Raw genomic sequence first — 55801 nt, 5'->3', positions numbered from 1 at the left:
ATTTTCATAATTAACACCCGTGTTGTGTGATAGTCGATACTATTCTGACTCTTTGCCGTTTATGGATATGAGCGGCATTCTTCACACACTATGAATACTTTAAATAATATCCAAGATCTCGCGCGTGCGATTCGCAACCTCATCCGTTCAGGTGTGGTGACTGAGGTCGATACCGTGCAGGGGCTGTGCCGCGTACAAAGCGGCGGGATCCAAACGACCTGGCTGAACTGGCTGACCACCCGCGCCGGTCGTTCGCGCACATGGTGGGCTCCCTCGGTCGGTGAGCAGGTGCTGCTGCTGGCTATCGGTGGCGAGCTTGATACCGCTTTCGTGCTGCCGGGTATTTTCTCGGACGATAACCCCGCCCCGTCTGCCTCGGCGGATGCGTGGCATGTGGTTTTCCCTGATGGCGCGGTCATTGAGTATGAGCCCAGGGATGGCGCGCTGACGGTAAGCGGCATTAAAACCGCCGATGTGACCGCATCGGAATCCATCACCGCAACCGTGCCGCTGATACTGGTGAAAGCCTCGACCAGTATCACCCTCGACGCGCCGGAAGTGATTTGCACCAACAAGCTGACGACGGCGACGCTTGAGGTGCAGAAGGGCGGGACCATGCGCGGCAACATTGAACATACCGGCGGGAAACTCACCTCTAACGGCGTGCAGGTTGATGACCATGACCACGGTAATGTCCAGAGCGGCGGGAACTGGACTAAGGGGATCCAATGACGGCACGTTATCAGGGCATGAACCGAAATACCGGCATCGGCATCAGCGACACTGAGCACATCAGCCAGAGCATGCGCGACATACTGCTGACGCCGGTCGGCTCGCGGGTGATGCGGCGTGAATATGGCTCGCTCCTGTCTGCGCTGATTGATATGCCGCAAAACCCTGCGCTCAGGCTGCAAATCATGGTGGCGTGCTATTCCGCGATCCAGAAGTGGGAGCCACGCATCAGACTTACATCCATCAGCTTTGAGACCGGCGGCGCTGGCGAGATGTATGTCGATATTACCGGGATGCGTACCGATACCGGTGCGTCAGTTTCAACCACCGTTTCACTGAGTTAAATCACTATGGCAACTGTTGACCTGAGTCAGTTACCTGTTCCCGATGTGGTAGAGGAACTGGATTATGAAACCATCCTTGCGGAACGTATCACGACGCTGATTTCGCTTTATCCGGAAGACCAGCAGGAAGCCATCGCCCGAACACTGACCCTTGAGTCAGAGCCGATTGTTAAGCTGTTGCAGGAGAACGCCTACCGGGAGGTTATCTGGCGGCAACGGGTGAACGAAGCGGCGAAGGCTGTGACGCTCGCCTATTCCACCGGCACCGACCTTGACGTCGTGGCCGGAAACAACAATACCGAACGCCTGACCATCACCCCGGCGGATGACTCCACCATCCCGCCGACACCTGCCGTCATGGAATCAGATACCGACCTGCGTCTGCGCGCGCAACAGGCGTTTGAGGGGCTGAGCGTGGCGGGTCCGGTCGGGGCATATGAATATCACGGGCGCAGCGCTGACGGGCGTGTCGCTGACGTCTCGGTCACAAGCCCGTCGCCAGCCTGCGTGACGATTACCGTGTTATCCCGCGAGGGCGACGGCACCGCCAGCGAAGAGTTACTGACAATAGTTGATAAGGCGCTGAATGCCGAAGATGTTCGCCCGGTAGCTGACCGCGTGACCGTCCAGTCAGCGGAGATTGTGCCCTACCAGATTGATGCGACGCTCTACGTTTACCCAGGCCCCGAATCTGAACCCATCAGACAGGCATCCGAGCAGAAACTGCAGAGTTATATCAGCGCGCAGCACCGCCTCGGGCGTGATATCCGCCTGTCAGCTATTTACGCAGCGCTGCATGTTGAAGGTGTGCAACGGGTCGAACTGGCATCACCGCAGGCCGACATCGTGCTGAGTAAATCGCAGGCGTCAAACTGCACCGAGTACCAGATTGCTATCGGGGGATCGGATGAGTGACCGGCTGTTACCCGCAGGCTCATCACCCCTTGAGGTTGCCGCTGCCGCCGCGCTCGCAGAGATTAAGCGTGTGCCGGTACCGCTTCGCACCCTGTGGAACTGGCGCACCTGCCCGGTAAACCTGCTGCCGTATCTGGCGTGGGCGCTGTCGGTCGACAGGTGGGATGAAAAGTGGCCGGAAGCGACAAAGCGCAGCGTCTGTGCGTCCTCGTTTTATGTCCATCAGCACAAAGGAACCATCAGTGCACTGCGTCGGGTGGTTGAGCCGCTCGGCTTTCTGATTGAGGTGCGCGAGTGGTGGCAGCTCAACGAGGCGCCAGGCACATTCCGTCTTGTTGTCGGCGTGCTCGACAGCGGCATCACTGACGAAATGTATCAGGAGCTTGAGCGCCTGATTGATGACGCGAAACCGGCAAGTCGCCATCTGACCGGGCTGGCTATCAGCCTGAGCTCGACCGGCGAGCTGTATGTCGGCGCGGGATGCTACGACGGCGACGCGCTGACCGTTTACCCCTACACCCCCGAGGAAATTGTCGTCGGTGGTGAATATTACCCGGCCTCGGCCATTCATTTGATTGATAACCTGAGAGTGAACGCATGACCGCAAAATATTTTGCCATTCTGACCAATCAGGGCGCGGCGCGGCTGGCGAACGCGGCGGCACTCGGTACTAAGCTCAACCTGACGCAGATGGCCGTCGGTGATGCGAATGGTACGCTGCCGACCCCTGACCCGGCGCAGACGAAGCTCATTAACCAGAGGCGCATCAGGCCGCTGAACCTGCTGACCGTTGACCCGGACAATAACAGCCAGATTATCGCGGAACAGATTATTCCGGAGAATGAGGGCGGTTTCTGGATCCGCGAGATTGGCCTTTACGATGATGAGGGGATTCTGATTGCCGTGGCAAACTGCCCGGAAACCTATAAGCCGCAGCTCCAGGAGGGAAGCGGCCGCACGCAGACCATTCGCATGATTTTGATTGTGTCGGGCACGTCGGCCATTACTTTAAAAATCGACCCGTCGGTCGTGCTGGCGACGCGAAAATATGTTGACGATAAAGCTATTGAGGTTTCGAGTTACGCCAACGAAATCATGCGACTGCATAAGCAGGACAGCAATCCTCATTCACAGTATGCACCGATTCAAAGCCCGGAATTTACGGGTAAACCTACAGCCCCGACACCGGCAAAAAATTCGAATGACAGGCAACTGGCAACAACTCAATTTGTCAGCACCGCCATCAGTGAACTGGTAAGCAACGCACCGGCGGCACTTGATACGCTCGCAAAGCTCGCGGCTGCGATTGGCAATGATGCGAATTTTTCGAACTCACTGTCGGAAATCATCAAGAACAAACAGAATTACGATAAGACATTAAGTGATTTAGCCGGGAAAACACCTGCTCAAATTCTGTTATATCTTGGCCTGCCTTCGCTTATTACCGGTAATGTCACCGAGTCGCTGAATACGCTGGAAAAAGTGGCAAATGCCATTGATAACGATGCTAATTTTGCAAATTCAATAAAAACCATACTCGGGAATAAACAAAATAAGGACGATACCTTAACAAATCTGTCCGGAAAAACGGCGGCGCAGGTTGCCGTATATATAGGCGCGCTTCGCCAGTCACAAAATCTGGCTGATCTGCCTAACCCTGAAACCGCCAGGACAAATCTTGAGGTGCCTCGCGGTGTGGATGCTCAGATGCCCTTTGCCTGGTGTAAGTTCAACGGCGCATCAGGGCTGATTTATCGTGCGCATAATATTTCAAGCGTCCGGAAAGACGCTACCGGACGCTTTGCTTTCAATTTCACGCGCGCATCCGTGACATCAGATTATGCGGTTATTGGTAGCGCCGTACTGCCCGGCGCACCGGTTGACCAGATTGTCCGTGTATTTGGTGCAACAGACAGGCTGACAACAGGGTTTAACGTTGTCGCGATGGATAACAATACCGACACGTATGCTGATGCAGTAATCGACGTGTGTGTTTTAGGGGGCTGATGATGCAGGCAATTATTTTCGAAAATCAGGGGGCTGCCGGGGTGCTTTTTCCGGCGGCGTGCGGATTGTCCGTCCTTGATATTGGTCGTAAGGATGTGCCTCAGGGGGTCAGCTTCTGGATTGTCAACGCTGAGGATTTACCGGGTGCCGCGCTTGAGGCGTGGGAGCTCAACATCAAAAAAATGGGTGCACCGGCCGGAACAGGCGGGACATATATTGCCGCAGAAGGAGAAATTGATGATAACGGTAAATAAAACCAGCCTGGCTGCAATTGATGCTGAAAAAATCCGGGCGCGTCGTGATGCGCTGCTCCGCGAAAGTGACTGGTCGATGATGCCGGATGCGCCAACGGATAAAAAAGCATGGGCTGCTTACCGGCAGGCATTGCGCGACATACCACTACAAGAAAAATACCCGTCAGTGGTGGCATGGCCGGAACTGCCCGGCGAAGAATAATCAGGCTATACAGGCGGGCTGATGCCCGTCTTTTTTGATTTGTTTATGTGCCATTCGCTATCCATCGCCGACAAATAGCCCCTCACCAGACCAGCCAGGACAATAACACTCGCCCACTAACCACGGAGTTAACCGGATGAGTGATTTTCACCACGGCGTACAGGTGCTTGAGATTAACGACGGCACCCGCGTCATTTCCACTGTTGCGACCGCAGTCGTCGGCATGGTCTGTACGGCCAGCGATGCGGATGCAGCAACATTCCCCCTCAATGAGCCGGTGCTGATTGCCAATGTGCAGAGCGCCATTGCGAAAGCCGGTAAAAAAGGCACGCTGGCCGCATCCCTCCAGGCCATCGCCGACCAGTCAAAACCTGTCACCGTTGTCGTGCGCGTTGCCGAAGGTACCGGAGAAGATGCGGAAGCGCAGACAATTTCCAACATCATCGGCGGCACGGATGAGAACGGTAAATATACCGGTATCAAGGCGCTGTTGACTGCCGAAGCGGTCACCGGCGTTAAGCCGCGCATTCTCGGCGTGCCGGGTCTCGATACGCAGGACGTCGCGACCGCACTTGCATCGGTCTGTATCAGCCTGCGAGCCTTTGGCTACGTCAGCGCATGGGGCTGCAAGACCATTTCTGACGCCATCAAATACCGCGACAATTTCAGCCAGCGCGAGCTGATGGTTATCTGGCCTGACTTCCTTTCGTGGGACACCACCGCGAACGCCACCGCAACGGCCTACGCCACTGCGCGCGCACTCGGTCTGCGTGCTTACATCGACCAGACTGTCGGCTGGCATAAAACCCTGTCGAACGTCGGCGTGCAGGGTGTCACCGGTATCAGTGCCTCAGTGTTCTGGGATTTGCAGGCATCCGGCACCGATGCTGACCTGCTCAACGAGGCCGGGGTGACGACGCTGGTGCGTAAGGATGGTTTCCGCTTCTGGGGTAACCGCACCTGTTCTGATGATCCGCTTTTCCTGTTTGAAAACTACACCCGCACCGCGCAGGTACTGGCCGACGCAATGGCTGAGGCGCACATGTGGGCGGTCGATAAGCCCATCACCGCATCGCTCATCCGCGACATTGTCGACGGCATTAACGCCAAATTCCGCGAGCTGAAATCAAATGGCTACATCGTGGACGGTGAATGCTGGTTTGACGAGGAATCAAACGACAAGGACACCCTCAAGGCCGGGAAACTGTATATCGACTACGACTATACGCCGGTGCCACCACTGGAAAGCCTGACCCTGCGCCAGCGCATCACCGATAAATATCTGGTGAATCTGGCCGAATCGGTCAACAGCTAAGGAGCCTGAAACAACATGGCACTACCCCGCAAACTCAAATATCTGAACATGTTCAATGACGGCCTGAGCTACATGGGTGTTGTTGAATCCGTGACGCTGCCAAAACTGACCCGCAAGCTCGAAAACTATCGCGGCGGTGGCATGAATGGCGCGGCCGCGATTGACCTCGGCCTCGACGACGATGCGTTAACCGTCGAATGGTCTGTTGGCGGTCTGCCTGATGTGGCGCTGTGGGCGCAGTATGCCGCGCCGGGTGCTGATGCCGTGCCGCTGCGTTTTTCTGGCTCTTACCAGCGCGACGACACCGGCGAAATCGTGGCGGTCGAGGTGGTCATGCGTGGCCGTCATAAGGAAATCGATGGCGGAGAGAATAAGCAGGGTGAAAACACCTCGACCAAACTGTCGACCGTGTGCACCTACTACCGCCTCACGATTGATGGCAGCGACATCATCGAAATCGACACCGTCAACATGGTTGAGAAGGTGAACGGCGTCGACCGCCTGGAGCAGCACCGCCGCGCAATCGGGCTGTAATTCCCTGACCGGTCAGCACTGCTGGCCGGTTATTAATCCCATTCAGAGCAGAGAAAAACATCATGGCAAAAGCACCACGTAAAACCGCTGAATTTGTTGATACGACTGGCAATGAAGTTGTTACCGAAAACCAGAACGTCGTGACCCTCGACAAGCCGATCCAGCGTGCCGGTCAGACGATTGATAAAGTCACCCTGATTGAGCCGAACGCCGGTACCCTGCGCGGCGTCAGTCTGGCGGCTGTGGCGCAGTCCGAAGTCGACGCGCTGATTAAAGTGCTGCCCCGCATGACCTATCCCGCGCTCACCACGCAGGAGCTGACCGCGATGAACCTGCCCGATATGCTGTCGCTGGCCGCTAAGGTGATTGGTTTTTTGTCACCGGCTTCGGTGGAATAGATTTTCCGCCCAACCTGTCGACCGATGACCTGATGGCGGATATTGCAGTGATATTCCACTGGCCGCCATCAGAGCTATATTCCCTGAGCCTGACCGAGCTCATCACATGGCGCGAAAAGGCGCTGCAGCGTAGCGGAAACCACAATGAGTAATAACCTGAGGCTTGAGGTATTGCTGAAAGCGGTCGACCAGGCGACACGACCGCTTAAATCCATCCAGACCGCGAGTAAAACCCTGTCGGGCGATATTCGAAACACACAAAAAGGGCTGCGTGACCTGAACGGCCAGGCGTCGAAAATCGACGGCTTTCGTAAGGCAAGTGCGCAACTGGCCGTAACCGGTCAGGCGCTTGATAAAGCTAAACGCGAGGCCGGTGAGCTGGCCGTGCAGCTTAAAAACACCACCAGTCCGACCCGCGCGCAGGCGCAGGCACTCGACGCGGCAAAGCGTGCCGCCTCTGAGCTGCAGACGAAATACAACAGCCTGAGAACGTCGGTACAGCGTCAGCGCTCGGAGCTGATGCAGGCCGGTATTAATACCCGCACCCTGTCTGCCGATGAGCGTCGGCTCAAAACCTCCATCAGCGAAACGACAGCGCAGCTTAACCGCCAGCGTGAAGCACTGGCGCGCGTCAGTGCGCAGCAAGCTAAGTTAGGCCGGGTGAAAGAGCGATATAAATCAGGCAAGGAGCTTGCCGGTAACATGGCCGCTGCAGGTGCTGCCGGGGTCGGTATCGCGACAGCGGGAACGATGGCGGGTGTGAAGTTACTTACGCCGGGTTATGACTTTGCGCAGAAAAATTCCGAGCTGCAGGCCGTGCTCGGGGTCGATAAGCAATCACCAGAAATGCAGGCGCTACGCAAACAGGCGCGCCAGCTCGGCGACAATACTGCCGCGTCTGCTGATGACGCAGCGAGCGCGCAAATCATCATTGCGAAAAGCGGCGGTGACGCTGCTGCCATTCAGGCAGCGACGCCGGTCACGCTGAATATGGCGCTGTCAAACCGGCGCACGATGGAGGAAAACGCTGCGCTGCTGACCGGGATGAAATCAGCATTTCAGCTTTCAAACGACAATATTGCGCACATTGGCGACGTTCTCTCGATGACCATGAACAAAACCGCCGCAGATTTTGACGGCCTGAGCGACGCGCTGACCTATGCCGCGCCGGTAGCAAAAAATGCCGGGGTGAGCATCGAGCAAACCGCCGCAATGGTCGGTGCGCTGCACGACGCCAAAATCACCGGTTCAATGGCGGGCACGGGTAGCCGCGCCATTCTCAGCCGCCTGCAGGCTCCCACCGGACAAGCGTTTGAGGCCATCAAGGAGCTCGGCGTCAAAACGTCCGACAGCAAGGGGAACACGCGCCCGATATTCTCCATCCTGAAAGAAATGCAGCGCAGCTTTGAGAAAAACAACCTCGGGACAAGCCAGCGCGGCGAGTATATGAAAACCATTTTCGGCGAGGAGGCCAGCTCGGCGGCGGCGGTACTGATGGAAGCAGCCTCAAGCGGCAAACTTGACCGGCTCACCGCAGCGTTTAAAGCCTCGGACGGTAAAACCGAGGAACTGGTTAAGGTTATGCAGGATAACCTCGGCGGCGACTTTAAAGAGTTCCAGTCTGCTTATGAGGCAGTCGGTACCGACCTTTTTGACCAGCAAGAAGGGTCACTGCGTAAGCTCACTCAAACCGCCACACAATACGTTTTAAAGCTCGACGGCTGGATCCAGAAAAATAAGGGGCTCGCGACAACTATCGGCATCATTGCCGGTGGTGCACTGGCTCTGATTGGCATCATCGGCGGCATTGGCCTCGTTGCCTGGCCTGTTGTCATGGGAATCAACGCCATTATCGCCGCCGCTGGCGTGATGGGTACGGTCTTTACTGTCGCCGGGAGTGCCATTGTGACCGCACTCGGCGCGATTACCTGGCCGATTGTGGCCGTCGGGGCGGCGATTGTGGCCGGGGCACTACTCATTCGCAAATATTGGGAGCCCATCAGCGCATTTTTCTCAGGGGTGATTGAGGGCATCATGAGTGCCTTTGCACCGGTCGGGCAAATGTTCGCTCCACTGACACCAATCTTTGACGGGCTCGGTGAGAAGCTGCGCGGTGTCTGGCAGTGGTTTAAGGACCTGATTGCACCGGTCAAGGCCACGCAGGAGACGCTCGATAGCTGTAAAAATGTCGGCGTCATTTTTGGTCAGGCACTGGACTCAGCGTTGATGGCACCGCTTAACGTCTTTAACAAGCTGCGAAGCGGTGTCGACTGGCTTCTCGAAAAGCTCGGCATCATCAACAAAGAGTCGGACAATCTCGACCAGACCGCCGCAAAAACCAACGCCGCCACGCAGGGTAATTCCTACATCCCGGCAACCAGCACATATGGCGGCTATCAGGCTTACCAGCCAGTTACCGCACCGGCGGGGCGCTCTTACATCGACCAGAGCAAAAGCGAATACAACATCACTCTGCCGGGTGGCGTTGCACCGGGGCATCAGCTTGACCGACAGCTACGTGACACGCTTGAACAGATTGAGCGTGATAAACGTGCGCGCCAGCGTGCCAGTATGAGTCACGACTACTGAGAGGGATTTAAACGATGATGCTTGCTCTTGGAATGTTTGTGTTTGAGCGCCGCACCCTGCCTTATCAGTCGATGCAGCGCTCAAAAGATTATCGCTGGGCGTCTAATGACCGGGTCGGCAAGCCGCCTGCATATCAGTATCTCGGCGAAGGGGAAACTTCACTCCAGCTTGCCGGTACGCTTTACCCTGCCATTACTGGCGGCCGCATTTCCCTGCAGGCCGTTGAGCTGATGGCCGACGAGGGCAGAGCGTGGCCTCTCATTGAGGGAACCGGCACAATCCTCGGAATGTTTATCGTCGACAAGGTATCGACCACGCACACTGAGTTTTTCAGTGATGGCGCGGCCAGGAAGATTGATTTTACGCTTTCGCTAAAACGGGTTGATGAGTCACTGACAGCGATGTTTGGCGATCTGAATAAACAGGCCGGGGAGCTTCTCGGCTCTGTCGGTAATCTGACCGATAAAATGCAGGGTATGCTCGGAGGGCTGACACTATGATAACGGGCATGACCATCGACGCCGGTGCCAGCCTTGCGCCGGCCTTTATGCTGACAATGAACAGTAAGGACATAACCAGCAATTTTAGTGACCGGCTGATTTCTCTCACCATGACCGACAACCGGGGCTTTGAAGCTGACCAGCTCGACATTGAGCTCGACGACACCGACGGAAAAGTCGAGCTGCCCCTGCGCGGGGCGGTGCTGACGCTGTGGCTTGGCTGGCAGGGCTCGGCGCTTCTGAATAAGGGCGATTTCACGGTCGATGAGATTGAACACCGGGGCGCGCCCGACACCCTGACCATTCGCGCACGTAGCGCAGACTTTCGCGGAACGCTCAATTCACGGCGTGAAGAATCATGGCACGATACCACCCTCGGCGAGCTGGTCAGCACCATCGCAAAGCGCAATAAACTGACGGCCAGCGTAGCGGATTCACTGAAAAAAATACCGGTACCGCATATCGACCAGTCGCAGGAGTCCGACGCCGTATTTCTGACCCGGCTGGCTGACCGCAATGGGGCGACGGTGTCAGTGAAAGCGGGGAAGTTGCTGTTTCTGAAAGCCGGTAGTGCGATGACGGCCAGCGGCAAACCCATCCCACAAATGACGCTTACTCGCAGCGATGGCGACCGTCATCAGTTTGCTATTGCCGACCGTGGAGCTTATACCGGCGTAACCGCAAAATGGTTGCATACCAAAGACCCTAAGCCGCAAAAACAAAAAGTGGCGCTGAAACGTAAGCCAAAAGAAAAACACCTGCGCGCACTGGAGCATCCAAAAGCAAAGCTGGTCAGCAAAAAGCCAAAGGCCAAAAAAGAGCCGGAAGCGCGCGAGGGTGAGTACATGGCCGGTGAGGCCGATAACGTGCTGGCGCTGACGACGGTCTACGCTTCCAAGGCGCAGGCGATGCGAGCCGCTCAGGCTAAGTGGGATAAGCTGCAGCGAGGCGTTGCAGAGTTTTCAATTACGCTCGCGCTTGGCAGGGCTGATTTATTCCCTGAGACACCGGTGCGCGTATCGGGCTTTAAGCGCGTCATAGACGAGCAATCTTGGTTAATCAGTAAAGTGACCCATAATCTGAGTAATAGCGGCTTCACGACGGGCTTAGAGCTTGAGGTTAAACTCTCTGATGTGGAGTACAGCGCGGAATCGGATAACGAATAAAATTAATTCACAAAAAGTGAATCGATGGTTATCATTGCTTCACGAATTGAGAATAAGAGGTGGATTATGTTTCATTGTCCGAAGTGCCATCATGCCGCACATGCGCGAACAAGCCGCTATCTAACCGAAAACACGAAAGAGCGCTACCACCAGTGCCAGAACATCAACTGTAGTTGCACATTTATGACAATGGAAACGATAGAGCGCTTTATTGTTACTCCGGGAGCCATTGACCCGGCACCGCCGCACCCGACTGTCGGTGGTCAACGACCATTATGGCTCTGATAAATTTCCGCTAAATGCCCGCCGCGTGCGGGTTTTTTTATGCCCTCAGCAAAGTGGCGGTAAAAAATCCACCGCCATTCTATCGCCACTCGAAAACGAGGAAACAAAAAGGCCACTCGCGAAAGTGGCCTAAATATATGTATTTACTTATAAAATCTGGTGGCCCCTGCTGGACTTGAACCAGCGACCAAGCGATTATGAGTCGCCTGCTCTAACCACTGAGCTAAGGGGCCGTGGCGGGGGATTATAATGTAACTTCCCGCTTCAATCCAGCCATAAGCGTGTGCCTGCCGTTTTTATAAACAACCTATAATCAATCCTTTATACTTTATGGATGATCCCATAACTGGAGCTTTAGATGATCAACGATATTCTCGCGCCTGGCCTGCGGGTGGTGTTCTGCGGCATTAACCCTGGTAAATCGTCGGCGCATACGGGCTTTCATTTTGCGCATCCGGGCAACCGCTTCTGGAAGGTGATCCATCAGGCGGGCTTTACCGACGAGCTGCTGAAGCCGGAGAAGGAGATGCGGCTGCTGGATACCCGCTGCGGCATCACCATGCTGGTGGAGCGGCCTACGGTGCAGGCCAGCGAAGTAGACCTGCATGAGTTGCGTACCGGCGGCCGTGAGCTGATCAAGAAGATAGAAGACTATCAGCCTCATGCGCTGGCGGTGCTGGGCAAAAAAGCCTATGAGCAGGCGTTCAGCCAGCGCGGTGTGAACTGGGGTAAGCAGAAGATCACTATTGGCGCGACCGAGGTATGGGTGTTGCCGAATCCAAGCGGCCTCAACCGGGCGACGCTGGATAAGCTGGTGGAAGCGTACCGGGAATTAGATGAAGCGCTGATCGTGCGCGGTTTATAGCGCCCATAAAAAACCCTCCGGAGAGGGCTTTTCACAAACGGCTTGCGGGCGATTAATCGTCCAGGAAGCTGCGCAGCACTTCAGAACGGCTCGGATGGCGCAGTTTACGCAGCGCCTTCGCTTCGATCTGACGGATACGCTCACGGGTAACGTCGAACTGTTTACCCACTTCTTCCAGCGTGTGGTCGGTGTTCATATCGATACCGAAACGCATACGCAGAACTTTCGCTTCACGGGCGGTCAGGCCAGCCAGTACGTCATGGGTGGCGGCACGCAGGCTCTCGGTGGTGGCAGAATCCAGCGGCAGCTCGAGGGTGGTATCCTCGATGAAATCACCCAGATGCGAATCTTCATCGTCGCCGATTGGCGTTTCCATGGAGATCGGCTCTTTGGCGATTTTCAGCACTTTACGGATTTTGTCTTCCGGCATCAGCATGCGCTCGGCCAGCTCTTCCGGCGTCGGCTCGCGGCCCATTTCCTGCAGCATCTGGCGGGAGATACGGTTGAGCTTGTTGATAGTCTCAATCATATGCACCGGAATACGGATGGTGCGCGCCTGATCCGCGATGGAACGGGTGATCGCCTGACGGATCCACCAGGTTGCGTAGGTGGAGAACTTGTAACCGCGACGGTATTCGAACTTATCAACCGCTTTCATCAGGCCGATGTTGCCTTCCTGAATCAGATCGAGGAACTGCAGACCGCGGTTGGTGTATTTCTTGGCGATAGAAATAACCAGACGTAAGTTCGCTTCCACCATCTCTTTCTTCGCACGACGCGCTTTCGCTTCGCCGATGGACATACGACGGTTGATGTCTTTTACCTGCTCGATGGTCAGGCCGGTCTCTTCTTCAATCTGCTGCAGTTTTTGCAGGCCGCGCTGCACGTCTTCTGCAACTTCATGCAGTTTTTCAGACCACGGCTTGTTCATCGCGATAGCCGCGTTGAGCCAGGTTTCGCTGGTTTCATTGCCGGTGAAAAGGGTGATGAAGTTTTTCTTCGGCATTTTGCACTGTTCAACGCACAGCTTCATGATCAGGCGTTCCTGGGTACGCACGCGATCCATCATGACGCGCATGCTGTTAACCAGGTAGTCGAACTGTTTCGGCACCAGGCGGAACTGCTTGAATACTTCAGACAGCTTCAGGATCTCTTCCTGAGCGCTGGCGTGCGTGCGGCCTTTGGCTTTGATGGTGTCGCGGGTGACCATATACTGCGTACGCAGCTCGGCGAACTTCTCACGCGCCAGTTCTGGATCGATGCTGTTATCGTCGTCGCTGTCGTCTTCTTCTTCATCTTCGTCTTCATCGTCGTCCGCCATCTCTTCGGTGGACAATTCAGAACCGACATGCGTCGCGGTAGGGGCCAGATCTTCTTCTGCGTTCGGATCAACAAAGCCGGTGATCAGGTCAGACAGACGCGCTTCTTCCGCTTCCACGCGATCGTACTGCTCCAGCAGATAGGTGATCGCTTCCGGGTATTCGGCAACGGAACACTGAACCTGGTTGATGCCGTCTTCAATGCGTTTGGCGATGTCGATTTCGCCTTCGCGGGTTAACAGCTCAACGGTACCCATTTCACGCATGTACATGCGCACCGGGTCGGTGGTACGTCCGATTTCAGACTCAACGCTGGACAGCACCTGTGCGGCAGCCTCTTCCGCATCTTCATCGGTGTTGTTCGAGTTTTCAGCAAGCAGCAGATCATCGGCGTCCGGTGCTTCTTCCATCACCTGGATGCCCATGTCATTGATCATTTGGATGATGTCTTCGATCTGATCGGAGTCGACGATATCTTCCGGCAGATGGTCATTGACCTCGGCATAGGTCAGATAGCCTTGCTCCTTACCACGTTGGACAAGAAGTTTCAGCTGTGACTGCGGGTTTTGCTCCATAAGACGGTATCCACACTTAATTCATGAGGGTTGGTGTCGGTCGGCGAAACTAAGCCGCCAACATAAGCTAATGAGGGCTTACTTATATTTTTGCCGCTGCCCTTCAATGCGGCTGTCGGGGTCTTCCCGAACGATACTCGGCACTTAAGCCGTTAAATTCATTTGCGGGCGCGCGCTTCTGTAATGACGCGCACCTCTTCGCGCTCCGCTGGCGTTAACCCGTGGGTCCGCGAGCGGGCGATCAATTCTGAGAGCCGAAGCTCAAGTACCGAGTCGAACATGTGGTTCAGCGAGTCGGTGAACGTTTTTTCTGCAATGTCCTTATCAGCTATATCGTCCCACATGGACAGCTTTTCAAGGGTGGCGGCTTCATTTGTGCCGCGATACTGCTCTAACAGCTGGCCGGTGGTCAGGCCAGGCTGTGACAAACAAGTGTTGACCAGTTCGGCAAATAAGCCAAGTCCGGGCAATTTTTCCTGATTCAGACCTTCCAGCGGCGGCACAAGCGGTGCCAGCTCGGGATTCTGAACCAGCAATCCTATCAGTATACGCATGGTTGTGCGTTTTAGCTGAGGCACAGGTCGGACCGCGCCATTTTCGGATTGTTTGGGCATTAAACGTTCAAGTTGGTTATCGTCAAGAATGCCCAGTTTGTTACCTAATTCTTGCCGTAAATAGATACGAAGTGTTTCACCCGGTACCTGAGTAATCAGCGGCAGCGCCAGCGTACTGAGCTGCGCGCGTCCATCGGGCGTGCTCAAATCGACCTGCGGCATCAGGCTGTTAAACAAAAACGTGGAGAGCGGCTGAGCCTGCTCCATCCGCGCTTCGAACGCCTCTTTACCCTCTTTACGCACCAGCGTATCGGGATCTTCGCCATCCGGCAGAAACATAAAGCGTAACTGACGGCCGTCGGTCATAAACGGCAGCGCGGTTTCCAGCGCGCGCCAGGCGGCTTCTCTGCCTGCCCGGTCGCCGTCGTAACAGCAAATCACGCTGTTGGTGACGCGAAACAGCAGCTGAATATGTTCAGCGGTTGTGGAGGTACCCAGCGAGGCGACCGCATAATTAATGCCGTACTGCGCCAGGGCAACCACATCCATATAGCCTTCGACAACCAGCAAGCGGGGCGGTTCCGCATTATCCTGCTGGGCTTCATACAGGCCGTACAGCTGGCGGCCTTTATGGAAAATATCGGTTTCCGGGGAGTTCAGATATTTGGGCGTGTCGTCGCCAAGCACACGACCGCCAAAACCGATCACCCGCCCGCGCTTATCGCGGATCGGGAACATCACGCGGTCGCGAAAACGGTCGTAACTGCGTCCCTTATCGTTGGTGACCAGCATGCCGGCATCGGTCAACGACTGACGATTATCCTGGTTGCCGCCAAAACGCTTTAACACGTTGTCCCAGCCGGGAGGGGCAAAACCAATGGCGAATCGTGTGATGACATCGTTGCTTAATCCGCGCGTGGCCAGATACTGGCGGGCACGCTCGGCGACAGGCTGCAACAGGGATTGTTGATAAAACGTGTTCAGGCCGTCCATTAACTGATAGAGGCTTTGCCGCTGATGGCGCTCTATCTGGGTCAGCCCGCTGCCTGCTTCAAAAGGCACGTCGAGATTGTGCATGGCCGCCAGTTCTTCTACGCTTTCCACGAACTCGAGCTTGTCGTAGTTCATTAAAAAGTCGATAGCATTACCGTGCGCGCCACAGCCAAAGCAGTGATAAAACTGTTTCTCACCGTTTACGGTGAAAGAGGGGGTTTTTTCGTTATGGAACGGACAACACGCGTGATAATTCTTGCCCTGCTTTTTAAGCGTGACCCGTGCATCGATCAGATCGACGATGTCGGTGCGCGCCAGCAGGTCATTGATAAATACTCGTGGGATTCGTCCAGCCATGTGCCCCATTACCCTCAGCGCCAGGCGTTCAGGTATGTCAGATCATAAACGAAAATAAGCCGCGCATTCCTTTCGGAAGCACGGCCTTACAACTACAACTCAGTCTGTAAAATTGAGAGCTTAAGCCCTCAATACATTAGTACAGACGAGTACGGCGTGCGTTTTCGCGAGCCAGTTTCTTCGCGTGACGTTTCACTGCGGAAGCTTTAGCGCGTTTACGTTCGGTAGTCGGTTTTTCATAGAACTCACGACGACGAACTTCCGCCAGAACACCTGCTTTCTCACAGGAACGCTTGAAGCGACGCAGAGCTACGTCGAACGGCTCGTTTTCACGTACTTTAATTACCGGCATGTGCCTCTCACCTTTGATTAAATCGGTTTGCCGCTGGCATCAACGCCAGCTTATTTCAAAATGGTGCGGAATTTTACTGCAAATGCTGCTGCTTTGTAAAGCACCGCTACCCTTCTTTGCAAGGGACTTTTGTAAGGGGGACGAGTATACACGAACTGGCAAGACGGGGTGAGCAAAGTTTTACAAGCATGGGCATTCGCCCTACACTGCGCGGTATTGAAAAGAGGTAGAAACCACCATGCGTGTACTGGGTATTGAAACATCCTGCGATGAAACCGGCATCGCCATTTATGACGATGAAAAAGGGCTTTTAGCCAACCAATTGTATAGTCAGGTGAAATTACACGCTGACTACGGCGGCGTGGTGCCGGAACTGGCATCCCGCGACCATGTGCGCAAAACCGTGCCCCTGATCCAGGCGGCAATGAAAGAAGCGAACCTCAGCGCGCAGGAGATAGATGCAGTAGCCTATACCGCAGGGCCGGGTCTGGTAGGGGCGTTACTGGTCGGCGCGACCGTTGGCCGTTCGCTGGCCTTTGCCTGGGATGTGCCGGCCATTGCCGTGCATCATATGGAAGGCCACCTGTTAGCGCCGATGCTGGAAGACAATCCGCCGGAGTTCCCTTTTGTGGCGCTGCTGGTTTCCGGCGGACATACCCAGCTCATCAGCGTGACGGGCATCGGGCATTATGAACTGCTCGGCGAGTCGATCGATGATGCCGCCGGGGAAGCCTTCGACAAAACCGCGAAGCTGCTGGGGCTGGATTATCCCGGCGGACCTATGCTGTCAAAAATGGCGGCGGCAGGCACGGAGGGACGCTTTACCTTTCCGCGCCCGATGACCGATCGTCCGGGGCTGGATTTCAGCTTCTCGGGCCTGAAGACCTTCGCGGCCAACACCATTCGCAACAACGGTAACGACGATCAAACCCGCGCAGACATCGCCCGTGCGTTTGAAGACGCGGTGGTGGATACGTTGATGATCAAATGCAAACGCGCGCTGGATCAGACCGGCTTCAGCCGTCTGGTGATGGCGGGGGGCGTAAGCGCGAACCGCACGCTGCGCGCAAAGCTGGCCAATATGATGCAAAAGCGCCGCGGCGAGGTGTTCTATGCGCGTCCGGAGTTTTGCACCGATAACGGCGCGATGATCGCTTATGCGGGTATGGTCAGGCTGAAAGCAGGAACGACGGCGGATCTGGGCGTTACGGTTCGTCCGCGCTGGCCGCTGGCAGAGCTGCCTGCGGCGTGATGATGCATGCCGGATGAAGCTCATCCGGCATAAAAACTACTCTTCGGTATTATCCCTTTCGCGCTTTTTCCTGAACTTCGTCCAGATTTTTGTCTCCTGCCTGCGCCACAGACGCTGGATGTTGTCATGGTGCCGCAACAGGATCAGACAGGAGAGCATGGCCACCGGGAAGGTAAACTGCGGTTTAAACCACCAGACGTAAAAGGGCGCAATCAGCGCGCTGATAATGGCTCCCAGCGACGAATAGCCGCTAAGTAACACCGTCAGCAGCCAGGTACCCGCCATGACGCCCGTCAAATCCCAGCCAATAGGCGCGATCGCCCCGAACGCGGTGGCGACGCCTTTACCGCCCTGGAAATGAAAGAAGACCGGCCAGATATGGCCCAGACAGGCGGCAATCGCGATAAGCCCCAGCCAGAACGGCGTGATGCCCAATGCATACGCGCCCCAGACAGGCAGCATGCCTTTGAGGACATCGAAGATCAGTACCGTTACGGCTGCTCCCTTGCCGCCAATTCGCAGGACGTTGGTCGCTCCGGGATTCCCGGATCCGCTCTCGCGAGGGTCAGGCAGACCCGCGATGCGGCAGACCAGAATGGCGCTGGAGATTGAGCCGCAAAGGTACGCGAGGAGGATCATTCCAGGCGCGATTGCACTCATAACGCTGTTCCGTTTTGAAAATGTCGTTTTATTCTCTGCATCTGTGGATAATACGCATAATTTTTTGAAAGTGGTATCCAGGTTAGCTAAAAACCAGGCGGGGCGTGATGGACATTGTATTTATAGAGCAACTTTCGGTAATCACCACCATTGGTGTTTACGACTGGGAACAAACAATCGAGCAGAAACTGATGTTCGATATCGAAATGGCGTGGGATAACCAGGCTGCCGCGAAAAGCGATGACGTAAACGACTGTCTGAGCTACGCCGATATCGCCGACACGGTGATTGGCCACGTGGAAGGCCAGCGTTTTGCGCTGGTGGAGCGGGTGGCCGAGGAAGTGGCAGAGCTGTTACTGAGCCGCTTTGCGTCACCCTGGGTACGCATTAAAGTCAGCAAACCGGGCGCGGTAGCGCGGGCGGCAAACGTCGGCGTGATCATCGAACGTGGGCTTAATCCGAAACAAAACAATTAACTTCATAATTATTAAACCAAATGCCAGTATACCGGTCTGATGTCAGGGCCTGACGCGGCTTCGCTGGCGAGCCGACCGTTTTGTTTACTTTTTAGGGGTTTAATTGATGAGCGATATGCACTCCCTGCTGATTGCAGCGATTTTGGGTGTTGTCGAAGGACTGACTGAATTTCTGCCGGTATCCAGTACCGGTCACATGATCATCGTCGGGCATCTGCTTGGATTTGAAGGCGAAACCGCGAAAACCTTTGAGGTGGTGATCCAGTTAGGATCTATCCTCGCCGTGGTGGTGATGTTCTGGCGACGTCTGTTTGGTCTTATTGGTATTCACTTTGGGCATCCGCCGCACGAGGGAGAGGGCAAAGGGCGCTTAACGTTAATCCATATTCTGCTGGGTATGGTGCCAGCCGTGGTGCTGGGGCTGATTTTCCACGATACCATCAAATCGTTATTCAACCCGATTAACGTGATGTATGCGCTGGTTGTCGGCGGCGTGCTGCTGATTGCCGCCGAATGCCTGAAGCCGAAAGTACCGCGCGCGGCGGGTCTGGACGATATGACCTACCGGCAGGCGTTTATCATCGGCTGCTTCCAGTGTCTGGCGCTGTGGCCGGGCTTTTCCCGTTCCGGGGCGACGATTTCCGGCGGTATGCTGATGGGCGTCAGCCGTTACGCAGCTTCTGAGTTTTCTTTCCTGCTGGCGGTGCCGATGATGATGGGCGCCACCGTGCTGGATCTCTATAAAAGCTATCATTTCCTGTCGATGGCGGATTTCCCGATGTTCGCCGTTGGCTTTATCACGGCCTTTATTGTCGCGCTGGTGGCGATAAAAACATTCCTGCAAATTATTAAACGTATTTCGTTTATTCCCTTTGCCATTTATCGTTTTATCGTTGCAGGCGCGGTATATCTCGTCTTTATGTAATTTCAGACGCTAATAAGCCCCGCCACTGGCGGGGTTTTTTATTTGTCTGAATAATGCTTTCCCCTTCCCTTAGTTTTGCTAAAAAAGCAATTAACTTTACAGCCTTAACTATTAGGTTTAAACCAGCCGTGCTTATAGTTAAGCAGAGCTAATACTTTTAACTTTAGGGATAAAGGAAAGGTGTACCTATGCAATTAAATAAATTAACTGCGGCGATAATATTGTCTGTCGCTGGGCTGCCAACGCTGGCTTATGCTGCAAACGTAACAGGAAATGACGACACCAACAGTTTTTCCGGGCTGGATGCCTGGATGATGATCTCAAAAGATAATGGCTATTCCTGGCAGGCCTATACCGACAGCAAGCAGAATAATTTCCCCGGTACGGTGGTAGGACTGGTGGCGCAGAAACAAGAACTGGCCATTATTTCGCACCCTTATGATCCAAACAGAACCTATCGTGGCGGCGAAACTGTGCGATTCCTTGACTATTACTGGACAGCGCAGTGGTGGGTGGATAAAGGCATTAGCCCGTCAACCGATCCGGTCTGGAAAAAGGGTGATAAGGTCGATTTTAATATCTACGCGGAATTCTATTTCACACCTTATACCGGTCAGAAAGCGAAAGATCTGCAGGCAACAGAAAAAGCAAAAGTCGCGGCACAGCGCAAAGTCATTGGTTATTTCCCGGAATGGGGCATCTACGATGCGCACAAAAACTTTACTCCGGATAAAATTGACTACGCCGGGCTGACCCACGTGAACTATGGCTTTGCGGTGATTAAAGATGGCCGGGTTGTCACCCATGACACAGAACGGGGGCCGGATTTGATGCGCAATCTCGATCAGCGTACAGAAATGGCCGGTGTCACCCATATGATCTCTATTGGCGGCTGGACTAACTCCGCTGAAGGAGTATTTGAAGCGGCAACTGCCACCGATGCCGGTATTGAAACGCTGGCTGACAGCATGGTGTCCTATATGCGCACCTGGCGTTTCGATGGTATAGATGTTGACTGGGAGTACCCGGATAGCGACGCTGAAAAAAACCAGTTCACCAAACTCATCCAGAAATTGCGCAGCAAGCTGGATGCAGCAGGTTTGCAGGATGACAAATACTATCAGCTGTCCACTGCGGCAACGACCAACCACAAAAATATCAAATACATTAACCCGGAAGTCACCGCGCCGTTACTGGATAGCGTCAACGTGATGGCCTATGACATGCATGGTGCCTTTGATCCGATCACCGGCCACAACGCGCCGCTGTTTGCCAACAGTAAAGATGCCGATCCAAAACTCAATTCTTCCTCGGCGATGATGGAATACGCCAATACCTGGAAAGTGCCGAAAGCAAAACTGATGATGGGCATCCCTTATTATGGGCGTGGCTGGGGGAATGTTGCGCCGACCGAAGTGGTGAAAGGTTTGCCGGGCTTCCTGGTAAGCGGCACCGCAACCGTGAAAGGCGCATGGGATGACGCAGGTCAGTTTACCGGCACGAATCCATGGTATGTGCTGAAAGAAAAACTGGCGAGCGGCGAATATGCGCGTTACTGGGATGCGGAATCCCATGTTCCCTATCTTTACAGCAAATGGAACGGTGAATTCCTGACCTATGACGATCCGCAGTCAGTGCAGGATAAAGTAAATTATATTCAGCAGCAGAATTTCGGCGGCGCGATCATCTGGGATCTGAGCGGTGATACGCCGGAACATGAGTTAGGCCATATTGTCGATGATATTCTGGACAATACCCAACCGGTACCGGGCAACGGCGTAAAAGCAACGCTGTTCAGGGATATGAAGTTCAAAGGCGCGAAGCTGGACGTAAAAGAGGACATTCCTTGTCTGACGAAGGTTTACGACTCTGCAAATCATTCAGCAAATGATATGACGTCTTCAATCAACGTTGGGCCAGGTTCATTAGGGATTACCATCTTCAGTAACTGTGAGTATACGGGCACTAAAACCATGATCCCGGAAACGGTAGAGGAAATGCCGTCGTGGTTAAACGATAAAACCTCTTCGGTAAAAGTGGTCAAAGCGCTGGCGTTTAAAGACGCTGATTTTAGCGGCCTGAGTCTGACGGTTGAAGATGACATGCCTGCACTGACCGGCGATGTGAGCTTTAACGATATGATGTCGTCCATTAAAGTGGCGGAAGGCTACTCGGTACGTCTGTATAGCGATACCGGTTACAGAGGCCGATATATTGAAGTGAAGGGCGGTCAGAATATAGCAAATATGAGTTCTGTGAATATGAATGACAACGTTTCTTCCATTGGCGTAACTAAAACGAACTGATAACCGGCCCTTTTCTGTCCGGAAAAGGGCCGTTAAGCAGGATTTAAGACGCGTCCGGCAGCATATCGCCGGACGCTTTTTTCCACGCCTCTACCGCCGCAATTCGCCGACGGGTCAGCTCTTCACGAATGGCCGGGCCGCTAAAGCCTGCGTCAATCACTTCTCTGTTTGTCACCTGTTGCGCCGCTTTCCAGGCGTCACGCAGCAGACGGCCCTGGTAATAATCCGTGGCTTCAAAGGTGGTTCTGCCGCGCACATCGGCTTCGCTGGTGAGCGCGATCTGCTCCACGCGCTGCGGCTTGCGCCAGGCGTCAATGGTGTCAAACAGCTTGACGATGGTCTGCGGTTTAAGGATGGGCAGGGTGTGGATCAGATCGTGATATTCCGCCACGAGCTTCGCCAGATCGCGCAGCTCGTTGGGTACTTTTAAGCGCGCGCAGAGATTTTCCACCAGCTTCACACCTGCCGGACCGTGGCCGTGATGGCGCGGCCAGAGGTGTTTCGGCGTTAACCCTTTGCCAAGGTCGTGACACAGCGTGGCGAAACGTACATCCAGGTCCGGGCTGAGCATCGCCGCCATGGATAAGGTCATCAGCACATGAATGCCGGTGTCGATTTCCGGGTGCCATTTTGCGGGGGCGGGCACGCCAAACAGGATATCGAGTTCCGGAAACAGGACCTTCAGCGCACCGCACTCGCGCAGCGCCATAAAATAGACCTGCGGATTACGGCTGCTGAGGGCGTTTTCCGTTTCCTTCCATACACGTTCTGGCGTCAGGTGTTCCAGCTCACCTGCGGCGGTCATCTCGCGCATTAACGCCATGGTTTCATCGGCAATACGGAAACTCAAATGGGCGTAGCGGGCCGCAAAGCGCGCCACGCGCAGCACGCGCAGGGGATCTTCATTAAAAGCCGGGGAAACGTGGCGCAGCACGCGCATTTTGAGATCGCGAAGGCCGTTATAGGGATCAATGATCGTGCCGTCATCATCCTGCGCCATCGCGTTAATCGTCAGATCGCGGCGCAGCAGATCCTGCTCCAGCGTGACGTCTGGCGCGGCATAGCAGCTAAAGCCAGTATAACCAAAACCGGATTTTCGCTCGGTGCGCGCCAGCGCGTACTCTTCGTGAGATTTGGGATGCAGGAACACCGGAAAATCACGGCCTACCTGCTGATAGCCCGCGTCAAGCATCTCCTGCGGGGTGGCACCGACCACCACCCAGTCTTTATCTTTAACCGGTAGCTTTAACAACGCATCCCGAACCGCACCACCGACCAGATAACTCTTCACACCGCTTCCCCATGGTTACATTCCCGTTAATGATACGTAACTCCGGGGAAGATGGCGAATCGGCGTCAGCTCATCCAGCGGTCTTTGCGTTTCCGGCTTGGGATCATGTGCGGTAACACCAGACCGAGCAGCAGGCCCGCGCCCAGCACGCCGCCGCCATACATAAACCACTGCATGATGATCGAACGCTGTTTGTCATCGATCTGAAGATTGGCGGCATCCACTTTCTTCTGCGCCACAATCAGTTCGTTTTTAAGCTTCTGGTTTTCCTGCTTCAGGCCGTTGATCACGCCGTCGCTCTGCGCCACTTTCTGCTGCATTTCAGCCGTGCGCTGATTCCAGGTGTTGTCGATGTTGGTCAGTTTATCGGTCAGGGTTTTGACCTGGTTTTCCAGATCCGGTACGCGGGTGCGCAGGCTGGGGGTGCTGTTCAGTTCTTTTTGCGGGATCCACGCGGTGCGGCCACTGCTGTCACGCACCTGCGCATAATTGGTATTGTTGTCGGTCTGTAACAGGACAACTTCTTCACCGGCGTTCAGGGTACCCAGCAGGCGGTAATTATCACCCGGGCCGCTGCGTACCCAGGTGTTCAGTTCATCAGAAACGTAACGCTTTTCTTCGGCGTGAGCCACAGTAGTAACGCTAAGTGCGAATAAGGTCAGTCCTATCAGGCGTAATTTTGGCATCAGGCAGTCGTTAGTGTCATAAAAAAGTGGAACGATAGTAGTGGCATCAGTCTGACGAGGCAAAGTATTCGGCATCAATAAGAATCATCCAGGTCAAACCTGCCACTTCTGCGAATTTTTCAGGCCGCCAATGTCTCACAGAATGGCAATTTGGCGCAAAATACTATCTACTGACAAACATCAAACGGGTAAGTTCGCCGAAATTTTCACTGTTGTGACATAACCATAAGTACAAGACCATGGCTCAAGAAATCGAATTAAAATTTATCGTTAATCCACAGAACGTAGAAACGCTGCGCAGCCACCTGCACACGCTGACCACTGAGCACGTTGCGCCGACAAAACTGCTCAATGTTTACTACGAAACGCCGGATAACTGGCTGCGTGGGCATGACATGGGGCTGCGAATTCGCGGCGTCGGCGATCGCTATGAAATGACGATGAAAATCGCCGGTCGTGTGGTGGGCGGGCTGCATCAGCGCCCGGAATATAACATCGACATTGATGGACCGGAGCTTGATCTGGCGCGCTTCCCGGCGGAAGTCTGGCCGGAAGGCGGCTTGCCGGAGGATTTAGCCGCCCGCGTCAGCCCGTTGTTCAGCACCGATTTCGAGCGGGAAAAGTGGCTGGTGAATGTCGGCGACAGCCGCATTGAGATCGCCCTTGATCGTGGCGAAGTCAAAGCCGGCGAGTTTCAGGAGCCGATCTGCGAGCTGGAGCTCGAACTGCTGAGCGGCGAGCGTGACGACGTGCTGAAGCTGGCGCACCAGCTGGTGACGCAGTCCGGTCTGCGTCAGGGCAGCCTGAGCAAGGCAGCGCGCGGGTATCATCTGGCCGCAGGCAATGCCCCGCGCAGGATCAAACCTACCGGTATTCTGCCGGTGGTGCCAAAAGCCACCATTGAGCAGGGGCTTGAAGCCGCCCTCGAAATGGCGCTGGCGCAGTGGCAGTACCATGAAGAGCTGTGGGTGCGCGGCGAGGGCGCAGCGAAAGAGGAAGTGATGAAGGCGATCGCGCTGGTTCGTCACGCACTGACGCTGTTCGGCGGCATAGTGCCGCGAAAAGCGAGCGCTCACTTACGTGATCTGCTGACCCGGACTGAAGCCACCATCACTTCTGCCGTATCCGCCGAAACCGCGGTGTACAGCACCGAAACGGCGAAGGCGAAACTGGCGCTCACCGAGTGGCTGCTGACGCGCGGCTGGCGTCCTTTCCTGGATGCGAAAGGCGAGGCGAAAATCGGCGACTCGTTCAAGCGTTTTGCGGATACCCATCTTTCCCGCCACGCCGCCGAGCTGAGAACCACCTTTGCGCATCCGCTGGGCGATCGTTATCGCGACCAGCTGCCGCGCCTGTCTCGTGACATCGACAGTGTGCTGCTGATGTCCGGCTTTTATAATGAGGTGCAGGCTAAGGCGTGGATTGAGAACTGGCAGGGGCTGCTGCACGCCATCAAAACCGGCCAGCATATTGAAATTGAACATTTCCGCAACGAAGCCAACATGCAGGAACCGTACTGGCTGCACAGCGGAAAACGCTAACCCAGGCAAAGGATCACCGCGATGATGCCGCTTTCCTCATCCTTACAGCAACACTGGCAGACGGTAGTTGAACGTCTGCCCGACGCCTCCCTTAGCCCGCAGGCGAAGTCGGTGCTCACTTTCAGCGATTTTGTGTGCGACAGCCTTATCGCCCATCCTGACTGGCTGACGGCGCTTGAACATGAGCCCGTCAGAGCGGATGAGTGGCGGGAGTATGCTGGTTTGTTGCAGACGACGCTTTCACAGGTGCAGGATGAAGCCAGCCTGATGCGCGAGCTGCGTCTGTTTCGCCGCCGCATCATGGTGCGCATCGCCTGGGCGCAGGCGCTGTCACAGATTTCGGATGAGGACATCCTGCAACAGCTGAGCGTGCTGGCGGAGACGCTCATCGTCGCCGCCCGCGACTGGCTGTATGACGCCTGCTGCCGTGAATGGGGCACGCCGTGCAGCCAGGAGGGGCAACCCCAGCCGATGCTGATCCTTGGCATGGGCAAACTCGGCGGCGGCGAGCTGAACTTCTCCTCGGATATCGATCTGATTTTTGCCTGGCCGGAAAACGGCGTGACCCGCGGCGGGCGTCGCGAACTGGATAACGCGCAGTTCTTCACCCGGCTGGGACAGCGGTTGATCAAAGTGCTCGACCAGCCGACGCAGGACGGCTTTGTCTATCGCGTGGATATGCGTCTGCGCCCCTTTGGCGACAGCGGACCGCTGGTGCTGAGCTTTGCCGCGCTGGAGGATTACTACCAGGAGCAGGGGCGCGACTGGGAGCGCTATGCGATGGTGAAAGCCCGCATTATGGGCGACAACGACGGCACCTATAGCAACGAACTGCGCGCCATGCTGCGGCCTTTTATCTTCCGTCGTTATATCGACTTCAGCGTCATCCAGTCGCTGCGTAACATGAAGGGCATGATCGCCCGCGAAGTGCGCCGCCGTGGCCTGAAGGACAACATCAAGCTGGGCGCGGGCGGTATCCGCGAAATCGAATTTATCGTGCAGGTGTTCCAGCTGATCCGCGGCGGGCGCGAGCCGTCGCTGCAATGCCGCGCGCTGCTGCCGACGCTGACGGCCATCGACCAGCTGAATCTGTTGCCGCCCGGCGATGCGAACTCCCTGCGTGCGGCCTATCTTTATCTGCGTCGTCTGGAAAACCTGCTGCAAAGCATCAACGATGAGCAGACTCAGACCCTGCCGGGGGACGATCTCAACCGTGCGCGGCTGGCGTGGGGGATGAACGCGCCGGACTGGGACGGGCTGATGCAAAGCCTGGCGACGCACATGGCGGCGGTGCGCCGGGTGTTTAACGAACTGATCGGCGACGATGAATCCGCGTCTCCTGATGAACAGCTGTCTGAGCAATGGCGCGAGCTGTGGCAGGACGCGCTGCATGAAGAAGACACCACGCCAGGGCTGGCGCATCTGTCTGACGACGATCGCCGCCGCGTGGTGGCGCTGATCGCCGACTTCCGTAAAGAAATTGATAAACGCACCATCGGCCCGCGCGGTCGCCAGGTGCTCGATCACCTGATGCCGCACCTGCTGTGCGAGGTCTGCTCGCGGGATGACGCGCCGGTGCCGTTGTCACGTCTGACGCCGCTGCTGACCGGCATCGTCACGCGCACGACCTATCTGGAACTGCTGAGCGAATTTCCCGGCGCGCTCAAACACCTGATCTCCCTGTGCGCCGCCTCGCCGATGGTGGCGAGCAAACTGGCGCGTTATCCGCTGCTGCTGGATGAGCTGCTGGATACCCGCACGCTGTACCAGCCGACGGCGATGGACGCCTATCGCGACGAGCTACGCCAGTATCTGCTGCGCGTGCCGGAAGAGGATGAAGAGCAACAGCTGGAAGCGTTACGCCAGTTTAAGCAGGCGCAAATGCTGCGCGTGGCCGCCGGTGACATCGCCGGTACGCTGCCGGTGATGAAAGTGAGCGATCACTTAACCTGGCTGGCGGAGGCGATTATTGACGCCGTCGTTCAGCAGGCGTGGACGCAGATGGTGGCGCGTTACGGGCAACCGACTCATCTTCAGGATCGGGAAGGGCGCGGGTTTGCGGTGGTCGGCTACGGCAAACTCGGCGGCTGGGAGCTGGGCTACAGTTCCGATCTCGACCTGGTGTTTTTGCATGACTGCCCGGCAGAGGTGATGACCGACGGCGAGCGGGAAATCGATGGCCGCCAGTTCTACCTGCGGCTGGCCCAGCGCATTATGCACCTGTTCAGCACCCGTACCTCGTCGGGCATTCTCTATGAAGTGGACGCCCGGCTGCGTCCGTCCGGCGCGGCGGGGATGCTGGTCACAACCGCAGAGGCTTTTGCGGATTATCAGCAGCACGAAGCCTGGACGTGGGAGCATCAGGCGCTGGTGCGCGCCCGCGTGGTGTACGGCGATCCGCTGCTGAAAACGGCATTCGACACCATTCGCCGCGAGGTGTTGATGACGCCGCGGGAAGGCGAAACCCTGCAAAAAGAGGTGCGCGAGATGCGCGAGAAAATGCGCGCGCATCTGGGGAATAAACATAAGGATCGTTTTGATCTGAAAACCGATGAGGGCGGCATTACCGATATTGAGTTTATCACCCAGTATCTGGTGCTGCGCCACGCGTGCGACAAGCCAAAGCTGACGCGCTGGTCCGATAATGTGCGCATCCTTGAACTGCTGGCGCAGAACAACATCATGGATGACGACGAGGCGCAGGCGCTGACGCAGGCCTACACCACGCTGCGCGATGAGCTGCATCATCTGGCGTTGCAGGAACAACCTGGCCATGTGGCGTGGTCATGCTTTATGGAAGCCCGTCAGCAGGTCAGCGCCAGCTGGCAGAAGTGGCTGGTGGAACCGTGCGCTTAACCGCCAGTGTGGTATTATCGCGCGCAAAATTTTTGAAATTGCCTGGAGTCTGGAATGAAAGTAACGCTGCCAGAGTTTGAACGTGCAGGTGTCATGGTGGTCGGTGACGTCATGTTGGATCGCTACTGGTACGGCCCAACCAGCCGTATTTCACCGGAAGCGCCGGTGCCCGTCGTGAAAGTGGATACCATCGAAGAACGTCCAGGCGGCGCGGCGAACGTGGCGATGAACATCGCGTCCCTGGGGGCGAACTCGCGCCTGGTGGGCCTGACCGGCATCGACGATGCGGCGCGCGCGCTCAGCAAAACGCTGGCTGACGTTAACGTCAAATGCGATTTTGTTTCTGTACCCACGCATCCGACGATCACCAAACTGCGTGTACTGTCGCGCAACCAGCAACTGATCCGCCTCGACTTTGAAGAAGGGTTCGAAGGCGTTGATCCTGAGCCGCTGCATGAGCGTATCAGCCAGGCGCTTGGCAACATTGGCGCGCTGGTGCTCTCTGATTACGCCAAAGGCGCGCTGACGACGGTGCAGCAGATGATCACCCTCGCGCGCGATGCGGGCGTACCGGTACTTATCGATCCGAAAGGCACCGATTTTGAGCGCTATCGCGGCGCTACGCTGTTAACGCCGAACCTCTCCGAATTTGAAGCGGTGGCGGGCAAGTGCAAAAGCGAAGAAGAGATCGTTGAGCGCGGCATGAAAATCATCGCCGATTTTGACTTCTCCGCGCTGCTGGTGACCCGCTCCGAGCAGGGCATGACGCTGCTGCAACCGGGCAAAGCACCGCTGCATATGCCGACTCAGGCGCAGGAAGTGTATGACGTCACCGGTGCCGGTGATACGGTGATCGGCGTGCTGGCCGCGACGCTGGCGGCAGGCAACACGCTGGAAGAGGCCTGCTATTTCGCTAACGCGGCGGCCGGTGTCGTGGTCGGTAAACTGGGTACCTCTACGGTATCCCCTATCGAGCTGGAAAACGCCGTGCGCGGTCGTTCAGAAACCGGCTTCGGCGTGATGAACGAAGAAGAACTGAAACAGGCCGTGGCGGCCGCCCGCAAGCGTGGCGAAAAAGTGGTGATGACCAACGGCGTGTTCGACATTCTGCACGCGGGCCATGTCTCTTATCTGGCGAATGCCCGTAAGCTGGGGGATCGCCTGATTGTGGCGGTAAACAGCGATGCGTCCACGAAACGTCTGAAAGGGGAAACGCGGCCGGTCAACCCGCTCGAACAGCGCATGATCGTGCTGGGCGCGCTGGAAGCCGTGGACTGGGTAGTGTCCTTTGAAGAAGATACGCCGCAGCGCCTGATTGCCGGTATTCTGCCGGACCTGCTGGTAAAAGGCGGGGATTACAAGCCAGAACAGATCGCCGGTAGCGAAGAAGTATGGGCGAATGGCGGTGAAGTGATGGTGCTCAATTTTGAAGATGGGTGTTCAACCACCAACATCATCAAAAAGATCCAGAAAGACAGCCAGTAAGACGAATTGCCCGGCAGCGCGACGCTGGCCGGGCAGTGTCTTTTATTTCTGCACGTCCGTGTCGACATCTACCACGTCAACCGGCGGAATGGCCGGAGCCGGCTTCACTTCTTCTGTGGTGTGGCGATTTTCCAGATCGCTGATGCGTTGCTCCAGCAGCGCCAGCTTCTCGCGGGTGCGCAGCAGAACCTGAGTCTGCACATCGAATTCTTCACGGCTGACCAGATCGAGACGCGTCAGTTGCGATTGCAGCGTCTGACGGATTTTTTTCTCGACGTCTTCGCCAAACTCGCGAATGCCTTTCGGCATGGACTCGTGAACCTGACGGGCAATCTGTTCAATTTTCTTCGGGTCAATCATAGTCGTTCCCTGTTCGTGTGGGTAATAGCATACATTGTAGCGTGTTAAGCGCAGTGTTAAACCAGATTTGTTTACCACACGGGCATTGCCGCCAATAATCAATAGCGTTATAGTTATTGCGCTTATTCTCAGGGCGGGGCGAAATTCCCCACCGGCGGTAAATCGGCAGCTACGCCGAAAGCCCGCGAGCGCTTCAGATGCAAATCTGAAGGTCAGCAGATCCGGTGTAATTCCGGGGCCGACGGTTAGAGTCCGGATGGGAGAGAGTAACGATCCAGACGGGCGAGGCCCGTTCACGTTATTTTTTTGCCGCTGTGCGGTACTCCTAAGACTGCCCTGATTCTGGTAACCATAATGTTAATGAGGTTTTTTTACCATGAATCAGACGCTGCTTTCTTCTTTTGGCACTCCTTCTGAACGCGTTGAACTCGCGTTAACCGCACTGCGCGAAGGCCGTGGGGTAATGGTGCTTGACGACGAAGACCGTGAAAACGAAGGCGATATGATTTTCGCCGCCGAAACCATGACCGTTGAACAAATGGCGCTGACTATCCGTCACGGCAGCGGCATCGTATGCCTGTGCCTGACCGACGAGCACCGTAAACAGCTCGACCTGCCGATGATGGTCGAAAACAACACCAGCGCTTACGGCACCGGTTTTACCGTGACCATCGAAGCCGCGCATGGCGTGACCACCGGCGTTTCTGCCGCTGACCGCATCACCACTATTCGCGCTGCTATCGCCGATGGCGCGAAGCCGTCCGATCTTAACCGTCCGGGCCACGTATTCCCGCTGCGCGCGCAGCCGGGCGGCGTGCTGACCCGTGGTGGTCACACCGAAGCGACCATCGATCTGGTGTCGCTGGCCGGGTTTAAACCCGCAGGCGTGCTCTGTGAACTGACCAATGATGATGGCACCATGGCCCGCGCGCCGGAGTGCATTGCCTTTGCGCAGCAGCACAACATGGCGGTTGTCACCATTGAAGATCTGGTGGCCTACCGTCGTGAGCATGAGCGTAAAGCCAGCTAAGCGTTAAAAAGCCGAATAAAAAATCCGAAGTCAGTTTCCTGGCTTCGGATTTTTGCATTTTAACGCTCCGCTATTTTCCCCGGCTAAGCTTTATTCCCCAGGCAACACTCATAATTACTAGCAGGATAAAGCAGGTGCCAAATGCCAGCAGGCAGGCCTGCGCCATGTTCATGAAATGCCATGGCGGGATCAGATACCAGCCTTCCGACTGCTGATACAGATCGATAAACCATTTCTGCACGCTGCTCAGGGTCACGCCATCCGGTACTACGGGCGCATCATAACCGCAGTCGCCGGTGGGTTTAAACCACTCCGGCGCCCAGGACGCCAGCGGCAAATTAAACGGAAAGGTGGGTTCCGTTGAGCATCCCTGAACGCCAAAAAGCGCGTCCGGATCCGGGTTATGCACCGCGTAATGAATGCCGTTCAGCTTGATGGCATATTTCATCCCTATGATGCTGCCGTAAAACGCCGCCACGCAGCCCGTTAACTTCAGCACAAGGTTTTTAGGGTTAATGGCCGCGACTATCCCCCCGAATACCATCACGAACATGGCGAAACGGATATAAACGCACTGCTCGCAGGGAGCCATGTAGAGATAGATCTGGAAAAACGAATGCGCCAGAACGATCAGCCCACCCATGGCAGCCACCATTAACAGCCATAAAAAGCGCGTCTCCTGCCAGCGGACTAAGGTGTCCACCGGCGAGGTTTTTAGCGAGCGCCATAATCCCTTAAGGAAATTCATAGGCACTATCCCTGTTTAGCCGCCAGCTCTTTGATGAGTTCAGCCATGGAGTCGATGGATTTTATATTTTTGGTGTAGATAAGGTATTTACCGTTCACCACGTAAGCCGGAACGCCCTGGATTTTGGCCACGTCATAGCTGGCTTTCCAGCGTTCGTAGAGCGCCTGGACCTCCGGTGTTTTAACGGTTTCGTCGAATTCCGCGCGGGTCATGCCCACCGCTTCCAGTCCCGTCTTCAGGAAATCATCCGCACCGCCATCCCACCGCTCTTTCTTATCGTGGTAAGCCTGGTAATAAGCAAATTTCGCCTTTTTAAACAGCGACTTCTCATCTAACAGCGACGTACCCGCCGCCTGGTCTTTCAGGATCAAAATGGCAAATAATTCGCTGGCCTGTTTGCCGTATTTCCCTTTGGTTTCCAGGTGGAAGGGGGTAAATGCTGCCACATCGGCGACTTTTGCAGAAACCGGGCCGGTGACGGCTTTGTCATATTTATAACAAAACGGGCAGTCGTAGCTGAAAACCTTAATTAAGGTTTTATCGGCATTGGGGATCGGTTTTTCCAGCACCTGATAATCCGTGCCTTCCGTAAACGCCGATGCCATAAAGGGCATCATGAGCGCGGATAACACCACTGCGCTACGCAGCAGAGCCTTAAGATATTTAGTCAGCATAATCATTCCTTAATTAACAGATAAAATGCAGCGCATCACTTAAACATATTCTGCGGATGCATCATCAGCGCGCGATAATGAGTCTGGTTAGGTTTGTCAGATAACACATCAATTTCGACTTTAACTTCTTTGGTCTTATAGTCGATTTCATTCAGCTTACCGATAGTGGGCTGACCGACGTCAAACAGGTGAATGGAACCACTGAAGCCGAACATAGTGTCACGGTCTTTCTGATATTCAATGACCGAGGTGATGGGGCTGTAAAAATCATATCCCCGATCTTTGCCGTATTCCCACACTTGCTGCACCGTCATGTTTTTCTCGTCAATTTTGTATTCCACAAAGCGCGAGTATTTCATGGTGGGCAGAGCGGGTTGCTCCAGACCACGGCCATCGCCATTATCAAAGACCGTCAGGGTGCCTTTGCTGGACAACCAGGCGGTATGCTGGGTATAAGCGAAATCAAAATCGGTGTTCTGGCACTTGCCGTTTTCATCGCAGGTGAGCGGTTTGCCATCTTTCCCCACGGGTTTCAGCAATTTAGGCGCAAGCTTTTCGTTCCAGCCTTTTGACGGCGCGAGGATCCATTTCACCTGCTTGTCCCGGCCGATTTTCACCACGCCCTGATGACGGGAGGAGAGAATAATCGAGTCATCTTTGGCATCGTAGGCAATGGAGTTCACGTGCGCCCAGTTGCGGCCCGGCCCCACGCCTAACGCATCGCCATAGGGCGTATCAGGCTCCAGCTTCGCCTGCTGCCCGGCATGTTTCAGATCGACGTTAACGCATACCGCCCCGGCGTCCAGCGCGCCCAGCAGACTGTCGCGCAGGGGATCGAGGATTTTATTCAGATCCCAGACGTCAAGGACGCGTCCGGACTTGTCCACTTCGATGATGTGATCGCGAATGGTGTGAACATGCAGCCCGTCATCGCGCTTGTAGTTGCGTTTGCCCACGCGCAGTAACACGGTGCCTTTAGGCGTTTCCAGCGACTCGTGGGTGGCGTCCAGGAAGCCGCGCGGTAATTTATGATCTTCCAGCACCTGGCCGAGCATATCGAATTCATACCAGTGCTGACCCTGCACCGCCGTAAAGGTGCCGCGCGGCGTTTCGCGGATCCCCATCAGATAGCCGCGTTTATTAATATCGACATCTTTGCCGTCATAGAGCGCGTCCTGCTCCAGCCACCAGCGGTATTCCCCCTGGGTGTCCACTACAAAAGTGAAGGGGGCAATATCGAACGGCAGCGCGCCGCCTGCGGGACCGGCATCAAGGATCTCCGCATTTTTATCTTTTTCGCCATGCCAGTGCAGATCGGAACCCTGCGGCGTAAAGGTGTGGGTATTCACCATATAAAGGCGATCTTCAAAACCGGGAGCGACTTTAATCACTTTGGTTTGTTGCAGATCGCTGAAGGAACGGTTATCGACATAATGGTTCACGATAGCGGATGTCGTAATAACGTAATCCTCTTTTACGGGTTTACCGTTTTCTTTGTACTCCACCGTGACCTTATTATTGTATTTTTGATATAAACCAAAAACCGGAATGCCATCGTAATTCCTGAGTGACGCGGCACCCACGGCATAGCTGATGGGCACGCCTTTTTCCCCTTTGCCATGCACCGTAACTTTCACATCGGAAATGTTATGGCTGTCGAGGGAAATTAACGCGGTGAGCGGGGCATTACCGTAGGGGTCGACAATGACTGAACCTAATTTTCCTGCCGGTGGCGCAGGCTGAAATCCGGCGGCGAGGGAACTGGCGGTTGTCAGGCTAAAGGATAATGCCATGCCAGCGATTAACAGCTTCTGGTAGGGTTTGAGCATAATAAAATTCCTTTTTTGACGACTTTAATCATTCATAATAAATATGATTTTGCCGTTTATTGAGCGGAGTTATACTTTCATGATTAATAGCGATACCGAATCTGTGGTGAGTAATAATATGTATGAACTGCACAGTGATAATAAGCCTGTGCGTGCGCGGGTAAATCATCCTGATAAAATTATGTGAGCCGCTTCCATAGCTTTTATTTTTAAGAATATATAAAGATGTTTATTGCTGTTAGCAGGTGTTTATATGATCGGTATCAGTTTATAAGCGTAAAAGTCTGTCACTATGAGAAAATATGCGCGTCGAAAGCCTCCGCGCGAAAGCAGATTATCAGGAGAGTAAAAATGTTTATCGCATGGTACTGGCTGGTGATCATCGGCGTGGCAATCCTGGGCTACGTCTGTCATATAAAACGCTACTGCGCCGCCTACCGGCAGGACAGAGACGCCCTGCTGGCAGGGCTGCAAAAGCTCAGCCAGAGTAAAAAAGGAAAAGAGGGGAAAGCTGCCGGACAGCCTCCGGCAGCCGCAGAGAAAGACGCTTAGCCCACGCCCAGAAACTGTAGCAGCACCAGGCTCAGGCCCATCACCGACATGCCGCACAGCACGCCGTAGCTGGGGTTGTTGTTGGGGTCGATCTCTTTTGCCAGCGGCATCAGTTCATCCACCGACAGAGCGACCATAATACCCGCCACCGCCGCCATGATCGCCGCCATTAATAGCGGTGAAAGCAGGCTGCCGAGGATCAGCCACGCCAGCACGCCGCCGAGGATCTCCGCCAGTCCCGAGATACCCGCCCAGAAAATGGCGGTACGCTTAGAGCCGGTGGCGGCATAAACCGGCCCGGCCACCGCCAGCCCTTCAGGAATATTGTGCAGCGCTACGGCAAGGGCGATGCCAAAGCCGAGTTCAAGATTGTTACTCGCCGTCACATAGGTGGCGATCCCTTCCGGAAAGTTGTGCAGGCTGATGCCAAGGGTCAGCAGGATCGCCGTGCGCCTGAGGTTACGCGGCAATGGCTCGCCTTCTGTGGCGGGCAGCAGATCCTGTGGATGGGCATGAGGCAGCAGGCGATCGAGGGCAAAGTAGCCGAGCAGGCCGACGATAAACATGCCATAGCCGAGAAACGGGTGGCATATCCGGCGTAGCTAAGGCCGCAGGCAGCATCTCCATCAAAGAAATTAACAGCATGATGCCCGCGGCAAACCCCAGTGAAAAAGCCAGCACGCGATTGGAGGGCTTCTGGCCCATTACGCCGAGAATGGCGCCAATAAAGGTGGCCGCGCCAGCCAGTAAGGTCAGGATCAAGGGAACTGACATTAACAACTCCTTGTGATAATAATTCTCATTTATGTTAATGAGGATTTACCGCCAACGCGAGCGGGTCATTCGTCCTTTACGCATTTCTTACATTCAAAATTCCTGATGATCTTCATCATGGTTATCTGCGTTTATCCGCTTCGGAAACAGCGTAAGGTAAAGGCATATTATTTTCCGCCTTTGTAAGGATATGACCATGTCAGCACCGCGTATGCCAGCACTATTTTTAGGTCACGGCAGTCCAATGAATGTTCTTGAAGATAACATTTACACCCGTACCTGGCAGCATCTTGGCGAGACGCTGCCGCGTCCGAAAGCCATCGTGGTGATCTCTGCACACTGGTTTACCCGCGGCACCGGCGTGACGGCTATGGCGGAGCCAAAGACCATTCATGATTTTGGCGGTTTTCCGCAGGCGCTGTATGACACCCATTATCCGGCCCCCGGCTCACCTGCGCTGGCGCAGCAACTGGTGGATCTGTTAGCGCCGATCCCGGTGACGCTGGATCAGGAAGCCTGGGGTTTTGACCATGGATCCTGGGGCGTGCTGATCAAGATGTACCCGCAGGCGGATATCCCGATGGTGCAGCTCAGCCTCGACAGCACCAAACCGGCGGCCTGGCATTACGAACTGGGGCGCAAGCTCGCCACGCTGCGCGATCAGGGCATCATGCTGGTGGCCAGCGGCAACGTGGTGCATAACCTGCGCACGGCGCGCTGGCACGGCGAAAACACGCCTTACCCGTGGGCCGTCTCATTTAACGATTATGTGAAGGATAATCTGACCTGGAAAGGGCCGACGGAGCAGCATCCGCTGGTGAATTATCTTGATCATGAAGGCGGTTCGCTGTCGAACCCGACGCCGGATCACTTCCTGCCGCTGCTCTACGTGCTGGGCGCGTGGGACGGCCAGGAGCCGGTCACTATTCCGGTGGAAGGTCTGGAAATGGGCTCGATCAGTATGCTGTCGGTACAGATAGGGTAAACAAAAAACCCGGTAAGCAGAACGCCACCGGGTTTTGATTATTCCACAAAAATATGCGGATAGAAGCGCGACAGATCCTGAGTGATCAACGCCCGATCTTCGCGAATGCCGATCCCCGCAGGTTGATCGTTGATAAGCCAGCTGCCAATCAGCACATAGCTGTCGCCGAATTTCGGCAGCGGGCAGAACTCCTGCACAATCATGCCTTCTTCGCCGTACGGGCCTTCCGCCTGCTCAATGGTTTGACCGTTTTCAATGATCGACACGTTTGCGCCTTCGCGGGAGAAAATTGGCTTCACCACGTACTTTTCAGGCGTCGGATGCTCATCTTCGGCAAACCAGGCGGGCAGCAGATTTGGATGATCCGGGAACATCTCCCACAGCATCGGTAACAGCGCTTTATTGGAAATAATACTTTTCCACGCCGGCTCCAGCCAGCGGACGCCAGCGTCTTCCAGCTTGGTGGAGAACATTTCGCGCAGCATGTATTCCCAGGGATAAAGCTTGAACAGATTGCTGATCACCTGATCCTGCAAATCGCTGAACTGGCCCTTTTCACCGAGGCCAATGTCTTCCATATAGAGGAATTCGGTGGCGATACCGGCTTCGGCGGCGCAGTCCTGCAGATATTGCACGGTGCCGCGATCTTCCACGGTATCCCGGCAGCAGGCCATGTGCAGCAGGTTAAAACCATACTGGTCGCGCAGCTCGCCGAAGCGCTCGATCAGCTTTTCCTGCAGGCTGTTGAACTGATCGCTGCCAGCGGGCAGATTGCCGGCATTCAGCTGATCTTCCATCCACAGCCACTGGAAAAATGCCGCTTCATACAGCGAGGTCGGCGTATCGGCGTTGTTCTCCAGCAGTTTAGGATCGCCCACGCCGTCCCACGCCAGATCGAGGCGGGAGTAAAGCGAGGGTTGCTGCGTCTGCCAGGACTGGCGCACAAAGCCCCAGGTGTGTTTAGGAATGCGGAATTTGGTCATCAGCGCATCGCTGGCAATCACCTTTTCCACCACCTTCAGGCACATCTGGTGCAGTTCCGCCGTGACGTCTTCCAGCTTCTCAACCTGTGCGAGGGTGAGCTTGTAGTAGGCGTCCTCACACCAGTACGGCTCGCCGTACATGGTGTGGAAGTTAAAGCCGTACTCGGTGGCCTTTTCGCGCCAGTCCGGGCGCTCAACAATACTGATTCTTTCCATGCCTATCAGCCGCCCATTGAGCGTGAAGAGGTACCGGCAGCGCTGCGCTGCATGGTGGATTGTTTAGCGACTGATTCGCCGAACCCGCCGCGGGTCACGGTGGTTGTGGTGGCCGGTTTAGGGGCCAGCGCGGTTTTCGGCACGGTAGCGGTACGGCCTGGCTGTGCGGCGCCGTAGCCTTTACCGGAGGCATCGGTGTACTGGCCATAAGCCGGGCTGGCCGGGTTGCGTGAGGTAAACAGCGGCTGCTGCGCGAAGCCTGCGCCGCCGCCCATCAGACGACCCATCATATAACCCGCCATCAGCGGCATCCAGAAGCTGCCGCTTTGCTGGGTTTGCGCCTGGTTTTCCGGGGCCATACCTGCCTGAGCAGGGGCCTGCTGGCACTGGCCTTCGCCAAATTCAGCCACACAGTCTTCACGCGTGGCGTATTTCGGCGCGGTACGTTCGGCTTCTTTTTTCGCGTTATTAAAGGCAGTGGTACATTCCGCACTTTTGCCCGGGTTGGCGCTGGTGCAGTCGTCCGCATTTTGATACATGGATACCGTTTCGTCGCTTTGCTCGCAGCCTGCCAGCATAAACACGGCAGTGACGGCAAAGGCGACCGGCGTCAGGTGGCGTGCGCTCCAGCTTTTGCGGAACGTCGCATGATTAATCGTTTTTGTCCGTTTCATAGATGTCTTCCAGAACCCAGAGTTACAGCAAGGTGAATAATGCTCAGGATAGAGGATGAGTGGTCGAAAATGAAGCGCGATCGGGCCGGAACGGGTGGTGAAGAGGGATCTTTACGTTGTCTTACGTTGAAATGGGGGCTGACGCCCCCATTGAACAGATTAACGGCTAAACGGATTAGCGCCGCTACGTGAACTATTGGTTGCCACAGGGGCGTCAGCGGTGGTCGCGGACTGTGCGTCGGCGGCGATGTTCTGCACGCGCGCATCCTGCTGTGGATTTTCCGGCGCCACGGCTTCAGGCGTGGTTGAGGTCGGTTTACCCAGCGTGCTGTTCAGCGCCAGCAGATCCTGCTCGTTCAGCGTACCGAGGGCGGATTTAATATTCAGCTGGTTGATCAGATAGTTATAACGCGCGCTGGAAAGCTGCTGCTTGGCGTTATACAGCGCCGTGGTGGCGTCCAGCACATCGACGATGGTACGCGTACCCACGGAGTAACCCGCTTCGCTCGCATCCAGAGAACTTTGCGCAGAAACCACGGCCTGCTCATAAGCCTTGATGCTGCTGATGGACGCGTTAACGTTGTTAAAGGAGGAACGAACGTTCTGTACCACGCTGCGGTGCGCGGTTTCGAGCTGCTCGCTGGCGCCAACGAAGTTGTACTGCGCCTGCTTCACCTGTGAGTTAACCATTCCGCCCTGGAAAATCGGCAGAGAGAAGTTCAGGCCGACTTTGTTCTGACCAACGTTGCTGTCATCAAACTGCGCATTGTTGGTTTTAGAACCGCTGTACGAGGTATCAGACACGCCGGTAGAGGCGGTGAGATCCAGGGTCGGCAAATGGCCGTCCTGCGCCTGGCGGATCTGCTCACGCGCCAGGTCCTGATTCAGACGCGCCTGCAACAGCGACAGGTTGCGGTTTTCTGCTTCTTTCAGCAGGGCATTGACCGGCTGCGGCTTGTCAGTTTTGAAGTTATCGACGTTCAGGGAAGCCAGTTCCGGATAGTAGTTACCGGTGACCTGGCGCAGCTGCTCAACGGCGTTATCCAGATTGTTGCGCGCGGTGACTTCATTCGCCAGCACGGTGTCGTACTGTGAACGGGCGTTCTGCACGTCGGTAATGGCAACCAGGCCAACGTTAAAACGCTGCGTTGTCTGATCGAGCTGGCGATAGATCGCCTGTTTCTGTGCTTCGGTGTAAGAGAGCGAATCAATGGCGCTCAACACGTTGAAGTAAGCGGTGGCGGTATTGAGAATCAACGTCTGCTGGTCAGTCTGGAAGGTCACATCCTGGATACCAGCGGCTTTTTCCTGCAGCGTCAGCGCGCGCCACTTTGACATGTCAAACAGGGTTTGTGTAAGTTGCAAAGAGGCGCTGGTGGCATTGGAGTTCACACCATTGCTGTCGCGGAAGCCATTGCTGTAGGTGTAATCCGCACCCAAACCCAGCTGTGGCAGTAACGGGCTGCGTGCTTCGTTGATTTTCTCGAATGCGGCATCACGGTCTGCTGCAGACCTGCGCAGTTCCGGGTTGCTTAAACGCGCCTGCTTATAAACCTGCAACAGGTTTTCTGCCTGGCTCATGGCGCTGAAACCTGCAAGGCTCAGGCCGATTAGGATGGGGAGCAATTTCTTCATTTGCATTCCTTGTTGTGAAGCATGATATAGCGCTGATCAAAGAGTAAAAATAATTGCCGATTCTAGCAGAGACTAGCATGACAAAAGGTTGGCGTTACGTGCCATCTGGCGTTAATTTGCACCAATCTACCACAAGGTACAGTAAACGGCAGTGCTGGTGCCTTGAAATCCACAATTTCATCATTATTTAGGGGCGGGATGAATCATGAATAAAGACAAGCCGGTTGCCACGACTTTCACCAAAAATGATGTAGAAATTATTGCACGGGAAAAACTGTACAGTGGTTTTTTTTCGCTCGATTTGTACCGCTTTCGTCATCGCCTTTTCAACGGGGAAATGAGCAACGAAGTACGGCGTGAAATTTTTGAGCGCGGTCACGCGGCAGTGTTGCTACCCTATGACCCTGTGCGCGATGAAATCGTACTGATCGAGCAAATCCGTATCGCCGCTTATGACACCAGCGAGACGCCCTGGCTGCTGGAACTGGTGGCGGGCATTATCGAAGAGGGTGAAACCGTTGAGGACGTCGCGCGCCGTGAAGCGGTAGAAGAGGCGGGCCTTGAGGTTGGCCGCGTGAAGAAATTTATGAGCTACCTGGCAAGTCCGGGGGGCACCAGCGAGCGGTTATCGCTGTTGGTTGGTGAAGTGGATGCCACAGAGGCCAAAGGTATACATGGTCTGGTGGACGAAAACGAAGATATTCGTGTTCATGTGGTGAGCCGGGAACAGGCTTACCAGTGGGTAGAAGAGGGGAAAATCGACAACGCAGCGTCTGTCATCGCCCTGCAATGGCTGCAGCTGCATTATGAAGCATTGAGAAAAGAGTGGATAAAATGAAGCGTTACACACCTGACTTCCCTGAGATGATGCGCCTGTGCGAAACCAACTTCGCGCAGTTGCGACGCCTGTTGCCCCGTACCGACGCACCCGGCGAAACAGTGAGCTATCAGGTGGCAAATGCGCAATACCGGTTAACCATTACCGAGTCCACCCGCTACACTACGCTGGTGGAAATCGAACAGACGGTTCCGGCGATAAGCTACTGGAGCCTGCCGTCGCTGACGGTACGTCTGTATCATGATGCGATGGTCGCTGAAGTGTGTTCAAGCCAGCAGATTTTTCGCTTCAAGGCACGTTATGATTACCCAAACAAAAAGTTGCACCAACGCGACGAAAAGCATCAAATTAATCAGTTTTTAGCCGACTGGCTGCGATACTGTTTAGCACATGGAGCAATGGCGATTCCGGTTTGTTAGCGTCGTGAAACCTAAGGACACCATTTGGAAAGCCTGTTAAATCTGGGGCTGGCTGGTGAGGCCAACATCAGGATCTTACAAATAACCGATACTCACCTGTTTGCTGAGAAGCATGAAACGCTGTTAGGCGTGAACACCTGGGAGAGCTATCGGGCGGTGCTGGACGCCATCCGCGCGCAACAGCGCGACTGCGATCTTATTGTCGCGACGGGCGATCTGTCACAGGATCACACGGCTGCGGCCTATCAGCATTTTGCTGACGGCATCGCAAGCTTTGATGCGCCCTGCGTATGGCTGCCGGGAAACCATGATTTCCAGCCCGCCATGTACAGCACGCTTCAGGATGCCGGTATTTCGCCATCAAAACGCGTTTTTGCCGGCGAACACTGGCAAATTCTGCTGCTCGACAGCCAGGTGTTCGGCGTGCCGCACGGTGAACTGAGCGAGTTTCAGCTCGACTGGCTGGAGCGTAAGCTGGCGGATGCGCCGGATCGCCATACGCTGCTGTTGCTGCACCATCATCCGCTGCCGGCGGGCTGCGGCTGGCTGGATCAGCACAGTCTGCGCAATGCGCAGGAGCTGGACAACGTGCTGGTGCGCTTCCCAAAGGTGAAATATCTGTTATGCGGCCATATTCATCAGGAGCAGGATCTGGACTGGAACGGTCGCCGTCTGCTTGCCACGCCGTCAACCTGCGTGCAGTTCAAACCGCACTGTTCTAATTTTACGCTGGATACCGCCGCTCCCGGCTGGCGCTGGCTGGAACTGCGCGCCGACGGCACGCTGCATACGGAAGTGTGCCGCCTGCAAAGCACGCAGTTTCGTCCGGATACCGCTTCAGAAGGTTACTGATGTCTACGCTTCTTTATTTGCATGGCTTTAACAGTTCGCCGCGTTCGGCGAAGGCCACCCAGATGCAACAGTGGCTTGCCGGGCATCATCCGCACATCAATATGGTGGTGCCGCAACTGCCGCCCTATCCTGGCGAGGCCGCTGAACTGCTGGAATCGCTGGTGCTCAGACACGGCGGCGAGCCGCTCGGTATCGTCGGCTCGTCTTTAGGCGGCTATTACGCCACCTGGCTGTCACAATGTTTTATGCTGCCTGCCGTCGTGGTGAACCCGGCGGTGCGGCCCTTTGAATTACTGCGGGATTTTCTGGGGCAGAACGAGAACCCCTACACCGGTCAGCAATATGTGCTAGAGTCTCGCCATATTTACGATCTAAAAGTCATGCAGATTGACCCGCTGGAAGCGTCGGATTTACTCTGGCTGCTACAGCAAACGGGCGATGAAGTTCTGGATTACCGCCAGGCCGTCGCGTATTACGCGTCATGCCGCCAGACAGTTATCGAAGGCGGAAACCATGCCTTTGTGGGCTTTGACGATCATTTCACACAGATTATCGATTTCCTCGGACTGCATTAAGTCTGTCGGGAAACGATGCGATCACTATCTACGAACAAACCATGACGCAATCCTATAACGCTGATGCCATTGAGGTACTGACCGGGCTTGAGCCGGTTCGCCGCCGTCCGGGGATGTATACCGACACCACCCGCCCAAACCATCTGGGCCAGGAAGTTATTGATAACAGCGTGGATGAGGCGCTGGCAGGTCACGCGAAGCGCGTGGATGTCATTCTGCATGCCGATCAGTCGCTGGAAGTTATCGATGATGGCCGCGGCATGCCGGTGGATATTCACCCGGAAGAGGGCGTTCCGGCGGTGGAGTTGATCCTCTGCCGTCTGCACGCGGGCGGTAAATTCTCCAACAAAAACTATCAGTTCTCCGGCGGCCTGCACGGCGTGGGGATCTCCGTCGTTAACGCCCTGTCCCGACGCGTGGAAGTGAACGTGCGTCGCGATGGCAAAATCTACAACATCGCTTTTGAAAACGGCGAGAAGGTTAAAGAGCTGGACGTGATCGGCACCTGCGCGAAACGCAACACCGGTACCAGCGTCCATTTCTGGCCGGATGAAAGCTTCTTCGACAGCCCGCGTTTCTCTGTCTCCCGTCTGACGCACGTGCTGAAAGCCAAGGCAGTGCTCTGCCCTGGCGTGGAAATCACCTTTAAAGATGAAGTGAACGGCAGCGAACAGCGCTGGTGTTATGCCGACGGGCTGAACGACTATCTGGGCGAGGCGGTAAACGGCCTGCCCACGCTACCGGAAAAACCCTTTGTCGGCAGCTTTGCCGGTGACGTAGAAGCGGTGGACTGGGCGCTGCTGTGGCTGCCGGAAGGCGGTGAGCTGCTGACGGAAAGCTACGTCAACCTGATCCCTACCATGCAAGGCGGTACGCACGTTAACGGTCTGCGTCAGGGGCTGCTGGACGCGATGCGTGAATTCTGCGAATACCGCAATATTCTGCCGCGCGGCGTGAAGCTGTCGGCGGAAGATATCTGGGATCGCTGCGCTTACGTCCTGTCGGTCAAGATGCAGGATCCGCAGTTCGCCGGGCAGACCAAAGAGCGCCTCTCTTCACGTCAGTGCGCGGCCTTCGTGTCCGGCGTGGTAAAAGATGCCTTTACGCTCTGGCTGAACCAGAACGTCCAGTCAGCCGAAATGCTGGCGGAAATGGCGATTTCCAGCGCCCAGCGCCGTATGCGCGCCGCCAAGAAAGTGGTGCGTAAAAAGCTGACCAGCGGCCCCGCACTGCCCGGCAAGCTGGCGGACTGTACCGCGCAAGATCTGAACCGTACCGAACTCTTCCTCGTGGAAGGGGACTCGGCGGGCGGCTCGGCGAAACAGGCGCGCGATCGTGAATATCAGGCGATCATGCCGCTTAAGGGTAAAATCCTTAACACCTGGGAAGTCTCCTCCGATGAAGTGCTGGCGTCCCAGGAAGTGCACGACATTTCGGTGGCCATCGGTATCGATCCGGACAGCGAAGATTTAACCCAGCTGCGCTACGGCAAGATCTGTATCCTCGCGGATGCGGATTCCGATGGCCTGCACATCGCTACGCTGCTGTGCGCGCTTTTCGTGAAGCACTTCCGCACGCTGGTGAAGCACGGACACGTCTATGTGGCGCTGCCGCCGCTCTACCGTATCGATCTCGGTAAAGAGGTGTACTACGCGCTGACCGAAGAGGAAAAAGCCGGTGTGCTGGAACAGCTGAAGCGCAAGAAGGGAAAACCGAACGTCCAGCGCTTTAAAGGCCTCGGCGAAATGAACCCGATGCAGCTGCGCGAAACCACGCTTGATCCCAACACGCGCCGTCTGGTGCAGCTGACCATCAGCGATGAAGACGATCAGCGCACGACGGCGATGATGGATATGCTGCTGGCGAAAAAGCGTTCCGAAGATCGCCGTAACTGGTTGCAGGAAAAAGGCGATCTCGCCGAACTTGACGGCTAATCAGCAAATAACAGCGGGGCGAATTATCGCCCCGCTTTTTTTTATGCTTTCGCCAGCCTGAGCTTTATCATCAGATTGCGGGTCTCGTTAATAATATTCTTCTTTAAGCGCAGGAAAGGAAAAACGAACCACAGCCACAGCACATATTTTTTATGGTCCTGCGAACTTAACTTCACCACCGGCGTTTTCAGTCGCGCATACTGACTCTTCTTTATTTGTTTTAACGCCGTTTTATCGACGCTGGTATAAACAAATCCGCACTCCTGATAATTCTCGATATGATAAAACCCCGCGCAGGCGTTTATTCTGGCGATGGCGATTGAAAAGGGAACAGGGCCGGTGGTACGCAGCACGCCCATTCGCCCGATGCCATACACCCAGGGTTTGTAAGACCTTATGCGTGACACCACTTCATCGATCACCCCTTTGATCCACGGCGAACGCGCGCAGACCGTGATGTTCCACTGCTGATACTCACCGTTTTCCAGAAAAGAGAGCTCCGCGTGACGACCTGTCTGTTTCCGCCGCCCGCAGGCCGTGCTTTGCCAGCTGCACAGCAATAGCTGACAGTCGTCAGGGATAACCTCATCCAGCGGTCGCGAGCAGGCGCTTTTGATATCCAGATAGACACCGCCTTCCACGTACAGCATCAGATAACGAAAAAAATCCGCCCGTGCCGCGCCGTATTCAGGGTTGATCATAAGCCAGGTATTCAGCATCTCTTCGCCATAGTGCTGGCGAATAAAATCCTTAATCATGCTGGTGTCATAAAAGTGATAGGTCCAGTGCGGATTATTCTTCTTTAATTTTTCAATAGAAGTAACGATGCTCTCCGGTAATGCATACCAACCTTTTGTGTATATTTGATGAATTTTTTTTGGCACCTTGTTCATAGGCATCCTTCGAAACAGAAAAGTCCGGATCCTGCTATCAAAAAGAAATAAGAAAACGTATCAGCGCTTATTCAGACCATCGTCCTCTGTGAGGAGTTCCGTCTTTCAGCTATTCAGAATGTATATAAAAGTAAAATATACCGGGAAGGAATAAACGATAAGAAAAAGCTTATTTGCCGGACGCTTTCTCTGCGGATTTACCTGAAGGCGAATGATTTTTCCGGTACTGCAACGGGGTTTCACCGATACCCTTCCGGAAGGCGCTGATAAAGTAAGTGACATCGGAAAAACCGACCACCGCCGCCACCTCGCTGACGCTCAGCGGGCTGTGCAAAAGCGCTTCACAGGCTTTGCGCAGGCGGATGGTGTTCAGGTATTGATGCAGATGCTCCCCCGTCTCCACATGAAAGCGGCGGGAGAGATAGCTGCGCGATTTCCCCAGCTCCTGCGCCAGGGTGTCGAGGCTGAATTTCTGCCGGTAGTTCTCCTCCAGCCAGAACATCACCTGCGTCGCCAGACTCTGGCGGTTATCCGACGGCGCGGCGTTATCGTCCGGCAGCATAGTGAACAACGTCAGCAGCAGGCAGGCGACCTGCTCAGCATTCAGCGGGGCGGTGGCGGCAAGGCGGGCATACAGACTGAACAGATTATCAATATGGGCATGCTGGGCAGAAGCATCCACCACCAGCGCCGGGCCGCCGCGCGTCGACAGCTTTTGCAGGCGCTGCTGGTTTTGCGGGAAATCCCGCAGGATCTTGAGCACTGCATGCTGATCGACATGAATGATAGTGCGGCGATAACAGTCCTGCGCCTGCTCGTCGACCATCACCTTATGCAGCGTGAAGGGCGGGAAAATAAACAGCCGCCCCGGTCGCATGGTGTACTGCCGGTTATCGACGATGGCGATGCCGTAGCCCTCCTCGACGTACAGCACTTCCAGACATTGATGCCAGTGATGGTAACGCACCGTATTGGCAAACAAGCGGCTGAACGACACTATGGCATCGTTAAGGGTAATTAACTCCAGACGATCCGACGGCCACCTTTCGGACATGGTGCAATAATTCTCAACTTTTACCGGTCAAAAAGCATTTATAAACCCTTTTTTTAAATTTTCTCAACACCCAGTTCAAAAGAGTTCTGCGGGTGTGACAAAGGTAACATTTCTGGCTGTCGCCCATTCACTATGCTTGTGCCACTTGATTGTGAGAGGCAGAACCATGCTGACGGCGACTACAGAAACCTCAAATACATTGTCTTCCCGCGCGGAGGTGGTTGATGCATTAATGACCATGCTCGGCGCGCTGGATCGGCAGTTTCCCGCAGGAAGCTCAGGCTTTCCATTAGGGGATACCTGCGCCCATTACGGCGCTGATATTGCCATGATGGAGGGATTGTCACGCGCGCTGTGGGGCGTGTTTCCGCTGATGGCGGGGGGCGAACCCGTGCCGTACAGCGATAAATATCTCACGGCGATTAAACAGGGCACCGATCCGCAGAGCGCCGGATACTGGGGCGATACCGGGCCTTACGATCAGCGGCTGGTGGAGATGGCGGCCTACGGGCTGGGGCTTTCGTTATTGCAGGATAAACTGCTGGAAAGCTTCACCGCCCGCGAGCGGGAAAACCTGCATCGCTGGCTGAACCAGATCACTGACGCGCAAATGCCGGACAGCAACTGGAACTATTTCGCCATCATGGTGCAGCTGGGATTCAAACGCGCCGGCCTGCCCTGGGATCGCGCCGCCATTGAGCACCGCTTTGAGCTGATGGAAGCCTATTATCTGGGCGACGGCTGGTACTCTGACGGCCCGGGCCGCCCGAAAGATTATTACATCTCGATGGCGTTCCACTTTTACGGCCTGATCTACGCCACGCTCAACGGCGAAGACGATCCCGCCCGCGCGCAGATCCTGCGCGATCGTGCCGCGCAGTTTGCGCAAGATTTTATTTATATGTCGGCGACCGGAGGCGAGTCGGTGCCCTTTGGTCGCAGCCTGACCTACCGTTTCGCAATGGTGGCATTCTGGAGCGGCGTGGCGTTTGCCGGGCTGGAGGTGTTCTCGCCGGGCGTGGTAAAAGGCATTATTCTGCGCCATCTGCGCTGGTGGCTGAAACAGCCGATTTTTGACCGCGACGGCATTCTGACCCTCGGTTTCGCGTATCCCAACCTCGCTTTCTGCGAAGACTATAACTCACCGGGATCGCCGTACTGGGCGCTGAAAGTCTTCCTCATCCTGGCGCTGCCCGCGGAGCATCCGTTCTGGCTGGCGGAAGAGCAGCCGCTGCCCGCGCTGGACAATAAACGTGTCATTCCCCATGCGCAGCAGATCCTCGTGCACAGCGAGAATTCACAGCATGTGTACATGCTCACCTCCGGGCAACTGGAGCTGAACAATTATGTGAATACCGAAGCCAAATACACCAAATTCGCCTACTCCAGCCGCTTTGGTTTCACCATTGAGCGCGGGCGCTACGGCATTAAGCACGCCGCCTGCGACTCCATGCTGCTGCTCTCGGAAGGGGATAACTACTGGCGTGGCCGCCGCGAGTGCGACGAGGTGGTGGTGCGAGACGATCATATTTTTTCGCGCTGGTCACCCTGGCATAACGTGCAGATCGCCAGCTGGCTTATCCCCTGCGGCGACTGGCATGTGCGCATTCACCACATCAACACCGCCCGCCATTTAAACAGTACCGAAGGGGGCTTCGCGGTGATGAAGGCGGATCCACAACTGCTGGCTGACGGCTGCTTGTTACAGGCCCGTAATGGCACCAGCGCCATCCTGTCTTTACCCGCCGGGGCGTCACGCCAGGCGGACTGCATTATTACGCCGCCGAACAGCAGCGTGATGTTCGCCGAATGTGCCGCTATACCGGTGCTGACGGGCGAGCTGGCACCGGGTGAATACTGGCTGTGTTGCGCGGTTCGCGCAGGCGCGCATCAGGAGGCATTTACCCGCGCCGTTCCGGACGTACAGCGTGATGCCAGCGCCCTTGTGGTGCGTCATCCGCTATCGGGAAACCCAATTACCATCAAAGTATAAATACCGGGCGTCAGCCCGGAATAACACTCAACCTCTGTATCTGCATGCTTTCGTCGAGGATAGTATGGCTAAAATATTAACCACCAACCGGTCTGAATATTACAAGATCAGTAGTTTTATCTTTCTTTATTTCTTTACCTGGTCGGCCAGTATTGGTCTGCTGGCCATCTGGCTTGGACAAAAAGCGAATTTAAGCGGCACCGTTATTGGTACTGTGTTCGCGGTAAACGGCATATTTTCGGTGATCTTAAAACCGATTTACGGCTACATTCTCGATAAAATCGGCATGAGTAAATATTTGCTCTATTTTGTCGTGGCGATGTCGGCATTAATGGCGCCGTTCTTTATTTATGTTTATCAGCCGCTGTTAATGTCCAATACCATGCTGGGCATTATTGTCGGGGCAATCTATTTAAGCTTTGCCTGGTATGCCGGCGTGGCGGCCTGCGAGTCCTATACCGATCGCTACAGCCGCCTGAACGGTATGGAGTTCGGCCAGATCCGCATGTGGGGATCGCTGGGCTGGGCGGTGGCGTCATCCTTCTCCGGCCTGCTGTTTAACCTCTCGCCCGCGTATAACTTTATGCTCGGCAGCGTGGCTTCCATCGTGATGCTGGTGGTGCTGTTCAGCCTGAAAGTGGATACCCGCACGGCACACGCCAGTGAAGTGCTGACCAAAGAAAAAATCGCCCCGGCTGACGTCTATGCACTGCTGAAAAGCCGCAAATTCTGGGCCTTCTGCCTGTACGTGGCGGGCGTGGCCTGGATGATGTTTATCGCCGAGCAGCAGTTCTCCCGCTATTTCGTCACCTTCTTTGATGATGTGCATCAGGGCAACGCCATCTTCGGTTATCTCGGTACCGTTCAGTCCGGCATGGAATTCATCATGTATATGGTGATCCCGCTGTTTGTGAATTACGTTGGTGCGAAGAAAGGATTATTAATCGTCGGATTACTGGTAGGCGCGCGGCTGATTATTTCCGGCGTTTGCGATTCCCATCTGCTTATTTCCGTACTCAAACCGCTGTATGGTCTGGAAATCTGTCTGCTGCTGGTGTCGGTATTTAAATATATCGCCGAGCATTTCGATAAACGCGTTAACGCCACTATGTATCTGCTGGGTTATCAGGCGATGCTGTATGTCGGAAATGTGGTGGTGTCGTCTCCGGCCGGGCTGATGTACGACCGTATCGGCTTCGAGCAGACCTATATCATCATGGGTTCCATTGCCCTGTTCTTTACCCTTGTGTCTGCTTTCACGCTGTCCGCCTGCCAGAGCAAAATGCGCCCGAACGCGCCGCTGGACGTGGCCGGAAATAACGCCTCACGCTAATCCCTGAAGCGGGATGATGTTATCCCGCGGTAGTCAGTCAAAAGGAACCGAAATATGTTAAATAATATCGTTGAAGAACCGTTACGTGCATTCCCGGAGGCGCTGGATCGCCAGGCGTTTAGCGACGAGATGGATTCCGCCCGTAACCATGTTCTGACGCTGATCCGCCGTCATTTAACCGAGTTCGGTGATAAATTTCCCGCAGAAGCGGCGGTGGACGGGCGCTATCCGCTGACGGAAAACGTTGAATGGACCACCAGTTTCTGGACCGGGCAGCTGTGGCTGGCATGGGAAATGAGCGGCGACGCGGTTTTCCGTGAGCTGGCGGAAAAGCACGTCCGCTCGTTCGGCGCGCGTATTGCCGGTCGCCAAGATACCAATACCCACGATCTCGGCTTTCTTTACACGCTCTCCTGCGTGGCGGCATGGCGGCTGACGGGTAACCGCGATGCGCGCGGTTTCTCGCTGCTGGCGGCGGAGGCGCTGCTGGAGCGTTTTCACGTCCGGGCGAAAATTATTCAGGCGTGGGGCGATCTGAAAGATCCGGCACAGGCCGGGCGCATGATCATCGACTGCACCATGAACCTGCCGCTGCTCTACTGGGCGACGGAGCAGACCGGCGATCCGCGCTTTGCCGACGCCGCGAAAGCGCACGTTCAGCAGTCGGCGACTTACCTGATCCGCCCGGATGCCTCCACCTACCACACCTACTATATGGATGTGGAAACCGGCGCGCCGCGCTACGGCAACACCCAGCAGGGCTATGCCGATGATTCGTGCTGGTCGCGCGGTCAGGCGTGGGGAATTTACGGTTTCCTGCTCAGCTATATCTATACCGGCGATCGCGAGATGATCGCGCTTTCCAAACGGCTGGCGAACTATTTCCTCAACCGTCTGCCGGAAGATTATGTCTGCCACTGGGATCTGGCGCTGCTTGGCACCGATGCGCTGCGGGATTCGTCGTCTGCGGCCATTGCCGTGTGCGGATTGCTGGAACTGGTGAAGCACCTGCCGGTGACCGATCCGGATCGCGCACGCTATCAGCAGTGGGCGGAAGGGATCATGTCCTCGCTGACGAAGCATTATCTGGCGGGCAACGACGAGGCGTGCAACGGTCTGCTGAAACACTCCGTCTATCATCTTGCCAGCAATAAAGGCGTTGATGAGTGCAGCAGCTGGGGAGATTATTTCTACGTGGAAGCGTTGATGCGCGTGACGCAAAGCTGGAAGCTGTACTGGTGATTTGTCTTATACCCTCTCCCGACGGGAGAGGGTAATGGGGCATTACACGCCCTGCTCAAGAATACGAATATGGGTTTCCAGCACGTCGCCTTTCACCGCCTCGCTCCACGCCTTCATGTGCGGAGTTTGCAGATGCGCTTCAAGGTGTGCGACGGTTTCCCACAGTTCCACCATCATAATGGAATCCGGGTTGGTGCTCTGGAAGCTCACGCCGGCAGCGTGATCCACCATCGGCGCATAGCCGTGGCAGCCTTCTTCTTTCAGTACGGTCGGGATAATCTTCGCGAATTCGTCGAGCACCGCCTGGCGATGGTGTTGGCCCGGGCGGGTACGAATCTCAGCAATCACTGTTAACATGGTTTAACTCCTTCTAAATTCCATCTCACAGTTAAGCAAAAATTTCCGCAAGATGCTTGCGATATTCTGCAATATAGCGCGGCACGTCCGGCATTTTGATCACGTCGTTGGTGATAAAGGTCGGCAGCGGATCGAGGCCCAGGAACTGATTCGCTTTGTGGAACGGCAGGTAAACGCCGTCAACGCCAACGCCATGGAAGAACTGCTCTTTATCGGTGAAAGCTTCCAGCGGCGCGTTCCAGGTCAGCGACAGCATATAAGTTTTACCCTGCAACAGACCGCCGGAACCGTATTTCTTCGCGCCGTCAGAGCGGGTACGGCCATCGCTGGCGTACAGGGAACCGTGGCCTTCAGTGAACACATCGTCCATATATTTTTTCACCGTCCAGGGCGCGCCCATCCACCAGCCTGGCATCTGCCAGATGATGGTGTCGGCCCACAGGAAGTTCTGCACTTCGGCTTTGATGTCGTAATCGCTGTCGGCACGCACGACGCGGACATCATGTCCGGCGTCACGCAGAAAACCCTGCGCGACCTCGGTCAGGGTGTCATTCAGCTGGCCTTTGGAGTGGGCGAACTCTTTCGCGCCGTTAACAATCAGAATGTTGCTCATTATTTATCCTCGAATAATTGCGTTTGACGACAATCTTACCCGCAACGACGGGACGGTAAAATGAGCAAAATGTGCAAAGTCTTTTGCTGCTGGCGCAATAATCTTTACCAGCTGATGTCGACGGCGAAACCAGTTGGCGTCATCTGCCGGAAGTGCACTGTCATCTGATGTAGCGCCGCGATGCGCCGAACAATGGACAACCCCAGCCCGCTGCCGGTTTCTTCCTGACCTGGCGGGCGATAAAAACGCTCGCCGATACGCGCCAGCGCCTGCGCGCTGACGCCGGGGCCGTTATCCCGTACGCAAAAACCGCGCGCCTTCAGCACCACATCCACCCGGGATCCCGGTGGACAGTAGCGGATGGCATTCTCCAGCAGATTGCGCACCAGCAGTTGCAGCAACAATTGATGCCCGCAAAAGGTGACGTTGTCGGCGCGCGTCTCCAGCCGCAGATCGATGCCCGCCCGCTGCGCGCCAGACCACGCTTCCATAATGGCGCTTTGCAGCAGATCCGCCATCGGGATCGGCTCCGGCTCCTCCAGCCCGTTCAGCGAGTCAAGGCGCGAGAGGGTAAGCAATTGCTCCACCAGCCGTGACGCGCGGTCGATCCCCTGACGCAGATTGGTCAGCGCATGATCCAGCGACGCCGGATCGTCCTGTGAAAGCTGCGCCACGTCGGTCTGCACCTTCAGCGCCGCCAGCGGACTGCGTAATTCGTGGGCGGCGTCAGAGGTAAAGCGGCGTTCACGGGACATAAATTCATGAATACGTGTGAACAGCTGGTTCAGCTCATCCACCATCGGGCGCACTTCCTGCGGCGTGCCGTCCACCGGCAGCGGGGTTGTGGCGTCCGGCTTACGCTGATGCAGCAACCGGGCGATGCGCCGCAGCGGCGACAGCTCGCGGCTGACCAGCCACACCAGAAACAGCAGCATCACCGGTAGCGCCACCAGCCAGGGCGTCAGCTGCGACATGACGATTTCCAGCGCCAGATCCTCGCGGTACTCTTTTTCCTGCCCGACGGCGATGCGTCGTTCGCCGTCTTCGGTGGTCAGCCACAGCACGCGCCAGTCGTCGCCATCCACACGCGTATCCTGAAAACCGTCCTGCCGGTAGTCGTAATCCAGTTCGGTACCGTTATCGCCGTCGTTCAGCAGTCGCTTGCCGTCGCGGGAGAAAATAGCAAACGCCAGCACATCGTCATCGAGTCTGCCGTGATGATGGCGCACCAGCTTTTTACTTTCCGGCAGCGTCTGCGCCGGGCGCATATCGGCGGGATCAAGCACGCTCAGGCGTTTTGCCAGCAGCATTTGCTGGGTATCAAACAGCTTATCCAGCGAATGCCGCGTTTCATGCCATGCTGCCAGGCAGGCGCAGCCCCAGGCAACGATCGCCAGCACCATAAATCCGGTGGTAAGCCTTAAGCGCAGGCTGTGGGTCAGGGTCTTAATCATGCGTCTCCCAGTGAATAGCCAATGCCATGCACGGTGCGGATAAAACGGCTGCCCAGCTTGCGGCGCAGATGGTGAATATGCACATCCAGCGCACCGCGGGAGACGTCATCGTCCCAGTTATAAAGTTTTTCTTCGATAAGCGAGCGGGGCAGAACGCGCCCCGGATTGCGCATAAACAGCGCCAGCAGGGCGAACTCTTTCGGCTGCAACACCAGCGGTTCGCCCGCCAGCGTGGCGGTGAGCTTAAGCGGATCGAGCGTCACCTCGCCGTGGGATAACGTGGCCTCCACGCCGCCATGATGCCGGCGGGTTAAGGCTTCAAGACGGGCGGCAACTTCAATGAGCGCAAAGGGTTTGCAGAGATAGTCGTCTGCCCCCAGCCGCAACCCTTCCACCCGCTGCTCCAGCGCATCCCGGGCGGTAAGGATCAGCACCGGATGCTGATGTCCGGCGCGTCGCCACGCTTTAAGGATGTCGAGTCCGTCCATGCCCGGCAGGCTGAGATCGAGCACCACGGCGTCGTAGGGCGCCTGATCCAGCGCCTGCATACCCTGCCTGCCATCGGTAAACCAGTCGGGCGTCATCCCCAGTTTGCTCAGACCCGCTTTCAGCCCGTCCCCGATCAGCCTGTCATCCTCAATCAGCAATATGCGCATACCGTCTCCTCCATGGTTCCTGCTGGCAGTTAATACCCGCTGGCTGCGGGCTTGTACAGGGAAAATCGCCGGTAAGTTAACCCTTCCGGCATTATCGACAGAAAAAGCAGAAAAAATGTTGGCTGTTAAGAACCCGCTAAGATCTGCGGTGTTAACTGATGCTTAAGGTTACCCATCTACAAGGAGAAGACGTGATGAAAAAGACCGCAGCACTGTTAACTGTCCTGATGTTTGCTTCTGCTCCCGCACTGGCGATGCACACCGGCCTGACGGAGCATGAAACGGGTGAAGCGCGCCATACGGGGCAGGGAAATACCGCCACCGGGAATATCGGCCATGACGGTCATGGTCACTGGGGCGATAACACCACGGCGCCGAAACCACAGCCGAATGCTTCAACCCGGACGCAGCCACAAAGTAACAACAGTTAATTTTTCAGCCAGGCCTGGGTTTGCAGGCCTGTTATAGTTATTTACTGTTAGCCATCCTCAAGGGAGAATCATCATGAAAAACATCGCTATGCTTTTTACCGTGCTGGCCCTGGCCTCTGCTCCGGCGCTTGCCGCCACCCAGGGCGGTTTTCAGGCCTCTGATACCGCAACCCAAACGCAAAACGGCGGCGGCTTTACTGGCCCGTCGGGCACCAAAACCACGGCCGAAAAAGCGAAATCCCTGTCCGATGACGCCTGGGTTACGCTGACGGGTAAAATTGAACAGCGTACCGGCGGCGACAACTATTTGTTCCGTGATGAATCAGGCACCATCGATGTGGAAATTGATGATAAACGCTGGAATGGCCAGACCGTCACCCCGCAGGATACCGTTGAAATTCAGGGGAAAGTCGATAAAGACTGGAACTCCGCTGAAATCGAGGTGAAGAAAATCACCAAAACCAGTAAGTAACTGGCATCGGGCCGGGAAACCGGCCTGCTTTTCATCCCTCATCATCGCCTTTCGATCTCCCCCGACAAAAACCGCCCGGTGCGCTAAAGTTATCGCGCAGCACAATGACTCATTGCCTTATATAAGGTAGTATCTGCGGCATTATCGCCGCCGGAAAGGCGGGCGCACACGTTGAGGAACATCGATTAATGAGCGATATGGCAGAGCGCCTTGCGCTGCATGAATTCACGGAAAACGCCTACTTAAACTATTCCATGTACGTCATCATGGATCGGGCGCTGCCGTTTATTGGTGATGGCCTGAAACCTGTTCAGCGCCGCATCGTGTATGCGATGTCAGAGCTCGGTCTTAACAACAGCGCCAAGTTCAAAAAATCGGCCCGTACCGTAGGTGACGTGCTGGGTAAATATCACCCGCACGGCGACAGCGCCTGCTACGAAGCCATGGTGCTGATGGCGCAGCCGTTCTCTTACCGCTATCCGCTGGTAGAC

56 protein-coding genes, 1 tRNA gene, 1 pseudogene and 1 riboswitch (1 of these 59 only partly in view) are annotated in these 55801 nt (G+C 55.6%); of the genes and pseudogenes, 37 read left to right on the top strand and 21 right to left on the bottom strand.

Translation table 11 applies throughout. The features are described 5' to 3' along the window. Window positions 1-90 precede the first annotated feature (90 nt). The 15 genes from BMF08_RS02220 to BMF08_RS02155 all read left to right on the top strand — a co-directional run bounded on the left by BMF08_RS02220 (window position 91) and on the right by BMF08_RS02155 (window position 11241). On the top strand, window positions 91-732 hold the full coding sequence (locus BMF08_RS02220; protein WP_072569708.1) for a phage baseplate assembly protein V: 642 nt from the start codon (window positions 91-93) through the stop codon (window positions 730-732). After that, entirely contained in the window at window positions 729-1076 is a 348-nt protein-coding gene (locus BMF08_RS02215) for a GPW/gp25 family protein (protein ID WP_072569709.1), read from the top strand. Before BMF08_RS02220 ends, BMF08_RS02215 begins: the two co-directional genes overlap by 4 nt. Window positions 1077-1082: 6 nt before the next feature. Further along, entirely contained in the window at window positions 1083-1991 is a 909-nt protein-coding gene (locus BMF08_RS02210) for a baseplate assembly protein (RefSeq protein WP_072569710.1), read from the top strand. Continuing rightward, window positions 1984-2592: a phage tail protein I gene (locus tag BMF08_RS02205; RefSeq protein ID WP_072569711.1), complete on the top strand. Its 609-nt coding sequence runs from the start codon at window positions 1984-1986 to the stop codon at window positions 2590-2592. Before BMF08_RS02210 ends, BMF08_RS02205 begins: the two co-directional genes overlap by 8 nt. Next, complete coding sequence (locus BMF08_RS02200; RefSeq protein WP_083580958.1) at window positions 2589-3998, top strand: phage tail protein; 1410 nt, start codon at window positions 2589-2591, stop codon at window positions 3996-3998. Before BMF08_RS02205 ends, BMF08_RS02200 begins: the two co-directional genes overlap by 4 nt. Further along, window positions 3998-4252, top strand: a complete 255-nt coding sequence (locus BMF08_RS21225; protein ID WP_199775942.1) for a hypothetical protein — start codon at window positions 3998-4000, stop codon at window positions 4250-4252. Before BMF08_RS02200 ends, BMF08_RS21225 begins: the two co-directional genes overlap by 1 nt. After that, window positions 4236-4454, top strand: a complete 219-nt coding sequence (locus BMF08_RS21220; protein ID WP_072569713.1) for a tail fiber assembly protein — start codon at window positions 4236-4238, stop codon at window positions 4452-4454. Before BMF08_RS21225 ends, BMF08_RS21220 begins: the two co-directional genes overlap by 17 nt. 136 nt (window positions 4455-4590) lie before the next feature. Beyond that, on the top strand, window positions 4591-5769 hold the full coding sequence (locus BMF08_RS02190) for a phage tail sheath protein (RefSeq protein WP_072569714.1): 1179 nt from the start codon (window positions 4591-4593) through the stop codon (window positions 5767-5769). Between the two features lie 15 nt (window positions 5770-5784). Beyond that, entirely contained in the window at window positions 5785-6303 is a 519-nt protein-coding gene (locus BMF08_RS02185; RefSeq protein WP_072569715.1) for a phage major tail tube protein, read from the top strand. 62 nt (window positions 6304-6365) lie between these two features. Next, the gene (locus BMF08_RS02180; protein ID WP_072569716.1) at window positions 6366-6701 is read left to right on the top strand and encodes a phage tail assembly protein; all 336 of its coding nucleotides are present in this window, start codon (window positions 6366-6368) and stop codon (window positions 6699-6701) included. Next, on the top strand, window positions 6698-6853 hold the full coding sequence (locus tag BMF08_RS02175) for a GpE family phage tail protein (protein WP_072129390.1): 156 nt from the start codon (window positions 6698-6700) through the stop codon (window positions 6851-6853). The genes BMF08_RS02180 and BMF08_RS02175 overlap by 4 nt, the downstream gene beginning before the upstream one ends. Next, a complete protein-coding gene (locus BMF08_RS02170; RefSeq protein WP_072569717.1) occupies window positions 6846-9290 on the top strand; it encodes a phage tail tape measure protein in 2445 nt (814 codons plus the stop codon). Before BMF08_RS02175 ends, BMF08_RS02170 begins: the two co-directional genes overlap by 8 nt. 14 nt (window positions 9291-9304) lie before the next feature. After that, complete coding sequence (locus BMF08_RS02165) at window positions 9305-9790, top strand: phage tail protein (RefSeq protein ID WP_052921516.1); 486 nt, start codon at window positions 9305-9307, stop codon at window positions 9788-9790. Continuing rightward, window positions 9787-10956: a phage late control D family protein gene (locus tag BMF08_RS02160; protein WP_072569718.1), complete on the top strand. Its 1170-nt coding sequence runs from the start codon at window positions 9787-9789 to the stop codon at window positions 10954-10956. Before BMF08_RS02165 ends, BMF08_RS02160 begins: the two co-directional genes overlap by 4 nt. Before the next feature lie 66 nt (window positions 10957-11022). Beyond that, window positions 11023-11241, top strand: coding sequence for a DNA-binding transcriptional regulator (locus BMF08_RS02155; RefSeq protein WP_023135249.1), 219 nt, complete (start codon window positions 11023-11025; stop codon window positions 11239-11241). Between the two features lie 157 nt (window positions 11242-11398). Here BMF08_RS02155 and BMF08_RS02150 read toward each other — a convergent pair. Beyond that, window positions 11399-11474: transfer RNA gene (locus BMF08_RS02150), tRNA-Ile, on the bottom strand. A 125-nt stretch (window positions 11475-11599) separates the two neighbouring features. On the opposite strand from BMF08_RS02150, the gene mug reads away from it, so the two are divergent. Beyond that, a complete protein-coding gene (mug, locus tag BMF08_RS02145; RefSeq protein WP_072569719.1) occupies window positions 11600-12106 on the top strand; it encodes a G/U mismatch-specific DNA glycosylase in 507 nt (168 codons plus the stop codon). Between the two features lie 52 nt (window positions 12107-12158). Here mug and rpoD read toward each other — a convergent pair whose 3' ends face one another. The 3 genes from rpoD to rpsU form a co-directional block, all read right to left on the bottom strand. Then, entirely contained in the window at window positions 12159-14000 is a 1842-nt protein-coding gene (gene rpoD / locus BMF08_RS02140; protein ID WP_072569720.1) for an RNA polymerase sigma factor RpoD, read from the bottom strand. A 158-nt stretch (window positions 14001-14158) separates the two neighbouring features. Next, the gene (gene dnaG / locus BMF08_RS02135; protein WP_072570134.1) at window positions 14159-15904 is read right to left on the bottom strand and encodes a DNA primase; all 1746 of its coding nucleotides are present in this window, start codon (window positions 15902-15904) and stop codon (window positions 14159-14161) included. Between the two features lie 136 nt (window positions 15905-16040). Further along, window positions 16041-16256 carry a 30S ribosomal protein S21 gene (rpsU, locus tag BMF08_RS02130; protein WP_001144069.1) on the bottom strand — a complete coding sequence of 72 codons (216 nt, stop codon included), beginning with the start codon at window positions 16254-16256 and terminating at the stop codon, window positions 16041-16043. A 238-nt stretch (window positions 16257-16494) separates the two neighbouring features. Between rpsU and tsaD the strand changes: the two genes are divergently transcribed. Next, window positions 16495-17508, top strand: a complete 1014-nt coding sequence (tsaD, locus tag BMF08_RS02125; protein WP_072569721.1) for a tRNA (adenosine(37)-N6)-threonylcarbamoyltransferase complex transferase subunit TsaD — start codon at window positions 16495-16497, stop codon at window positions 17506-17508. A gap of 36 nt (window positions 17509-17544) precedes the next feature. Here the strand turns inward: tsaD and plsY are convergent, their stop codons facing one another. Beyond that, window positions 17545-18168 (bottom strand): glycerol-3-phosphate 1-O-acyltransferase PlsY, encoded by a 624-nt coding sequence (gene plsY, locus BMF08_RS02120; protein WP_072569722.1) that lies wholly within the window; start codon window positions 18166-18168, stop codon window positions 17545-17547. 107 nt (window positions 18169-18275) lie between these two features. On the opposite strand from plsY, the gene folB reads away from it, so the two are divergent. The 3 genes from folB (at window position 18276) to BMF08_RS02105 (ending at window position 21875) form a co-directional block, all read left to right on the top strand. Beyond that, window positions 18276-18644: a bifunctional dihydroneopterin aldolase/7,8-dihydroneopterin epimerase gene (gene folB / locus BMF08_RS02115; protein ID WP_072569723.1), complete on the top strand. Its 369-nt coding sequence runs from the start codon at window positions 18276-18278 to the stop codon at window positions 18642-18644. Window positions 18645-18750: 106 nt separating this feature from the next. Further along, window positions 18751-19569 carry an undecaprenyl-diphosphate phosphatase gene (gene bacA, locus BMF08_RS02110; RefSeq protein WP_072569724.1) on the top strand — a complete coding sequence of 273 codons (819 nt, stop codon included), beginning with the start codon at window positions 18751-18753 and terminating at the stop codon, window positions 19567-19569. Window positions 19570-19757: 188 nt separating this feature from the next. Further along, window positions 19758-21875: a glycosyl hydrolase family 18 protein gene (locus BMF08_RS02105; protein WP_072569725.1), complete on the top strand. Its 2118-nt coding sequence runs from the start codon at window positions 19758-19760 to the stop codon at window positions 21873-21875. A 43-nt stretch (window positions 21876-21918) separates the two neighbouring features. Here BMF08_RS02105 and BMF08_RS02100 read toward each other — a convergent pair whose 3' ends face one another. Continuing rightward, on the bottom strand, window positions 21919-23166 hold the full coding sequence (locus BMF08_RS02100) for a multifunctional CCA addition/repair protein (RefSeq protein ID WP_072569726.1): 1248 nt from the start codon (window positions 23164-23166) through the stop codon (window positions 21919-21921). A 65-nt stretch (window positions 23167-23231) separates the two neighbouring features. After that, window positions 23232-23852, bottom strand: coding sequence for a TIGR04211 family SH3 domain-containing protein (locus tag BMF08_RS02095; protein ID WP_072569727.1), 621 nt, complete (start codon window positions 23850-23852; stop codon window positions 23232-23234). A 239-nt stretch (window positions 23853-24091) separates the two neighbouring features. Here BMF08_RS02095 and BMF08_RS02090 point away from each other — a divergent pair, with 239 nt between their 5' ends. The 3 genes from BMF08_RS02090 to hldE are packed head-to-tail and all read left to right on the top strand — an operon-like array spanning window position 24092 to window position 29734. Further along, window positions 24092-25393, top strand: coding sequence for a CYTH domain-containing protein (locus BMF08_RS02090; protein ID WP_072569728.1), 1302 nt, complete (start codon window positions 24092-24094; stop codon window positions 25391-25393). A 21-nt stretch (window positions 25394-25414) separates the two neighbouring features. Next, the gene (gene glnE / locus BMF08_RS02085) at window positions 25415-28249 is read left to right on the top strand and encodes a bifunctional [glutamate--ammonia ligase]-adenylyl-L-tyrosine phosphorylase/[glutamate--ammonia-ligase] adenylyltransferase (RefSeq protein ID WP_099458800.1); all 2835 of its coding nucleotides are present in this window, start codon (window positions 25415-25417) and stop codon (window positions 28247-28249) included. A 54-nt stretch (window positions 28250-28303) separates the two neighbouring features. Continuing rightward, complete coding sequence (hldE, locus tag BMF08_RS02080; protein WP_072569729.1) at window positions 28304-29734, top strand: bifunctional D-glycero-beta-D-manno-heptose-7-phosphate kinase/D-glycero-beta-D-manno-heptose 1-phosphate adenylyltransferase HldE; 1431 nt, start codon at window positions 28304-28306, stop codon at window positions 29732-29734. A gap of 42 nt (window positions 29735-29776) precedes the next feature. Here the strand turns inward: hldE and ubiK are convergent, their stop codons facing one another. Next, window positions 29777-30094 carry a ubiquinone biosynthesis accessory factor UbiK gene (gene ubiK / locus BMF08_RS02075; protein ID WP_072569730.1) on the bottom strand — a complete coding sequence of 106 codons (318 nt, stop codon included), beginning with the start codon at window positions 30092-30094 and terminating at the stop codon, window positions 29777-29779. Window positions 30095-30214: 120 nt separating this feature from the next. Next, window positions 30215-30366: riboswitch (FMN riboswitch) on the top strand. Window positions 30367-30470: 104 nt separating this feature from the next. Here ubiK and ribB point away from each other — a divergent pair. Next, a complete protein-coding gene (gene ribB, locus BMF08_RS02070) occupies window positions 30471-31124 on the top strand; it encodes a 3,4-dihydroxy-2-butanone-4-phosphate synthase (protein ID WP_072569731.1) in 654 nt (217 codons plus the stop codon). Window positions 31125-31194: 70 nt separating this feature from the next. Here the strand turns inward: ribB and dsbI are convergent, their stop codons facing one another. The 3 genes from dsbI to BMF08_RS02055 are packed head-to-tail and all read right to left on the bottom strand — an operon-like array spanning window position 31195 to window position 34375. Further along, window positions 31195-31872: a protein-disulfide oxidoreductase DsbI gene (gene dsbI, locus BMF08_RS02065; RefSeq protein WP_072569732.1), complete on the bottom strand. Its 678-nt coding sequence runs from the start codon at window positions 31870-31872 to the stop codon at window positions 31195-31197. A gap of 5 nt (window positions 31873-31877) precedes the next feature. After that, the gene (locus tag BMF08_RS02060) at window positions 31878-32546 is read right to left on the bottom strand and encodes a thiol:disulfide interchange protein DsbA/DsbL (protein WP_072569733.1); all 669 of its coding nucleotides are present in this window, start codon (window positions 32544-32546) and stop codon (window positions 31878-31880) included. A 35-nt stretch (window positions 32547-32581) separates the two neighbouring features. Then, the gene (locus tag BMF08_RS02055; protein ID WP_072569734.1) at window positions 32582-34375 is read right to left on the bottom strand and encodes an aryl-sulfate sulfotransferase; all 1794 of its coding nucleotides are present in this window, start codon (window positions 34373-34375) and stop codon (window positions 32582-32584) included. A gap of 351 nt (window positions 34376-34726) precedes the next feature. Here BMF08_RS02055 and BMF08_RS02050 point away from each other — a divergent pair, with 351 nt between their 5' ends. Beyond that, on the top strand, window positions 34727-34927 hold the full coding sequence (locus BMF08_RS02050) for a hypothetical protein (protein ID WP_072569735.1): 201 nt from the start codon (window positions 34727-34729) through the stop codon (window positions 34925-34927). Here the strand turns inward: BMF08_RS02050 and zupT are convergent. Continuing rightward, window positions 34924-35701 (bottom strand): annotated as a pseudogene (zupT, locus tag BMF08_RS02045) (zinc transporter ZupT). The gene BMF08_RS02050 and the pseudogene zupT sit on opposite strands and share 4 nt — an antisense overlap. A 196-nt stretch (window positions 35702-35897) precedes the next feature. Between zupT and ygiD the strand changes: the two are divergent. Continuing rightward, window positions 35898-36686 (top strand): 4,5-DOPA dioxygenase extradiol, encoded by a 789-nt coding sequence (gene ygiD, locus BMF08_RS02040; RefSeq protein ID WP_072569737.1) that lies wholly within the window; start codon window positions 35898-35900, stop codon window positions 36684-36686. A gap of 38 nt (window positions 36687-36724) precedes the next feature. Here the strand turns inward: ygiD and BMF08_RS02035 are convergent, their stop codons facing one another. The 3 genes from BMF08_RS02035 to tolC form a co-directional block, all read right to left on the bottom strand. Further along, window positions 36725-37885: a glutathionylspermidine synthase family protein gene (locus BMF08_RS02035; RefSeq protein WP_072569738.1), complete on the bottom strand. Its 1161-nt coding sequence runs from the start codon at window positions 37883-37885 to the stop codon at window positions 36725-36727. A gap of 5 nt (window positions 37886-37890) precedes the next feature. Next, the gene (locus BMF08_RS02030; protein ID WP_072569739.1) at window positions 37891-38559 is read right to left on the bottom strand and encodes a DUF1190 family protein; all 669 of its coding nucleotides are present in this window, start codon (window positions 38557-38559) and stop codon (window positions 37891-37893) included. Between the two features lie 159 nt (window positions 38560-38718). After that, window positions 38719-40194 carry an outer membrane channel protein TolC gene (gene tolC / locus BMF08_RS02025; protein ID WP_072569740.1) on the bottom strand — a complete coding sequence of 492 codons (1476 nt, stop codon included), beginning with the start codon at window positions 40192-40194 and terminating at the stop codon, window positions 38719-38721. Between the two features lie 205 nt (window positions 40195-40399). Between tolC and nudF the strand changes: the two genes are divergently transcribed. The 5 genes from nudF to parE are packed head-to-tail and all read left to right on the top strand — an operon-like array spanning window position 40400 to window position 44812. Further along, window positions 40400-41032: an ADP-ribose diphosphatase gene (nudF, locus tag BMF08_RS02020; RefSeq protein ID WP_072569741.1), complete on the top strand. Its 633-nt coding sequence runs from the start codon at window positions 40400-40402 to the stop codon at window positions 41030-41032. Further along, window positions 41029-41451, top strand: coding sequence for a DUF1249 family protein (locus BMF08_RS02015; RefSeq protein ID WP_072569742.1), 423 nt, complete (start codon window positions 41029-41031; stop codon window positions 41449-41451). Before nudF ends, BMF08_RS02015 begins: the two co-directional genes overlap by 4 nt. A 24-nt stretch (window positions 41452-41475) precedes the next feature. Beyond that, window positions 41476-42303 carry a 3',5'-cyclic-AMP phosphodiesterase gene (gene cpdA / locus BMF08_RS02010; RefSeq protein ID WP_072569743.1) on the top strand — a complete coding sequence of 276 codons (828 nt, stop codon included), beginning with the start codon at window positions 41476-41478 and terminating at the stop codon, window positions 42301-42303. Further along, entirely contained in the window at window positions 42303-42878 is a 576-nt protein-coding gene (gene yqiA / locus BMF08_RS02005; RefSeq protein ID WP_072569744.1) for an esterase YqiA, read from the top strand. Before cpdA ends, yqiA begins: the two co-directional genes overlap by 1 nt. A gap of 41 nt (window positions 42879-42919) precedes the next feature. Further along, entirely contained in the window at window positions 42920-44812 is a 1893-nt protein-coding gene (parE, locus tag BMF08_RS02000) for a DNA topoisomerase IV subunit B (protein WP_072569745.1), read from the top strand. A 41-nt stretch (window positions 44813-44853) separates the two neighbouring features. Here parE and BMF08_RS01995 read toward each other — a convergent pair whose 3' ends face one another. Together BMF08_RS01995 and BMF08_RS01990 are read right to left on the bottom strand one after the other, a co-directional pair. Continuing rightward, a complete protein-coding gene (locus BMF08_RS01995; RefSeq protein ID WP_072569746.1) occupies window positions 44854-45705 on the bottom strand; it encodes a glycosyltransferase family 32 protein in 852 nt (283 codons plus the stop codon). Between the two features lie 169 nt (window positions 45706-45874). Continuing rightward, the gene (locus BMF08_RS01990; RefSeq protein WP_072569747.1) at window positions 45875-46759 is read right to left on the bottom strand and encodes a helix-turn-helix transcriptional regulator; all 885 of its coding nucleotides are present in this window, start codon (window positions 46757-46759) and stop codon (window positions 45875-45877) included. Window positions 46760-46925: 166 nt separating this feature from the next. On the opposite strand from BMF08_RS01990, the gene BMF08_RS01985 reads away from it, so the two are divergent. From BMF08_RS01985 to BMF08_RS01975, 3 genes are all read left to right on the top strand, one after another. Continuing rightward, entirely contained in the window at window positions 46926-48752 is a 1827-nt protein-coding gene (locus BMF08_RS01985) for a DUF2264 domain-containing protein (protein WP_072569748.1), read from the top strand. A 64-nt stretch (window positions 48753-48816) separates the two neighbouring features. Continuing rightward, window positions 48817-50085: an oligosaccharide MFS transporter gene (locus BMF08_RS01980; protein ID WP_072569749.1), complete on the top strand. Its 1269-nt coding sequence runs from the start codon at window positions 48817-48819 to the stop codon at window positions 50083-50085. Between the two features lie 54 nt (window positions 50086-50139). Then, entirely contained in the window at window positions 50140-51327 is a 1188-nt protein-coding gene (locus BMF08_RS01975) for a glycoside hydrolase family 88 protein (RefSeq protein ID WP_072569750.1), read from the top strand. Between the two features lie 42 nt (window positions 51328-51369). Here the strand turns inward: BMF08_RS01975 and BMF08_RS01970 are convergent, their stop codons facing one another. From BMF08_RS01970 to qseB, 4 genes are all read right to left on the bottom strand, one after another. Further along, window positions 51370-51684, bottom strand: a complete 315-nt coding sequence (locus tag BMF08_RS01970; protein ID WP_072569751.1) for a putative quinol monooxygenase — start codon at window positions 51682-51684, stop codon at window positions 51370-51372. 31 nt (window positions 51685-51715) lie between these two features. Further along, window positions 51716-52297 (bottom strand): NAD(P)H-dependent oxidoreductase, encoded by a 582-nt coding sequence (locus BMF08_RS01965; protein WP_072569752.1) that lies wholly within the window; start codon window positions 52295-52297, stop codon window positions 51716-51718. A gap of 104 nt (window positions 52298-52401) precedes the next feature. Next, the gene (gene qseC, locus BMF08_RS01960) at window positions 52402-53751 is read right to left on the bottom strand and encodes a quorum sensing histidine kinase QseC (protein ID WP_072569753.1); all 1350 of its coding nucleotides are present in this window, start codon (window positions 53749-53751) and stop codon (window positions 52402-52404) included. Further along, window positions 53748-54407, bottom strand: coding sequence for a quorum sensing response regulator transcription factor QseB (qseB, locus tag BMF08_RS01955; protein ID WP_072569754.1), 660 nt, complete (start codon window positions 54405-54407; stop codon window positions 53748-53750). Before qseB ends, qseC begins: the two co-directional genes overlap by 4 nt. A gap of 194 nt (window positions 54408-54601) precedes the next feature. Between qseB and BMF08_RS01950 the strand changes: the two genes are divergently transcribed. The 3 genes from BMF08_RS01950 to parC form a co-directional block, all read left to right on the top strand. Next, window positions 54602-54838, top strand: a complete 237-nt coding sequence (locus tag BMF08_RS01950; protein WP_072569755.1) for a hypothetical protein — start codon at window positions 54602-54604, stop codon at window positions 54836-54838. A 73-nt stretch (window positions 54839-54911) separates the two neighbouring features. Continuing rightward, entirely contained in the window at window positions 54912-55310 is a 399-nt protein-coding gene (locus BMF08_RS01945; protein ID WP_072569756.1) for a YgiW/YdeI family stress tolerance OB fold protein, read from the top strand. Between the two features lie 188 nt (window positions 55311-55498). Further along, window positions 55499-55801, top strand: partial view of a DNA topoisomerase IV subunit A gene (gene parC, locus BMF08_RS01940; RefSeq protein WP_072569757.1) — the 5' end (the start) only. The gene runs 1956 nt beyond the window's last position; only the first 303 of its 2259 coding nucleotides appear in the window; it begins with the start codon at window positions 55499-55501; its stop codon lies off the right edge, out of view.

The organism is Enterobacter sp. SA187 (assembly GCF_001888805.2).
Taxonomy (GTDB): Bacteria; Pseudomonadota; Gammaproteobacteria; order Enterobacterales; family Enterobacteriaceae; genus Enterobacter_D.
The sequence above is the reverse complement of the archived record's forward strand: the minus strand, read 5'-3'. Positions and strand labels throughout refer to the sequence as shown.

Coding starts and splice junctions, on each gene's coding strand:
- BMF08_RS02180 (WP_072569716.1), top strand. CDS start 6,366: ATGGCAAAAGCACCACGTAAAACCGCTGAATTTGTTGATACGACTGGC.
- BMF08_RS02215 (WP_072569709.1), top strand. CDS start 729: ATGACGGCACGTTATCAGGGCATGAACCGAAATACCGGCATCGGCATC.
- tsaD (WP_072569721.1), top strand. CDS start 16,495: ATGCGTGTACTGGGTATTGAAACATCCTGCGATGAAACCGGCATCGCC.
- BMF08_RS02055 (WP_072569734.1), bottom strand. CDS start 34,375: ATGCTCAAACCCTACCAGAAGCTGTTAATCGCTGGCATGGCATTATCC.
- BMF08_RS01975 (WP_072569750.1), top strand. CDS start 50,140: ATGTTAAATAATATCGTTGAAGAACCGTTACGTGCATTCCCGGAGGCG.
- BMF08_RS01990 (WP_072569747.1), bottom strand. CDS start 46,759: ATGTCCGAAAGGTGGCCGTCGGATCGTCTGGAGTTAATTACCCTTAAC.
- BMF08_RS02205 (WP_072569711.1), top strand. CDS start 1,984: ATGAGTGACCGGCTGTTACCCGCAGGCTCATCACCCCTTGAGGTTGCC.
- BMF08_RS02105 (WP_072569725.1), top strand. CDS start 19,758: ATGCAATTAAATAAATTAACTGCGGCGATAATATTGTCTGTCGCTGGG.
- ubiK (WP_072569730.1), bottom strand. CDS start 30,094: ATGATTGACCCGAAGAAAATTGAACAGATTGCCCGTCAGGTTCACGAG.
- BMF08_RS21220 (WP_072569713.1), top strand. CDS start 4,236: ATGATAACGGTAAATAAAACCAGCCTGGCTGCAATTGATGCTGAAAAA.
- BMF08_RS02165 (WP_052921516.1), top strand. CDS start 9,305: ATGATGCTTGCTCTTGGAATGTTTGTGTTTGAGCGCCGCACCCTGCCT.
- BMF08_RS01950 (WP_072569755.1), top strand. CDS start 54,602: ATGAAAAAGACCGCAGCACTGTTAACTGTCCTGATGTTTGCTTCTGCT.
- BMF08_RS02190 (WP_072569714.1), top strand. CDS start 4,591: ATGAGTGATTTTCACCACGGCGTACAGGTGCTTGAGATTAACGACGGC.
- parE (WP_072569745.1), top strand. CDS start 42,920: ATGACGCAATCCTATAACGCTGATGCCATTGAGGTACTGACCGGGCTT.
- BMF08_RS02015 (WP_072569742.1), top strand. CDS start 41,029: ATGAAGCGTTACACACCTGACTTCCCTGAGATGATGCGCCTGTGCGAA.
- plsY (WP_072569722.1), bottom strand. CDS start 18,168: ATGAGTGCAATCGCGCCTGGAATGATCCTCCTCGCGTACCTTTGCGGC.
- glnE (WP_099458800.1), top strand. CDS start 25,415: ATGATGCCGCTTTCCTCATCCTTACAGCAACACTGGCAGACGGTAGTT.
- rpoD (WP_072569720.1), bottom strand. CDS start 14,000: ATGGAGCAAAACCCGCAGTCACAGCTGAAACTTCTTGTCCAACGTGGT.
- BMF08_RS01985 (WP_072569748.1), top strand. CDS start 46,926: ATGCTGACGGCGACTACAGAAACCTCAAATACATTGTCTTCCCGCGCG.
- BMF08_RS01970 (WP_072569751.1), bottom strand. CDS start 51,684: ATGTTAACAGTGATTGCTGAGATTCGTACCCGCCCGGGCCAACACCAT.
- tolC (WP_072569740.1), bottom strand. CDS start 40,194: ATGAAGAAATTGCTCCCCATCCTAATCGGCCTGAGCCTTGCAGGTTTC.
- BMF08_RS02095 (WP_072569727.1), bottom strand. CDS start 23,852: ATGCCAAAATTACGCCTGATAGGACTGACCTTATTCGCACTTAGCGTT.
- ygiD (WP_072569737.1), top strand. CDS start 35,898: ATGTCAGCACCGCGTATGCCAGCACTATTTTTAGGTCACGGCAGTCCA.
- BMF08_RS01945 (WP_072569756.1), top strand. CDS start 54,912: ATGAAAAACATCGCTATGCTTTTTACCGTGCTGGCCCTGGCCTCTGCT.
- dnaG (WP_072570134.1), bottom strand. CDS start 15,904: ATGGCTGGACGAATCCCACGAGTATTTATCAATGACCTGCTGGCGCGC.
- ribB (WP_072569731.1), top strand. CDS start 30,471: ATGAATCAGACGCTGCTTTCTTCTTTTGGCACTCCTTCTGAACGCGTT.
- BMF08_RS01965 (WP_072569752.1), bottom strand. CDS start 52,297: ATGAGCAACATTCTGATTGTTAACGGCGCGAAAGAGTTCGCCCACTCC.
- BMF08_RS02200 (WP_083580958.1), top strand. CDS start 2,589: ATGACCGCAAAATATTTTGCCATTCTGACCAATCAGGGCGCGGCGCGG.
- BMF08_RS02155 (WP_023135249.1), top strand. CDS start 11,023: ATGTTTCATTGTCCGAAGTGCCATCATGCCGCACATGCGCGAACAAGC.
- BMF08_RS02030 (WP_072569739.1), bottom strand. CDS start 38,559: ATGAAACGGACAAAAACGATTAATCATGCGACGTTCCGCAAAAGCTGG.
- BMF08_RS02060 (WP_072569733.1), bottom strand. CDS start 32,546: ATGCTGACTAAATATCTTAAGGCTCTGCTGCGTAGCGCAGTGGTGTTA.
- BMF08_RS02050 (WP_072569735.1), top strand. CDS start 34,727: ATGTTTATCGCATGGTACTGGCTGGTGATCATCGGCGTGGCAATCCTG.
- BMF08_RS02210 (WP_072569710.1), top strand. CDS start 1,083: ATGGCAACTGTTGACCTGAGTCAGTTACCTGTTCCCGATGTGGTAGAG.
- dsbI (WP_072569732.1), bottom strand. CDS start 31,872: ATGAATTTCCTTAAGGGATTATGGCGCTCGCTAAAAACCTCGCCGGTG.
- BMF08_RS02035 (WP_072569738.1), bottom strand. CDS start 37,885: ATGGAAAGAATCAGTATTGTTGAGCGCCCGGACTGGCGCGAAAAGGCC.
- BMF08_RS21225 (WP_199775942.1), top strand. CDS start 3,998: ATGATGCAGGCAATTATTTTCGAAAATCAGGGGGCTGCCGGGGTGCTT.
- rpsU (WP_001144069.1), bottom strand. CDS start 16,256: ATGCCGGTAATTAAAGTACGTGAAAACGAGCCGTTCGACGTAGCTCTG.
- hldE (WP_072569729.1), top strand. CDS start 28,304: ATGAAAGTAACGCTGCCAGAGTTTGAACGTGCAGGTGTCATGGTGGTC.
- BMF08_RS02220 (WP_072569708.1), top strand. CDS start 91: ATGAATACTTTAAATAATATCCAAGATCTCGCGCGTGCGATTCGCAAC.
- BMF08_RS01980 (WP_072569749.1), top strand. CDS start 48,817: ATGGCTAAAATATTAACCACCAACCGGTCTGAATATTACAAGATCAGT.
- bacA (WP_072569724.1), top strand. CDS start 18,751: ATGAGCGATATGCACTCCCTGCTGATTGCAGCGATTTTGGGTGTTGTC.
- BMF08_RS02090 (WP_072569728.1), top strand. CDS start 24,092: ATGGCTCAAGAAATCGAATTAAAATTTATCGTTAATCCACAGAACGTA.
- BMF08_RS02170 (WP_072569717.1), top strand. CDS start 6,846: ATGAGTAATAACCTGAGGCTTGAGGTATTGCTGAAAGCGGTCGACCAG.
- BMF08_RS01995 (WP_072569746.1), bottom strand. CDS start 45,705: ATGAACAAGGTGCCAAAAAAAATTCATCAAATATACACAAAAGGTTGG.
- yqiA (WP_072569744.1), top strand. CDS start 42,303: ATGTCTACGCTTCTTTATTTGCATGGCTTTAACAGTTCGCCGCGTTCG.
- BMF08_RS02160 (WP_072569718.1), top strand. CDS start 9,787: ATGATAACGGGCATGACCATCGACGCCGGTGCCAGCCTTGCGCCGGCC.
- nudF (WP_072569741.1), top strand. CDS start 40,400: ATGAATAAAGACAAGCCGGTTGCCACGACTTTCACCAAAAATGATGTA.
- qseC (WP_072569753.1), bottom strand. CDS start 53,751: ATGATTAAGACCCTGACCCACAGCCTGCGCTTAAGGCTTACCACCGGA.
- mug (WP_072569719.1), top strand. CDS start 11,600: ATGATCAACGATATTCTCGCGCCTGGCCTGCGGGTGGTGTTCTGCGGC.
- BMF08_RS02185 (WP_072569715.1), top strand. CDS start 5,785: ATGGCACTACCCCGCAAACTCAAATATCTGAACATGTTCAATGACGGC.
- folB (WP_072569723.1), top strand. CDS start 18,276: ATGGACATTGTATTTATAGAGCAACTTTCGGTAATCACCACCATTGGT.
- qseB (WP_072569754.1), bottom strand. CDS start 54,407: ATGCGCATATTGCTGATTGAGGATGACAGGCTGATCGGGGACGGGCTG.